We start from the raw sequence: 46,847 nt of genomic DNA on the forward strand, positions 1-46,847 counted from the left end.
AGGATTAGCTCAGCTGGGAGAGCATCTGCCTTACAAGCAGAGGGTCGGCGGTTCGATCCCGTCATCCTCCACCATATTTATGCCGGGGTAGCTCAATTGGTAGAGCAACTGACTTGTAATCAGTAGGTTGGGGGTTCAAGTCCTCTCGCCGGCACCATCTTTTTTATATGATGGAGGGGTAGCGAAGTGGCTAAACGCGGCGGACTGTAAATCCGCTCCCTCCGGGTTCGGCGGTTCGAATCCGTCCCCCTCCACCATGTATTTTTACTTCAATAATGGGTAATACTAAGATTGCTTAAGTCAATGGGTCTTCGCCAATTGATGACTAAGCTTCAATACATTCATTGGGCTATAGCCAAGCGGTAAGGCAACGGACTTTGACTCCGTCATTCGTAGGTTCAAATCCTGCTAGCCCAGCCATTTTAATTTAATGTTTGCGACTGGACAGTGGTAAACGGAACATCTGTGACGTACCAAGGGATTAGGATGCGTCTTTCATTACGAGCCATTAGCTCAGTTGGTAGAGCAACGAGCATAGCATCTTGCAAATACTACGAGTTGTGGAGTTTACGACTTGAAAAGTGGTAAACGGAACATCTGTGACGTACCAAGGTTTAGGATGCGTCTTTCATTACGAGCCATTAGCTCAGTTGGTAGAGCATCTGACTTTTAATCAGAGGGTCGAAGGTTCGAGTCCTTCATGGCTCACATTTATGTTAACCCTTTGAAAATATTCAGGGGTTTTTATTCATTTATACACTGCGGAAGTAGTTCAGTGGTAGAACACCACCTTGCCAAGGTGGGGGTCGCGGGTTCGAATCCCGTCTTCCGCTCCATATGGGGGCTTAGCTCAGCTGGGAGAGCGCCTGCTTTGCACGCAGGAGGTCAGCGGTTCGATCCCGCTAGTCTCCACCAATACTACATACACTATTTATGCCTTAAATCCGTATTTGGATTTAAGGCTTTTTTAATGTATTTTTATCATATTTAACAAGATCGTCTGTTTATAGATCTAGGGGAAGAAAGAGGAATATAATGGAGTGACTAAGAATTAAAGATATAAAAATAAAAAAGGCGGGAATAAAGCATGAGAAAACTAGGTGATTTTTTAAAGCCGTTTAGAGTGCTGATAGGCTTTGTTCTTATACTTGTTTTACTTCAGTCTTTATCTGAATTATATTTACCGACATTGATGTCGGACATAGTGGATAAAGGTGTGGTAACCGGGAACACCCATTACATCTGGAAAATTGGGGGTTTTATGCTTTTAGTTGCAGCGGGTGGAATGATTTGTTCTATTTCTGCGAGTTATTTATCTGCAAGGGTATCATCAGGATTCGGAAAGTCACTGCGAAGCAGACTGTTTATGCATGTTTCAAACTTTTCCCTGCAGGAGCTTGATAAGCATGGAACCGCATCGCTTATAACAAGAACTACTAATGATATTACCCAGGTACAGCAGTTGTCAGTGATGATGTTGAGAATGATGGCCATGGCTCCGCTAATGTGTATTGGTGGAATTATTATGGCCTTTTCAAAGGATGCAAAATTGACCTTAGTACTTGCTGTATCTATCCCTGTACTGGTTCTTGTAATTTTTATTATAGCTAAGAGTGGAATACCTCTATTTAAAGCAATGCAGGTGAAATTAGATAATTTAAACCGTGTATTACGTGAAAATTTAACAGGGATTCGCGTAATTCGGTCTTTTAATCGTGAGGATTATGAGAAAAAAAGATTTAATGAAGCCAATGCCGATTTAATGGAAACGGCAATTAAAGTAAATAAAATAATGGCTGCCATGATGCCAGTTATGATGTTGATTCTCAATTTATCTTCAGTTGCAATAATCTGGTTTGGAGGCATCCGGATTAGCAGTGGCCATATGCAGATTGGGGATATGATGGCTTTTCTCCAATACGCCATGCAGATTATGTTTTCTTTCATTATGCTTTCAATGATGTTTGTTATGATTCCTCGTGCATCCGTATCCGCTGCTAGAATTAATGAGGTACTAGAAACCGTTCCGGATATAAAAGATCCCTCCAATCCGTCGAAAGAGGAAAGAAAAATAGGAACGATAGAATTTCAGGATGTGACATTTAGCTATCCTGGTGCAGAGGTGCCCGCCATATCTCATCTTACTTTTTCTATAAACCCTGGGGAGGTAACAGCGATTATTGGTGGAACAGGCTCTGGAAAATCCACTATCATTAATCTAATTCCTCGTTTTTATGATCCAGACAGTGGAAGAGTTCTTGTAGGCGGGATTGATGTTCGAAATGTAAAACAAGAAACACTTCGCCAAAAAATCGGTTTTGTCCCCCAAAAGGCTATTCTTTTTACAGGAACGATTGCTGAAAACATTCGGTATGGAAAAGAGAATGCGACAGATAAAGAAGTCCAGCATGCGGCAGACCTTGCACAGGCAGCAGAATTTATAAATGCTATGCCTGATGGATTTAATTCACAAATTTCACAGGGGGGGACGAATGTATCGGGAGGGCAGAAACAGCGCTTATCGATTGCTCGTGCTCTCATTAGAAAACCTGAGATTTATATATTTGATGATAGCTTTTCTGCTCTAGACTTTAAAACCGAATCCAAGCTACGCCAGGCTTTAAAAGAAGAGACCATGAACTCTGCGGTCGTAATTGTTGCACAGCGGGTGAGTACCATTATGGATGCAGATCAAATCATCGTAATGGATAATGGCGAAATTGCAGGTATTGGCACACATATAGAACTTATAGAAAAAAGCTCTGTTTACCGTGAGGTTGTCATGTCCCAGCTGTCCGAGGAGGAAATTGCATGAGCAGAGAGAAAAGCAGCCAAACTAGTCAGCCCATTTCCAGTCCAAGGAGACAAGGAGGAGGATTCGGACCGGGCAGAATGGGTATGCCAGTTCAGAAAGCCAAAGATTTTAAAGGAACATTAAAAAGGCTGATTACTTATTTGAAACCATATTATCTCCAGCTGTCAGCTGTTTTTGTTACTGCTATTATCAGTACAGTTTTTTCTATCGTCAGCCCTAAATATATGGGTAAAGCTACTACTAAACTTTTTGAAGGCCTTATGATGAAGCTGAAGGGAGTACCTGGTGCTAAGATAGATTTTGAATATATTGCCCATATTATTGTTCTCTTAATTGGACTATATATTATGAGTGCTATATTCGCTTTTATTCAGCAATATATCATGGCTGGAGTTGCCCAACGGACAGTAAGCAATTTGCGGAAAGAAATAGATGAAAAACTTAATCGTTTGCCACTCAAGTATTTTGATTCACATACGCATGGTGAAATCCTGAGCCGTGCCGTAAACGATGTCGATAATATTAGCACAACATTACAGCAAAGTCTTACACAGCTAATTACATCGATCATAACCCTGATAGGTGTAACAGTCATGATGCTTTCTATAAGTCCTTTAATGACCGCTATTGTAATTATTACTCTTCCCTTGAGTTTTTTTGCAACAGCTAAAATAGCTAAAAAGTCTCAGCAATTCTTTAAGGGCCAGCAAAAATCTCTTGGCCAGCTAAACGGTCATGTAGAAGAGATGTATACAGGCCATAAGGTAATTAAGGTATTTGGTCATGAGAAAAATTCGATTGAGACATTTGAAGAAATCAATGACAGATTGTATGAATCAGGCTGGAAGGCTCAATTTGTTTCTGGGATGATTATGCCACTTATGTCTTTTATCAATAATATTGGCTATGTTTTTGTTTCTGTAACAGGGGGAATTTTGGTAACGAAAAGGGCGATTGAGATTGGTGACATACAAGCATTTATTCAATATGCACGACAATTTTCACAGCCGATAACCCAAACGGCCATGATAGCAAATGTCATCCAGTCTACCATTGCCAGTGCTGAACGTGTTTTTGAAATTTTGGATGAAACTGAACAGATACCAGAAGATACTACTCCAATAGAAATAGATAATCCTAAAGGTGAAGTAATTTTTGAACATGTATCATTTGGCTATAAAGAAACTGAGCCGATAATAGAAGATATGAACATTGAAGTTAAACCCGGCCAAACAGTGGCAATTGTAGGTCCAACGGGTGCAGGAAAAACAACCCTTATCAATTTATTAATGCGTTTCTATGAGATTAACTCAGGAAGAATTTTAATCGATAGTATAGACAGCAGAAAACTCAAAAGGAAGGACTTGCGCGGATTGTTTGGAATGGTGCTTCAGGACACTTGGCTTTTCAATAGTACAATAAGGGCAAATATAGCTTATGGAAGGGAAGGGGCAACGGAAGAGGAAATAGTTACAGCTGCTCAAATGGCCTATGCTGATCACTTTATTAGAACTCTTCCGGATGGCTATGATACGGTTATAAATGAGGAAGCATCTAATATCTCTCAGGGGCAGAAACAGCTTCTGACCATTGCTAGAGCTATTTTAGCTAATCCAGCTATTCTTATATTAGATGAAGCAACGAGCAGTGTGGATACCAGGACTGAGTTCCAGATTCAGCAAGCCATGCAGCGTTTGATGAAGGGGCGCACAAGCTTTATTATTGCCCATCGGTTATCTACCATTCGAGAAGCAGATATGATTCTAGTAATGAACAATGGTACTGTTATCGAAAAAGGAAATCATAAAGAATTACTTGAAAACGGCGGCTTCTATGCTGATTTATACAATAGCCAATTTGCTGCAATGGATGAAAAAAAGAATGCAGGATAATAGATAAGGGTTATGGGTAAATTTTGCCTATAACCCTTTTTTTAAGTTAGCGAGTGAGAAACCGTATATATATACAAAAAAGTGTCGAGTTGAGTCAATGGAATGTAAGCGGTTAAAATAGTGGTAGAACTTGGATTAGGAGGATTTAAATATGAAAAAGCTTTCAATCATAGGAATGCCTATGGACTTGGGTCAGCTTCGACGTGGTGTTGATATGGGTCCGAGTGCAATTCGTTACGCAGGAATAAATGAAAAACTAGAAGAGTTTTTTGAAGAAATAGAGGACTTGGGAGATATCGCAATAGGAAGACCAAAGGTTGCTATTGACCCAGATTCAAAACTGCGGAATCTTGAACTGATTGTAGAAAAAAGTGAAATACTCGCGGATAAGTTAGATGAAGTTATCAAAGAGGGTTCTTTTCCATTAGTACTTGGGGGAGACCATAGTATTGCTATTGGTACACTTACAGGTGTTTCAAAGCATTATAAGAATTTGGGAGTTATCTGGTATGATGCTCATGGAGATTTAAATACTGCTGAAACTAGTCCTTCTGGTAATATTCATGGAATGCCGCTGGCTGCAAGTCTTGGACTGGGTCACCGTTCCTTAACGGAATTAGGAGGATACAGCCCAAAAGTTAAACCTGAGAATGTAGTTATTATAGGTGCTCGCTCCCTGGATGAAGGAGAAAGAAAACTGATTAAGGAAAAAGGCATCAGAGTTTATACCATGCATGAAATTGACAGACTAGGAATGGCTCAGGTAATGGAAGAAACGATTGCTTACCTGAAAGAGAGAACAGATGGAGTGCATCTTTCACTTGACCTTGATGGTCTGGATCCGGATGATGCACCTGGAGTAGGTACTCCGGTTATAGGAGGTATTAGCTACCGAGAAAGTCACCTGGCGATGGAAATGCTGGCAGAATCACAAATCATAACCTCTGCTGAGTTTGTGGAAGTAAATCCAATTCTTGATGAAAAGAACAGAACGGCGATTGTGGCTGTTGAACTGATGGCCTCCTTATTTGGAGAGAAACTATTATAAATGAAAAAGCAGCCGCTTATGCAGCTGCTTTTAATTTATGAATTTTTTCTTGAAGTTAATAAATAATATTTATTTAAAAGAAAATCAAGGCGGGTACTAGCAGCAACCACCTGATGGTCCGATAAAGATGTACTGGAAGCCAGCTGCACCATTTCCGTCCTGCACCTTTCAATGTCGTTCATTAAGTTTATTACTTGCGTGTTCATAAATACCCATCCCTTGTCCCTTTTACTATCATTTATCCCCAAAATCACCCGCTAATAAACTTGTTTTTTTACAAGTTTAGGCAAATATTTGTTAATATAATAGGTATGATATTTTCCAAACAAATTTGTATATCATTATTGGTATAGCAAGTGGCTATGCCCTCAGTTATTTTTAAAAAAGTGAAACCTTTTCCGCTATCGATTCGTATATCGAATAGCCGCATTTGAAGCGGAGGTAAAGAAATGGAAACAATCGTCAAAAAAAGGATCAAACAGGTCAAAAAAGGCGATCAAAATGCGTTTGGTGAGATAGTGGAATTATATAAAGACAGGGTGTACCATGTCTGTTTTCGTATGCTCGGTAATAAGCAGGAAGCTGAAGATGCAGCACAGGAAGCTTTCATTCGGGCGTATATGAATATAAGCAGCTTTAATCAGGATTTAAAGTTTTCCACTTGGATCTTCCGCATTGCCACGAATCTTTGTATTGACCGAATACGGAAGAAGAAGCCTGATTATTATTTGGATGCAGAAGTAGCAGGAACGGACGGGCTTACGATGTATTCGCAAATTGCGTCAGATGCTCCTCTCCCGGAAAAAGAACTTGAATCACAGGAGTTGCAGGAAACAATTCAGCAAGAGATTTTGAAACTCCCCGAAAAGTACAGATCGGCTATCGTATTAAAATATATTGAGGAGCTCTCCTTAAATGAAATAAGTGAAATTCTCGACTTGCCTCTGGGAACAGTGAAGACCAGGATTCATAGAGGCCGGGAAGCATTAAGGAAGCAGCTGCGCCATGTTTGATAAGAGGTGAATAAATTGAAATGCCCCGAACAGATAGTTGAATGGATGCATGAATACTTGGATGGAGATATCGACAGGGAAAATCAGCAGAAGTTAAATGAGCATCTGCAAAGTTGTAAAGAGTGTGAGGCAATATTTTATGAGCTGAAAAAAACTATTACACTTGTACAAGGCATATCGCAAATAAAAGCACCCGCGAACTTCACTGAAAATGTCCTGGCCCGTCTTCCAAAGGAAAAGAAGAAAGTAAGTGCGCAGCGCTGGCTCCAGCATCACCCAGTTTTAGCCGCAGCCTCAGTCTTTTTCATTTTAATGATAGGGAGCCTGCTGTCGACATGGAATCAGGATCATGAGTTTTCCGTTTCAAAACAGAATAATTTAGTGGTGAAAAATAATACTGTCATTGTGCCTAAGGGAAAAGTCGTCAAAGGCGATGTCATCGTCCGCAATGGCAAATTAAAAATAGAAGGGGAAGTACAAGGAGATGTTACGGTTATTAACGGAGAGAAATACCTTGCTTCCGCCGGACATGTAACAGGAGAAATAGAAGAAGTAAATGAAGTCTTTGACTGGATCTGGTTTTATATGAAGAAGACAGCTAAGGATGTTGTTAATATTTTTGAGTCGAATAAAACTGAGAAATAGCCTGTCGAACAGGTGGCTGTTAACTTTGGCGGAAAATAAGATAACATGGTTAAGCACACACGGCATTTCCACTACGAAAATGTCGTGTGTTTTTTGTTATTGGCTCTGGTTTTACCTGACTCTTGCTCGGCACCCGCTTCCCGCAGGCGTTCCGGAAGTCTTTCAAACTTCAGCGCCTAAGCCCCGCAAGGTCGTAAGCCAATCCGTCTGAAGGTTAAAGAGCAACCTTCTAGCCGGCTCGTCTTACGCTTGTCGCCCCTGTTCAAGGCGTTTCAGCATTTCTCTTTCTTTGTCCAGCTCCAGGCGCCCAGCGACTAGTGGCCATCCCACTTCTCCCTACGATAAGTCAACATCGAATCGCGCAGCTCTTCGTGTTTCCTTTATCTCAGTCGCAGCGGGCCCCTGTCCTTACGTCGCTAAGCGGACGCCTTACGCATTTCTATGTATATAAAATTGGTACAGGAAGAAAGTATGTTATAATGGTTAAGTTAAATTTACATAGTTGCATTTATGCTTTCTATAAATAGTACGGAGGAATAACAATGCCGTTTGCAGATTTCACGCCATTGAAGTATTTAGCCAGTATTGTTGATATTCTCCTTGTCTGGTATGTCATCTATAAACTGATCATGGTTATAAGAGGGACAAAGGCTGTTCAGCTTTTAAAAGGGATTTTTGTTATCCTCCTTGTGCGGGTGGTCAGTGAGTTTTTAGGTTTAAAAACATTAAGCTGGATGATGGAACAAGCCATAACTTGGGGATTTCTTGCAATCATCATTATTTTTCAGCCTGAACTTAGAAGGGCCCTTGAACAGCTGGGACGAGGAAAGTTTTTCTCAAGAAGCAGTGTTCCTGAAGAAGAGGAACAGGAGAAAACCGTCACAGCGATTCTTAAAGCAACCGACTATATGGCAAAGCGCCGGATAGGTGCATTAATATCCATTGAAAGAGAAACGGGCATGAGTGATTATATCGAAACAGGGATTCAGCTGAATTCAAGAATCTCTTCAGAATTATTGATCAATATTTTCATTCCAAATACGCCATTGCATGATGGGGCAGTCATTGTTCAAAAAACTACTGTCGCAGCGGCAGCCTGTTACCTTCCTTTATCGGAAAGTCCGTTTATTTCGAAGGAACTGGGAACAAGACATCGTGCAGCATTAGGTATCAGTGAGGTTACTGATAGTCTTACAGTCGTTGTTTCTGAGGAAACCGGTGGAATTTCGCTGACGAAAAATGGAGAGCTGCATCGAGACCTCAGCCAAGAACAGTTTAAGGAAATTCTTTCAAATGAATTGCTTGTAAACAGAGTGAAACAAGCTTCTTCAGCCCGGTGGAACTGGAGGGGAAAGAAAAATGGATAAACTGATGGATAATCCCTGGTTTATAAAAATTTTAGCCTTATTGCTAGCATTTTTGTTATATTCTTCAGTACCGCAGCCTACAAACAAGATAACACAGGGTAATACAAAAACCGATCAAAATACTGTAACCATTTCAGATGTACCAGTAAAAGCCTATTACGATACAAATAACCTGGTTGTTTCTGGCTTGCCAGACACCGTACAAGTAACAATCAGCGGACCTATAAGCTTAGTTCAATCAGCCAAAACACTTAAAAATTTTGAAGTTTTTGTTGATTTGTCAGACGCCAAGCCTGGTTCCCAAACAGTTAAACTGCAAATAAAAGACTTGTCTTCAAGTTTGAAAGCTACATTAGAGCCAGCCTTTGCCAACGTTTCAGTACAGTCGAAGGTAACAAAAGAGTTTAAGGTTGATGCCGAAATAAGTAAAAGCATGATTGAAGATGGCTATTCAGCCGGGGAACCGGTGGTAGAACCGAATAAAGTAAAAATTACTGGCGCAAAAGATGTAATTGATAGAATAAGTTATGTGAAAGCTACTCCTGAAATCAGAGATCCTCTTAGTAAGGATACGACAAGGCAGGCCAGAGTCCGGGTTCTTGACAGTGAGCTAAATAAGCTTGAGGTCGTAGTGGAGCCTGAAACGGTTAACGTGACGATTCCGGTAAAGAGCGTTAGCAAAACGGTTCCTATTGATATTGTTAAAAAAGGAACACTCCCGTCTGGAGTTACTATAGATTCTATTGATCTGGACACAAAAGAAGCAGCTATCAGCGCTGATGAAAATATCCTGAATACAGTGAAGAGTGTAAGAGTTGAAATAGACCAAGGACAGATTACAGATGATACAACCCTTACTCTGCCGGTAATCATACCAAATGGGGTCCTAAGGGTTACTCCTGAATTAGTCAAAGCCAAAATTAAAGTGAAAAAGGAAACATCCAAAAGTATCAGTGGACTTCTGATTAATGAACAGGGACTTCCTAGCCAATATAAAGCAACCTTTAAGGACCCTGAAGCAGGCAAGGTGGATCTGCTGGTTAACGGGTCAAGCGATACGATTAACAATCTAAAGCCAGACGATTTTAAACTTTTTATTGATTTGTCCAACCTTAATGAAGGGGACCACGATGTTAAAATTCAAGTGGTAGGGCCTTCAAACATTAACTGGGAATTGGACAAGGCTACGGCCAAGGTCAATATTTCGCAAGCTGGCGTATAATAACTGAAGGATATAAGGAGCGATTATAAATGGGTAAATATTTCGGAACCGATGGCGTAAGGGGAGTCGCAAATAGCGAACTAACTCCCGAACTGGCATTTAGACTAGGGCGCTTCGGCGGATATGTATTAACGAAAGACAAGGACAAACCGAAAGTGATAATCGGGCGTGACACTAGGATTTCAGGTCATATGCTGGAAGGTGCACTAGTTGCAGGCTTGCTCTCCACAGGAGCAGAGGTAGTGAGACTCGGTGTTATCTCTACACCGGGGGTAGCTTATTTAACAAAGGCACTTGGGGCTCAAGCAGGCGTTATGATTTCAGCTTCCCATAATCCAGTTGCTGATAACGGAATCAAATTTTTTGGTCCAGATGGATTTAAATTGTCTGATGAACAGGAATTAGAAATAGAAAAACTTCTTGATATGGCTGAAGACCAGCTTCCACGCCCAACTGGAGCAGACCTTGGCCAAGTTGTTGATTATTTTGAGGGCGGCCAAAAGTATCTCCAGTTCCTTAAACAAACTGTGGATGAAGATTTCTCAGGTATCCATATTGCACTGGACTGCGCACATGGGGCTACTTCATCACTGGCTACTTATCTGTTTGCTGATCTTGATGCTGACTTGTCTACAATGGGTGCATCGCCAAATGGCCTGAATATAAATGATCGAGTTGGCTCCACACATCCTGAAGCTCTGGCGGTATTTTTGAAGGAAAAGGGAGCAGATGTAGGACTTGCGTTTGATGGAGACGGCGACCGTATGATTGCAATTGATGAGAAGGGCCAAATTGTTGATGGCGACCAAATCATGTACATATGCGCTAAATACATGAAGGAAGAGGGCCGTCTTAAGCATGGTACCGTAGTTTCTACAGTCATGAGTAATCTCGGCTTCTATAAAGGCCTTGAGAGCCATGGAATTAAAAGTATACCAACAGCGGTTGGTGACCGTTATGTTGTAGAAGAAATGAAGAAAAACGGATATAATCTCGGCGGAGAACAATCGGGCCATATTATTTTCCTTGATTATAACACTACAGGCGATGGTCTTCTGACAGGGTTACAATTGGTTAACATTATGAAGGTTACTCAAAAGCCATTATCAGAGCTTGCGGGAGAGATGAAGAAATTCCCTCAAAGACTTGTTAATATTCGAGTAACTGATAAACACCATGTAACAGATAATGAAAAGGTAAAAGAAATAATCCAAAAGGTTGAATCTGAAATGGGTGGTAATGGACGTATTTTAGTCCGTCCTTCTGGAACAGAACCCTTAGTCCGTGTTATGGCCGAAGCGCCAACGGAGGAACAATGCAACGATTTCGTAAACCGCATTGCTGATGTTGTGAGAGCGGAAATGGGACTTGCTGAGTAATAATTGTTTTGCTAATTGATAGATGGGTATGCATAAAAGGAACGCAAAACGTCCTCTATGCATACCTTTTATTATAGCTTGGAATAATTAATTGCTGAATAGATTGACGTATTGATTATTTTAGGGTACGATTATCGTGTTTTGCTGCAGTTAATACTAGATTTATATCTCAAACAAGTGCAGCGAGCGGGCAGCCGGCACTTTCGCCAGGCATGCCGATTTTTTTGCTATTCTGAACGCATAAGTGCAACTACGGCTTGCCGTCGCCAGAGGGCTTTTGCAATCGCAGGGTTTTCTTTATTTTAAATAGAAAGGTGGATCGAAGTTAGACAGGTTTTAAAAAGCGCCAGGACTAATCCGGAGATGGGTGATTAGTTGACGAGGTGGAGGTTTATCGAATGTTCGGCGGATGCCTCCCGGCTGTAAAGCGCACAGCCGAAAATTCCTCTTTAAAACATCAGGGCAACCAGATGGACAAAGAGAGGAAATTGCGCGCAAACTAAAAACAGTGAATCGGAGATAAGGGGGCAAGGTGTGCCTCCAGAGGTTTTCTTGCCCCCTGATTAGGGAGGTAATATTTTATGTGCGGTATTGTTGGATATATTGGAACAAATGATTCAAAGGAAATTTTATTAAAAGGCCTTGAAAAGCTTGAATATAGAGGATACGATTCTGCGGGAATCGCGGTAGTAAATGAAAATGGCGTACATGTTTTTAAGGAAAAAGGAAGAATTGCTGACTTGAGGGAAAGTGTTGAGGCAGGCGTTAATGCAAACGCAGGCATCGGGCATACACGCTGGGCGACTCATGGTCCTCCAAGTAAGCGCAATGCTCACCCTCATCAAAGTGCTTCGACCCGTTATACTATTGTTCATAATGGAGTTATCGAAAACTTTGATTCCTTAAAACGTGAATTTATGGGTAACGTGGACCTTCAAAGTGATACGGATACAGAAGTGATCGTACAGATGATTAATCTCTTTGCAAATGAAGGATTAAGCACTCTTGAAGCTTTCCGTAAAACTCTTGGACTTCTTAAAGGTTCTTATGCCCTGGCTTTGCTTGATAATGAAGATAATGAAACGATTTATGTGGCAAAAAATAAAAGCCCGCTGCTGGTTGGACTTGGTGACACATTCAATGTTGTGGCAAGTGATGCAATGGCAATGCTTCAGGTAACGGATCAATTTGTTGAACTGATGGATAAGGAAATTGTCCTTGTTAAAAAGAACGAAGTGACAATCCAAAACCTAAGAGGGGAAGTAATCAGCCGTGTACCATTCAAAGCAGAACTTGATGCCAGCGATATTGAAAAAGGAACATATCCTCACTATATGTTAAAAGAAATTGATGAGCAGCCGCTTGTTATCCGTAAGATTGTTCAAAAGTATCAGGATGAAACCGGCAAGCTCACCATTGATGGGGATATTGTAAATGCCATCAACCAGGCTGACAGGATTTATATTATTGCTGCAGGTACTTCTTATCATGCCGGTCTTGTTGGTAAACAGCTGATTGAAAAAATCGCTAAAGTACCGGTTGAAGTTCATATTTCAAGTGAATTTGGCTACAATATGCCGCTTCTATCAGAGAAGCCATTGTTCATCTTTATTTCTCAAAGCGGGGAAACAGCAGACAGCCGTGCCGTCCTTGTAGAAATTAAAGAAATGGGCTATCAGGCTTTAACAATCACAAACGTACAAGGTTCAACTCTTTCCCGAGAAGCGGATTATACTTTACTGCTTCATGCTGGTCCTGAAATCGCAGTAGCTTCCACAAAAGCTTATACTGCCCAGATTGCAGTCTTGGCTATCCTTGCAGAAGTAACTGCTAAGAGCCGCGGAGTCAATCTTGACTTCGACCTGGTAAAAGAACTTGGCCTTGTAGCAACTGCCATTGAAGCACTTTGTGATTCAAAAGAAATCATTGAGCAAATTTCCCGTGAATTTTTATCCGTTACCCGTAACTGCTTCTTTATTGGCCGTGCAGTAGACTATTATGTGGGCCTTGAAGGTGCATTAAAGTTAAAGGAAATTTCCTATATCCAGGCTGAAGGATTTGCTGGCGGCGAGTTAAAACATGGTACGATTGCCTTGATTGAAGAAGGTACACCAGTTATTGCCCTCGCTACTCAAGAATCCGTAAATCTAAGCATCCGTGGCAATGTAAAAGAAGTTGCTGCACGCGGAGCAAACCCATGCATCATCTCTATGAAAGGCCTAGAGTCTGATGAGGACAGCTTTGTCATTCCTGAAGTGCATGGTTTACTAACACCACTTATCTCTGTTATACCATTGCAGCTGCTTGCTTACTATGCAGCATTGCACCGTGACTGTGACGTCGACAAGCCAAGAAACCTGGCTAAATCAGTAACAGTTGAATAATTTGCTATAACCCCTAGGGAAATCCCTAGGGGTTTTTTTTGCTTTCTTAGAAATATGCGAGTGTATCAATATTGTAAAAAGTAGTTATGAAAGACTAGTACATATTACCTCCGTTTCATAAATGAGGAATAAGAGTTAATAAATGAGTTGTATTTTTAGATTGGGATTTTTAATTAAAAATGAAAGGATTTTATTTTTCAGGAGAAAAAAACCATACTTTTTACCTATAAATAGAAGTTTGGGACATAAAAGTTTCATGGTTTTCAAGAAAAAGGCATTAGTGGATAGATTTTATATAAGTAAATCTTATGACCTTTAGTTTAATCATTCCTCTTGAAGGTATAGGTTAATAAGCCTGGTAAAAAAGTAGTCCAATTCAACTCAAAAAATTTTTTTAAGTTGAGAGGAGAGAAAAAACATGAGTGTTCAAAAAAGTACTGATAGTTCAAGCCTTGCTGAAGTAATTGACAGAATACTGGATAAAGGAATTGTGATTGATGCATTTGTCAGGGTTTCACTAGTAGGTATCGAAATTCTCACAGTCGAAGCCCGGGTCGTAATTGCAAGTGTTGATACATGGATCAGGTACGCAGAAGCTGTTGGGCTCCTCCGGGATGAAGTGCAAGAAGAAGGATTAACGAATAGGCAGATAAACAAGGAGCCGAATTTTAGTTTTTGATCTTATATAAAATAACCAACAAAATTCAAAGGAGAGATTGATAAAATGCCAACACAAGAGATAAAAGGACAAAAGTCTGAATCAAAAAAAGAACCAACACAAGAAAAGGATAGCAAGTTTTCTATGAACCAGGCTGTTATTGGAGGGGTAGTAGGGGCAGGAATTGGCCTCCTATCCAGCCATGAAACAAGCAAGAATCTCTTGAAAAATTTTAGTGAAACAGAGTTTATAAAGCACGCAGGCAATGAATTGAAAAAGACAGCCCAAGAGCTTCTAATTGAACAAGCTCAATATAGTCTAAGGCAGTTAGCTTCGAATTATAAACCCCAAGAGGAAGATCATTCACTAGCCTCTGATAAGGAAAATAATGACGAAGTGAAAGTAGATGATTCTCCAGATCAATATGAAGAAATCAAGGAAGAGAATAAAAACTTAAATGACCGCCTGGACAGAATCGAAAAAATGCTCTCTGCTCTGGCGGAATCCAAGTAATTCTATTCCTTTTAAAAGGGGGGTGAAGGGTTGGGCAAACGTGTAAAAAAAGTGGTTCGTAAGGCTGCTGAAAAATTGATAGACCACACCCCTGAACCAATAAAAGAAAAAGCTAAAGAAATAGTAGTAGAAAAAGCAAAAGAGAAAATTACGGGTCACATTCAGGAAAAAGCAAATGAGTTTACTGAAAAACTAGAGAATGGACGAGATGAATTTGCTGATAAACTGCACGATAAAGCAGGTGAGGCAAAAGAAAAAACTCAGGATGCCTTACTCTCTGCCCGTGAAAAGCTTGGGAAAGCAGTTGAGGCTGGAGAGAACCTTCAAAGAAATATTTCCTCAAAATTTAAAGACGACAATGAGCAAAAAGTGAAAGGCGTTAAAAATATCAAAACATCTAAGGATATTAAGGGCGCTACTAAGATCAAAAGTGCAGAAAAAATAAAATCATCTAATAACATTAAGACAATGGGTTCTTAATCGGAATAAAGAAAGGAGAATGTAAGAATGGCACTTCAAAAGAGTACGGATAGTTCCAGTTTAGCTGAGGTTATTGACCGAATTTTAGATAAAGGTATTGTCATTGATGCATTTGTAAGAGTCTCTGTAGTGGGAATAGAAATTCTAACCGTTGAAGCAAGGGTAGTTATTGCGAGTGTTGATACTTGGCTTCGTTATGCTGAAGCCGTTGGCTTACTTCGGGATGAGGTTGAAGAAAACGGCCTGCCTTCTCCATCAAATGAAAGACAGGGCCGCTTTAGTATTTAGTAAATCTAGGCACAGCCAGGGTTAAAATAGCCCTGGCAAGCCATGCAATCGCAGGAGGACACAATGGAAATAAAAAAGATTATTGGGAATGTTACTGATTTCTTCAATGAATACGTAGCACCGGTCCATAAAATTACTTCTGTTGTGGAAAGTGAAAACGGTGGTTGGAAGCTTACGGTGGAAGTCATTGAAGAAAAGGAATACATGAAAAAATACGCAAAGGATGAAATGCTTGGCGTTTACGAGGTCCTTCTAAATGAAGAAAAGGAAGTGACAGCCTATAAAAGGCTGGATATTCGTTATAGAAGTTCAATTAAACAAGAAGTGTAGTGGGAGCAGGAGGGAAAAAGAGTGACAGTCTTAAACACAAAAATTAACAGAAGTACACGAGCATTGGTACAAGACACCAAGACAGAAGACTTACTTTCCCGCTCATTGCAGTACTTGAAAGCTGGCTATCCAATTCATTTTACTGGGCCGTCTGGGACAGGGAAAACCTCCCTGGCACTAGCTTTGGCCAAAAAAAGAAATAGACCTGTCATGCTCATTCATGGTAACCATGAATTAAACAATAAAGATTTGATTGGTGATTTTACCGGCTACACGAGTAAAAAAGTAATAGATAACTATGTTCGATCTGTTTATAAAAGGGACGAAAGCGTGACAGAGACATGGAGAGATGGGCGGTTACTAGAGGCAGTTAAGAATGGATACACCCTTGTTTATGATGAGTTTACCCGTTCTCAGCCGTCTGCTAATAATATCTTTTTATCCATTTTAGAAGAAGGAATTCTGCCTCTGTACGGAACAAAATTAACAGAGCCGTTTGTTCGTGTTCATCCCGAGTTTGCAGTGATATTCACCAGCAATCCGGATGAATATGCAGGTGTCTATCAAACACAAGATGCACTGCTGGACAGGCTGATAACCATATTTATTGACCATAAAGACTTTGACCGTGAGGCCGCTATCGTTTCAGAAAAACTTGAAATGGAAAAGAGCAAAGCTAAAGCCATCACAACGCTTATAGCTGAAATACGGAAAGATTGTAAAGATGATAAAGGGCCGAGCCTGAGAGCCTCCCTGATGATTGCAAGGATCGCTTCAGAAGGGAATATACCAGTAGATGGTTCAGATCCTGGTTTTCAGCGCTTATGTATCGATATATTAGGCCATCAGGTGAGCCGTTGTATCGAATCTAATGAACCAATGAAAACAGCGGAAAAATTAATTATAAAAGCATGTAAAAACTTAAAGGTTATAGAGAAGTAGGGGGAGGTTTTACCAATGAGTCATGAAGAGACGAAAGGCATATATATCTTTTGTGGAATTCAGACCGAACAAGATGAGACATTCGGTGAAATAAAAATGGAAGATGAAAATAGAGAGCTTTTTACCATTCGCTATAAAGACGCTGCTATGGTTGCGGCTGAGGTTCCAATGAAAATTTATCATCCCAATAAGGATAATTTAATGATGCATCAAAACGCAGTTTCTCTCGTAATGAAACAGAATCAAACGGTTATTCCAGTTAGCTTTGGGAATGTCTTTCATTCAAAAGAGGATGTTGGCGTTCTGCTGGAAAATTTATATCCCCAATTCCAAAAACTCTTTCCAGAAATAAAAGGGAAGATTGAGCTTGGATTGAAGGTGATTGGAAAAAAAGAGTGGCTGGAATCACAAGTTAACCAGGATTCGAAAATCGAGAAAATGGCAAAAGCCGTCCAGGGTAAATCTGAAGCAGCAAGCTACTATGAAAGAATTCAATTGGGAGGAGCTGCCCAAAAAATTATTACCTCCTTACAGGAAGATGTTAAAAAGGAAGTATTTAATCCTTTAAAGGAATTAGCTGAAGCTTCAAAAGTGAATGATCCAATAGGGGAGAAGATGCTCTTAAATGCCGCATTCCTAGTGGATCGTGACAAAGAAGCTGAGTTTGATAAAGCTGTAAATGAGATGCATGAAAAATGGAAGGATAAAGTTGAATTTAACTACAGTGGACCTTGGGCGGCATATAACTTTGTTAATATCCGCTTAAAAGTAGAGGATGCCTAATGCTGCATAAGCTTGTTTCTGCACCTATTAATCTTGTGATAAAAATAGCAGAAAAGGTTAAAGAAGAAGCGGATAAAGAGTTGTATCACCTTCCAACCATTCAGCAGAAGCTTATACAGCTTCAAATGATGTTTGAGCTTGGGGAGATTCCTGAAGCAGCATATAAAGCTAAGGAAGAAGAGCTAATTATTCGATATGAAGTAGCAAAACGGCTGGAAATGGAACAATGGGAAGAGATGACAAAGAGAAAATAGGGAGAGTTGTAAAATGGGCGGTCTAATTTATTTGTATGGATTAATTCCAACAAAGGAAGAAACTAACCTATCATTTCCCTCTCTAAAAGGCTTCGATGGTATAGGTGAACTATACACCATTCCAATAGGAAGTATAACGGCAATTGTGTGTAACCTCGATGCAGAAGAGTACTCAGAAAATAGAATTAAAGAACTGATTAATAACGATATAGAATGGCTTCAGGAAAAAGCATTTCATCATCATGAAACGGTGATGATGTTATCGAAAGCCTGCACCCTTATACCATTAAAATTTTGTACTTTATATAAAAATCGAGAAAGTCTGGAAACAGCAGTTCAATCTAATGATTCTAAAATGATGAGTACATTTGCCTTAATAGATGGAAATGAGGAATGGAATTTAAAAATTTACTGTGATGATCACTTATTAAAGGACCAAGTGAGTCAAAGTCATCCAGTAATAGAAGCAAAGAGAGAAGAAATTAGTAAATTGCCTAAGGGTAAACAATTTTTTGAAAAGAAAAAGCTAGATAAATTGATTAATAGCGAACTTGAAGAAGAAAAAAACAAAGTAAGCGAAAGAATACATTTGGAACTAAAATGCTTTGCCCTTAAGGGAAATGTTAAAAGAACCTGGAGCAGTGATGTTACAGGAAGAAAAGATGATATGACTTGGAATAGTGTATACCTAATTTCCAAGTCTGAAGTTGAACATTTTTTGAAACAAATCCAGAAATATGAAAAGGACATGAAGGAGATAGGATGGCAGTTTGAGGCAACAGGGCCGTGGCCCGCTTACCATTTTTCCTGCTTTTCATAAATGGGGATGAAGATATGTCATTAAGAGAATCAGTCGAAAACAAGGATATAGCATTAATTGATATTTTGGATGTAATTCTGGATAAAGGTGTGGCTATAAAAGCAGATTTAGTGGTTTCTATAGCAGGGGTGGACTTAGTCTATTTAGATTTAAGAGTCCTCATTGCTTCTGTAGAATCTCTTGTCCAGTCACAGCAGGAAACTCGTAAAACCGTGTCTTCAGAACAATTTGATATACAGAGGGAGGAGCTGATTCATGCAACAGGCCAGCCAAACAAATGGAAAAATTAATCTAGATCCGGAAAATGCCGAGCATGGATTAGCACAGTTAGTATTAACAGTTATTGAACTGCTGAGGCAAATTGTTGAAAGGCATGCAATTAGACGGGTCGAAGGTGGGAATTTAAGTGACGAGCAAATTGAAAATTTGGGTGAGGCACTTATGAATCTGGAAGAAAAAATGGAAGAATTGAAAGAAATTTTCGGTCTGGATGCGGAAGATCTAAATATCGATCTTGGTCCCTTAGGTAGCCTGCTTTAATAACAATGCCAAGGAGGACTTCAAATGGCAATCGAACATAATATGCAATCCAGTACGATTGTGGATGTACTTGAGAAAATATTAGATAAAGGTGTAGTTATAGCGGGTGATATCACGGTGGGTATTGCCGATGTAGAACTACTTACAATTAAAATACGCCTTATTATTGCTTCTGTTGATAAAGCAAAGGAAATAGGAATGGACTGGTGGGAAACAGACCCCTATTTAAACTCTAAAGCGGCAGACAACAATAAGAAGGCTCTTGAGGAAGAAAATAAAAGATTACATGAGAGACTTGAATCTCTCGAACAACAAATAGGTACAAATCGACTAAGCAAAACCGAATTCAACTACTAATAGGAGGTTTTTTACAATGGGAGAAACTAAAAAGACTAATCTAACTGAGGAAAATAATAATCAGGAAAATAAAAACCAAAATGAAAACAGCCTGAATGTCAGTGCGATAAAGCGTTCAATTGCAGGTGGTGTAATTGGTGCAACTGTCGGATATCTTGCAACTCCTGAGACTGGTAAAAAACTTATTAAGAATATAGACGGCGGAAAAATAAAAAACAAAGGTATGGAATTGGGCAGTGCTGCAAAAGAGAAGTCCTTAAAAGCTGTGGATACCATAAAGAACACAGCAGGCAGACTATTAAAAAGTGACAGTGAAACATTAACAGAAAATTATTCGAATGACGAAAAGGAAAATTCTGAGGACGAAACCAGACTCGGAAATTCTATCCAGGAAGAATCAGCTAATAAGGATTATGATTCCTTAGTAAAAGAAAATAACGAGTTAAAAGAGTACTTGACTCAATTGGAAGACAAGCTGAAAAAGCTTACTGAAGAACAAGACGAGCAGGATGAAAATCAAGAAGGTCAAGGGGAAAATGGTCTGGGAGATTTCCATGAAGAAATTCAACAAGACGATGTAAAAAGGGATCAAGAAGGTAGCCACGAAGAAACTTCACAAGAAGACATGGAAGACGGTCAAAAGGAAAAAGCTGCAGAAGAAGGCGAGGAAGAAGGCCAAGAGAGTAAATCTGCAGAAGAAGACGAGCAAGATAGCGAAGAAGGAATAGCTTCTGAAGAAGAAAAGGAAGAAAACCAAGAGAATGAGGCTGCAGAAGAAGGGCAAGGGCTGGCAACTTCAGAAGAGGACAAGGAAGACGGTCAAGAGGAAGCAGCAGTAGATAAAGAAGAGGAAGACCTTCAAGACGAAGCAGCTCCAGACGAAGACACGGAAAATGGCGAACAGAAAGAGACTGTAAAGGAAGACAAGGAAGATAAAGAAGAGGAAGACGGTCAAGAGAAAGCAGCTCCAGACGAAGACGCGGAAAATGGCGAACAGAAAGAGACTGTAAAGGAAGACAAGGAAGATAAAGAAGAGGATGAGACTGAAGAAGAACAAAGAAGTGAAAATGAACGAGGTTCAAAAGGTACTAAATTGGAAAGTAAACAAAAGGATAAAACAAAACAACAAACTCAGACCAAAAATACATCAAAACCAAAAAAGCCAAATGAGGGAGAAAACGAGAAGCATTATTCAGTTCTTGAAAGTGATGAAGAAACCTACCTCCTTCTAGGCGGATTAAGAAAGGAAGAATAAATTATGGGTATTGAGCAGGGAACGAAGGACACTATTTTAGAATCTTTTGTACAGGCGGCTAATAAACAAGATTTTTCTTTAGATATTACTTTAAATGTAAAAGGTGATGTTATTACTGGAACAATGATAGCTGCTAAGGAATACTTTCGCATTTTAAGTGAGCTATTTGGAGAAGGTGATGAAGTTGCGCAAAATTTAAGCGAGCAGCTTTCAAAGGCAGGAAGTGCAGCAGCATCCAATGACTCGGAAGCACATTTTATCCATTTGAAGAATACAAAGGTTTACTGCGGTGACAGTAAACCAACACCATCACAAGGCGATATTCTCTGGAGAGGGAAGCTAAAAGAAGTTGACGGTTTCTTTCTAGGAAGAATTGTAGATAGCAGCACGAACAAACAATGATAGCGTATTTTATAACTGTCAGGGCAGCCTGGCAGTTGTTTTGTGTTAATACTTATTAGTTCTGTCATACTCGATAGAAGGAAGTTTAGCCTAACCGACCCTTGAGTCTTAACGAACGAATCATCATAACTGACTTTACGATAATGTTCTTCCGGCTCATTATTAATAATCATTAATATTTTTTAAAAAGTATGATGTTTAATCAATTGTGAAAAAACGTACCCACTCTAGGTGATTTGTCAATTTGGCCTCTGAGTCAGTGGGTGAATATCTTAATGTGCTCAAAGAGGCATTAATGAGGAAGGGGATTGTCGCAGTGATAAGAGCATTTCTGTCATATCATATAGCGGGAACCTGCTCGATACGTTCTGTTTAAGTGTCTGGCTGCGTTAGGATATCCGCCTTTCATATAAACAGTTCTCAATATAGATGATACCGTCTGTTTGAAGTGTCATTGCAGCTTTGTCACTGATTTGAATCGCGAATTCATCTTCAATTTCCATAGTCAGGTTCACCAGATCAAGCGAATCGGCTTTAAAGTCATTTTTGAATGATGCTTAAGCTGATATTCTCCCATTTTGACCCCCAGTTGATCTGCTATAAAAAAACTGATTTTTCAAATGGGTCAATTGGGTATCCCCAACTATTTCATGACCCATAATAACAACGTAAACTATAGCACCCATTCGTAGGGTTTGGCTTTATTGTGGGATGATCGATTTTGAACGAAATAACATTTCAGAAACTGTTACACATTTATATCCGGTTTTATTATAAAATTCTAAGATTTTCTTTAAAGCCTTAACAGTTTGTTTCCGATCGCCGCCAGAATCATGAAAAATGATAATATCACCAGGTCTGGTGTTTGAAATGACCTGGTTAATAATTTTGTTTGTACCCGGTGATTCCCAATCCCTGGTGTCCTGGTGCCATGACCACATAATAACGGTATAGCCGTTCTTTATAGAGTTTTGTACGATGAAATCATTAATGCGCCCGGCGACGGGCCGGTAAAGGGAGGGGTTATAGCCGCCTGTTATACGTTTAATCGTATTAGCTTCTTTTTTTAATTCATATTTAAACTCCGCTTTATTGGAATGAAAATTGTAAACATGATGATACGTGTGAAGGGCAATTTCGTGACCCTCTCGATATTCCCGTTTTATAATGGACGTATTTCTATCTGCCTCAGAGCCAATGACAAAAAAGGTCGCCTTTGCATTGTAATGTGCCAAGAGGTCTAAAATTTGAGGAGTGTATACAGGATTTGGTCCATCATCAAAGGTTAAAGCCACCATTTTTTCATTTGTTTTAATATCCCATATAACATGTCCTGTTTTCTCATATTCTTGCCGGCTTTTCCTAGAGGCCTCAACAGAATCACAATTGGACAAGATATAAATTAAAATAGAGATCAAATAAATGAAAGTTTTCAATGGACACCACTCCTATCGAGCTTATTTAGTGCTTATTGTTCTCCATTATGTTCATTTTAATTAGGAGCAATGAAAAGCAGGGTGCAACTTCAGAGAAATCTCTCTGGAAATTATATAGTCTGCATACAGCCTCCCTCTTTTCTCTCGTTGGTACCATTACTTAATTAGGGGGAAGAACTTATAAAAGGACGAAACAGCAACTTACGATTGCGGTTCAAATTAATTTAATCAAACGTTTGATTAAAAATGGAAAAATCCTGATGTATCAACAGTTTAAACGGGGGAAAAGAAAGCGATGAATTCAAACTGATCATATATGAAAAATAACACCGCGTCTCTTTCAAGTAATACTATAAGGAAATGTATAAAAAGGAACTGCCCATTATGTTTTTAATCAACCATTAGGGAGTTTCAAAAAGTCTGTTTTTCAAATAAACGAAAATAGATTATACTTAATTAACTACGATATGCCAAAAAGGAGGATGTACTCATGACTGAAAATAATCAATCAGAACAACCAAAAAAGAAAATCAGCCTTCAAGAGGCGATGAAGCAGCAGCTTCAAAATAAAAAGAACCAGGCTACAGCTGATAAAGGAATAGCGAATGGGGACCTTTCAACCAAAAGAATGAAAAGCCAGCAAACGAAAAAACCAAGCAATACACGAAGAAAAATGGGTGTCTAATGAACGGACAGAATAGAAAAGACGTGTTACCTGGATTGACTGTTGATATTGTTTTAAAAGCAGACCAAAAAACAGGTAAGCTTACAAGGGGTATTGTAAAAGATATTCTAACCAAATCGCCATCTCATCCCCACGGTATTAAGGTTCGCCTTACTGATGGGCAGGTTGGACGAGTAAAAGAAATTCATTCCTAATAAACAAAAGAAAAAGCATTCAGCGATGGATGCTTTTTTCCTTTTCAAGAGGAGAATGGCTATTCCCGCCCTGTATATTGCGGAACTCCTTAGGCGTTACACCTATGTACTTTTTGAACAATGATGTGTAATAGCTTTGATTGCAATACTTGAACAAATGCGCAATATCGCTCAGGGATAATTTTGAATGGAGAAGAAAATACTTTGACTCTTCCATTCTTTTACGATTTATATACTCCGAAATGGTTACACCAACTGACTCTTTAAATACCTTTGACAGATACCCGGGATGTACACCTGCAGATTCAGCTATTTTTTCTAATGATAAATCACCGATTATTTCTTGATTTATAAAAGTAATAGCTTTATTGACTACAAAATTGTAGTATGGCCGTTTCGCCCTTTTTAGCGAATTAATAAAGGAAGATACCATTTCATACTCAAGTGCTGTTATTTCCGCAAACGTTTGCATTTTTTCGATCCTTCGAATATAAACATCACTTAAACTAAAGGCGTCATCCGGAAAAACTCCCCCTTTAATAATGGAACGAGTAAAAAGTGTACACGAGCAAATAAGCGAATTCTTTAGAGATCTGATCGGATCATCTGCGAGCTTTGCCCTTTCAGTCGAATTGATTTGATCCAGTACTTTTTTCGCTTCTTCTTCATCGCACCGGCCAATGCAATCCATAAGCTGCTGTTCAAGGGAGTAGGAGGGATGGGCAAAGTAATTTTGTTTATTCTCGAGGCGGGCTTCAAAATAACCTTGAATAATCGATTGGTTTAGGTTCATATTTACTTCACCTTATAATTTTATTAAAAACTATGAAATTTTAATATAATTGTAATTTACTTGTATTTACAATTCAAGTATATACCTTAAGGGGGTTATACAATAATGAAAAAGAAGAATTGGATGTTAAAATTGTTAACGCTTTCTTTCGCGGCCAGCATTGCTTTAGCTGGATGCAGCAACGAAAGCAGCGGAGGCACCAAAGAAAAAGCAAAACCATCTGGTGGCGATAAGTCAAGCAGTGCACCAGTTGTTTTAAAATTTGCAGCTCAGAATGATAATACACCAGCAACTCAGAAATTAATTGACGCCTTCAACGCAAAGCAAGACAAGTACAAAGTTGAATGGACACAAATGACTAATGATTCAGCTCAAATGCACGATCAGCTGTTAAACTCTCTATCCAGTGGTTCTAAAGAGTATGATATTTTATCTTTGGACGTAGTTTGGGCAGGGGAATTTGCTGGCGCTGGATACCTTGAGCCGGTTGATGTAAAAATGAACGAAGCAAGCTATAAGAAGACTGATTTCAATGCCGGTTCTATGGCTTCAGGTAACTATAAAGGAAAGCAATATACACTTCCTTTCTTCCCTGACTTAGGACTTCTGTACTTTCGTAAGGATATCGTAAGCCCAGAGGATGCTTCCAAGCTTGAAAGCGGCCAATATACTTATGATGATCTTTATGCAATGGCTCAAAAATACACTGGCAAAAACAATACTAAATACGGTTTTGTTTACCAGTCAAAACAATATGAGGGTCTTACTGTTAACGTTACTGAGTTCTCTAAATCCTACCAGGATGTTAAGGGCGGACTTGAAACAATGTACAAATTTACAAAAGCACCTTTCTCTCCGAAGGATATCCTGAACTTCATGGAAGGGGAAACTCATACCAACTTTGAACAAGGAAATGCAGTGTTCTCACGTAACTGGCCTTATGCATTCGGACGTATCAAAGGACGGGAAGATGGAGTTAAAATCAAAACCGATCAAGTTGGCATTGCGCCACTTCCAAATGGAGGTTCTGTAGGCGGTTGGCTTCTAAGCTTGAATAAAAACTCTAAAAATGTTGATGGAGCATGGGACTTTGTTAAATTTGCCGCTGGCGAAGAAGGACAAAAAATCATGTCTACAGAAGGCGGATACCTGCCAGGATTTAATGCCCTGTTAGACAATGCCGAAGTAAAAGCTAAAAACGAAATGCTTTCTTATCCTGGTTTCCAAAAAGCGCTTACTACTACTATTGCACGTCCAGTATCTCCTGAATATTCAAAGGTATCGGATACAATTCAAGTAAACGCACATAAATACTTAAGTTCTGGAACAGGACTTGATGAGGCTGTTAAAGCAGTTGAAACTGCAGGTAAAGGCGAGTAATTAATGAAGGCTCTCTTCTAAAAGAATTGTTGGAAATTGAAGAAACTGTGAGCAAAAATAGGCGAGACTCTTGCGGGAAAAGCAAGCCGGGCGAGACCCCGCAGGTCGTTTGCGACCGAGGAGGCTCGCGGATTGCCCGCGGAAAGCGAGCCTGTTTTTTCTTTAATAATCAACAAAGTTTACGAAAAGAGCCTTAATGAAAAAGCGAAGCACTGTAGGCTGTAAGTTCGGTGCCAAGCTCTTACTTTGATAAAAGAGAAGGCTCTAATCATCCATTAGAGCCTTTTTCTATGAAACATATTGTTCTGCATTTAAAGAAATTACAGCCATGAAAGGGTGAATGTAATGTGGAAAATGGGTTTTAAAGAATGGCTGTTCATCGTTCCAACGATTGTTTTAATTGGCATCTTTTCACTTTGGCCGGTATTTCAGTCCTTAACGTATACCTTCTTTGATTACCGCTTAAATGATCAGCAAAAAGCAGGTCTTTACTTCAACGAACGGTTTAATGTCAATTTATACAAAGAAACTCAGCTATATGTAACCATGTTCCTTGATGAAGATTTACCAAACGTTAAGGACTCGGCAGATCAAAAGGAAGTAAAGTCAGTAAATGCAAGGCTAAAATCTGTTGGAAAACAATTCGCTAATGAAAAAGGTGTTATTAAGATCAGCCGGGACCAAAGGGCTGACCTAGTTAATCTTCACCGTGATGCCAAAAACCTTGTTGAATCGTTAAACAGCAAGTATACACTTATCCATAAGGATGACCTTCCTGCTCTGGTCGACGATATTCAAAATAGTATTATTCCTTCCAATTTTATTGGATTTAAAGGCTACAATAAGATTTTTAATGATGATAGGGTAGGGATCGCACTTCGGAATACTACTCTTTTTACAGTTGTATCAGTATTTATTGAACTTGTTCTTGGTATTGGATTAGCCCTTATTTTAAATAAAGCAATGTTTGGTCAAGGGATCGTCAGAACTACTTCGCTAATCCCCTGGGCTATACCGACAGCTGTCGCGGCACTCATGTGGAGTTATCTATACAATGGAAGCAGCGGAATTGTTGCCCATTTTTTTGAAAGTGTAGGGCTTGTTAAACAGTCTCAGGATCTATTATTAAGCGGTCCAGGAGCAATGGCTTCAAGTGTTTTATCGGATGTATGGAAAACAACTCCATATATGGCTTTGCTACTGCTGGCAGGCCTTCAAAATATCCCGAGTTCTTTGTATGAAGCAGGTTCTATTGATGGTGCAGGCAAAATTCAGTCTTTTTTCAGGATTACATTGCCATTGTTAAAACCGTCTATTCTGGTAGCGCTATTGTTCCGAACTCTTGATGCCTTTCGAGTATTTGATCTTATTTATGTACTTACCGGTGGCGGACCTGGAGGAGATACCGAAACATTATCCATTTACGCTTATAAGGTAATGTTTGGACAAACAAATTTTGGATATGGTTCTATTATTGTTATGATGATGTTCATATGCGTTTCCATTATTGCGATTTTGTTTGTGAAATTCCTGGGTGCCAATCTCATGGAGAAAAATTAAAGGAGGGAACAATATGCAAACATCTAAACGGAAATTATGGATTACCTTCGGAGTGTTCGTAGCGTTTTACTTATTTGCCATGGTATTTCCGTTTTTCTGGGTCTTCATTACCTCCTTTAAAACCTCTGGAGAAATCTTTGGAACTGGTGCCTTCCGGGTTATTCCAAAAGATCCGACCTTGAAAAACTATATAACAATCCTGTTTGAAAAAAATATCCTAAATTCTATTAAAAACAGCTTTATTGTGGCGACGACAACCACCATATATGTTGTCATTGTTGCTACTTTTTCAGCTTACGCGATTTCGCGTTTTCACTTTAAAGGGAAAAATATTCTGCTTGGCTTAATCCTTGCTGTTTCAATGTTTCCGCAAATGATTATGACCGGTCCTGTATATAACCTATTCTTAAAACTAGACTGGTTAAATTCATATGCAATTGTATTGCCTTATTCTACGATTACTCTTCCGATGGCAGTATGGATATTGGTGACACATTTCAATCAGATTCCTTTAGCACTTGAGGAATCGGCTAAAATTGATGGAGCTACCACGTTTCAGACCCTTTATAAGGTGATCTTTCCGTTGGCTGCACCGGGTGTGTTTACAGTTGCAATCATTACCTTCATTGCGGCATGGAATGAATTCCTGCTTTCCATAACATTGAATACTAATTCCGAATACCATACGGTTCCGGTCGCTATCTCCTTCCTAAGGACACAATTTGAGATCCTATGGGGTGAGGTATCTGCGGCTACCGCCATCGTTACAATACCAACTCTCATAATCGTTCTCTTCTTCCAAAAACAAATTGTTTCAGGGTTAACAAGCGGCGGTGTGAAAGAATAATAAATAGAGGTGTATAGCAATGTCTTGGAGAATCAGCTCAGAATCCTTACAGGAAAAACAACTTTTAAATGAAGAAAGTTTGTTTTTCACCGGAAATGGTTATCTCGGAGTGCGGGGGAATTTCGAAGAAGGTCTTCCGAACACATATTCATCTATCCGCGGAACCTATATAAATGCGTTTCATGATATCGTGCCGATCGAATATGGAGAAAAGCTATATGGTTTTCCGGAAACTCAGCAAAAGTTATTAAACGTCATTGATGCACAAACGATTACTATTCTTTTAGGCGATGAAAAATTCTCCATGTTTGAAGGGGATGTCCTTTCTTATAACCGTTCCCTTCATTTGGATAAAGGGTATTCCGAAAGGAACGTACATTGGCGTTCGCCTAAAGGAAAGGAAATAAAAATTAAGTTTCTTCGACTCGTTCCCTTCACTCACAAGGAGCTTTTTATTCAGAAGGTAATAGTTGAACCGGTCAATTATAAAGATGAAATAACCATTGTTTCCACGGTAAATGGAGACGTTTCTAATTTTACTGACAAAAATGATCCAAGAATCTCTTCCGGACATGCAAAACGCCTCAGGGTTAATGGAGTACAGCAGAGGGATATTTCATTTGTAGAAGTAGAAACCCTTGAGTCAAAGCTAAAGGCTGCATGTGGAGCCATATATAAGGTAAGCCAGGATTACAAACGTGAGGATCATATTAAAAGCGGAATGATTCAAAGTTTTTTCTCAGGCAGGTTAACCGAAAAAGTAATTTTAGAGAAAAAGAGTGTATTTGTGGATACTCTCCGGCATGGAGATCATTTATCTGAGAAGGTTGAAGGAATCCATTCTATTCTATCCGAAGTAGGTTTTGAGGAAGCACTTAGACAGCAGGAAGAGTATCTTCGACAGTTCTGGAATGATACTGATATTGAAATCCAGGGTGATACCAGCCTTCAGGAAGGTATTCGTTTTAATTTATACCACCTTCTCCAGTCAGCCGGGCGTGACCAGGTATCCAATATTGCTGCCAAAGGACTTTCAGGAGAAGGCTATGAGGGGCATTACTTCTGGGATACCGAAATTTATATGTTACCAGTATTTTTAATGTCAAATCCGGAAATAGCGAAAAAATTGCTTATTTATCGTTATTCCATCCTTGATGGTGCACGAAACCATGCAAAAATAATGGGACATTCTAGAGGAGCACTCTATCCTTGGCGGACAATTTCCGGAACTGAATGTTCTTCTTATTTTCCTTCAGGCTCTGCTCAGTATCATATTAGTGCAGATATTGCCTATAGCTTTATTCAATACCATATGGTCACAGGAGATATGGAATTTTTGAAGGAATACGGCGCAGAGGTCTTATTTGAGACAGCCAGGATATGGATTGAAGCTGGTCATTTCAAGAATGGCCAATTCCGGATTGACGCTGTTACAGGTCCAGATGAATACACCTGTATTGTGAATAACAATTACTATACAAACGCCATGGCCAAGCATAATTTAAGATGGGCTGTTAAAGCCTATAATCTATTACAAACAATGGAGCCGGAAGGGTTAGCAGAATTAAGCAATAGGATTGGACTGGAGCTCCAGGAAACCGGAGTATGGGAGCAAGCGGCAAAACAAATGTATCTTCCGTATGATGAGACACTAATGATTAACCCGCAGGATGATTCATTTTTGAATAAGGATGTTTGGGATCTTCCATCAACACCTGAAGATAAATTTCCTTTATTGCTTCACTACCATCCATTAACCTTATACCGGTACCAGGTCTGCAAACAGGCAGATACGGTTTTAGCACATTTTTTGCTGGAGGATGAACAAGCAGCCGAAACAATGAAAAATTCCTATGATTATTATGAAAAAGTAACTACTCATGACTCGTCCCTGTCTTCGTGTGTGTTTAGTATCATGGCCGCCAAGCATGGGTATGGGGAAAAAGCATATGACTATTTCATTGAAACGGCCCGTCTTGATTTGGACAACACACATGGCAATACAAAGGATGGCCTTCATATGGCAAACATGGGCGGAACCTGGATGGCTATTATCTTTGGATTTGCAGGTTTGCGGATTAAAGAAGAAGGTCTTTCTTTGGAGCCAATTCTTCCTGCTCAATGGGAAGGCTATTCCTTCCCGCTTCATTATCAGGGAAGGAAGCTTCGTGTGACCAAATCAAAAACACAGAGCAAAATTGAACTTCTCACAGGTGAACCATTTAATATCAAAGTATCCGGCGAATCCTATCGTCTGTCAAAAGCAGAAGTTATTATAATAGAATAAGAAAAAGTAAGCTTCTTTTCAGCGGAGCAACTACTTGAGTAAACTTCCTGTAACGGCTTCTCTGAAAAGACGACATGCAGCTTTGCGGGCCCTGGAGCTAATTTAAAAGGTAAAACTTTATACTATCCATTAACAAAAGGGAGTGAACTTTTAAGTTCACCCCCTTTTGTTTTATTCATAATCCGCCTAATTTCATACCAAAGAATGCAAGCAGAATACCAAAGGTATAACTGACAGTAAGATAAAGAATTATAGTATTCCATTTTCCCTTTTCACGTAATTGTACATTTTCTAATTTGAAAGTAGAAAAGGTTGTAAATGCTCCTAAAAATCCCGTTCCCAGCAATAGCCTCCAGGAGTTATCCAGACCCGCTCCTATACATAGACCGAGTAAGAAGGACCCTAATAGATTTACTGTAAGGGTTGCGATGGGAAACACTGAAGGTAATGTGCTTTTGATAAAATTGCTGACACCAAAACGAGACATTGCACCCAAAAAGCCTCCAATGGCAACCAAAGATATATTAAAAATCATTCTTCACTCACCCGGCCAATCTTGCTTGTCATCCCCGTTCGATAGCCTGCCCATGAAAAGAGTAATCCGCCCCATAGACTTACAAGTACATATAAAATTGCCATGCCCCATTTAGAATCAGTGATTAAATCTACTGTTTCGACACTAAAGGTTGAAAAGGTAGTAAAGGAACCGATCAATCCGGTACCCAAAGCCGTGATTAAATATGGGTGAAGAGATTTCATTTTCGGCAAAAAGGTAGTAAACCAGCCAAGGATAAAGCAGCCAAGCATATTTGTTATAAAGGTAGCCATTGGAAAATCATAGACCCACCAGTGAGGGGAGTAAAAGCCGATTAAATAACGCAAAAGAGCTCCAATTATACCTGCAAGCCCCACTAAGAAATACCTCAATTATTTCACCTGTCCTCTAAAAAACTCCTGCCGGGTATTTCTGGCAGGAGTCATGACGTTTAAATCCTGAAGGCGAAACTCCATCGCCTTTTCCATCCGTTTAATAAGATTATTTTAACAAAAAGACATTTTTTTGCCAAACCGACAGTGTTTATACTTCCTTAAAAATTACCGATATAAAGGGAAGAACCATTTATTACGGAATGGAGAGTTGGCATCGTGTTAAACAAAATTAATTCATTAGATAATCTAGTTTCTTTAATACCCATTATAAAAGCGGCAGTACCTGTTGATTTATCCATCGCTGTTTGTGACATGGAAAAGTTTATTGCTTACTTTCCTGGTGATAACATTAATTTAAAAATTGAGATTGGCCAAAAATTAAATAAGGATGAACCGCTTGCTCAGGTTCTAAGAACACGTAAGGCGTTAAAGGCAGATGTACCTTCTGACTTTTATGGTTTCGAGTTTACGGGGACGGCCGTACCTCTGCATGGCCAAAACGGAGAGGTAATAGGGGGAATAGCAGTACAGGTCCGAAAACAAACAGAGTTACGGAACATTGCAGATCAAATTTCAGCTTCCTTAATGCAGGCGAATGCGCAAATAAATAGCATCGCGGGTGGATCCAACTCACTTGCTGATTTTTCCCAAGAACTGCTTAATCAATCCCATCAGGCGGATGCAAATATTAAGCAATCAACTGAAGTCCTTTCAATAATTAAACGTGTTGCCGATCAGACAAATCTGCTGGGATTAAATGCTGCCATAGAAGCTGCGCGGGCTGGGGAAAAAGGCAGGGGATTTGAGGTGGTAGCAAACGAAATCCGTAAGTTCTCCAGGGAAACGGTTGCCTCTACTCAAAAGATTAATGAAACGATGAACCAAATAAAAGAAGCAACTAATATAATGGGAAAATCCATTGAAAAAATCGCGGATATAGGAAAAAGACAGGCGGAATCAATATCTCAGACATCTACTTTTATCGAGGAAATTAAGGAGATGGCAAAGCAGTTAAACGAATTTGCCAGCAAACTTTAATAGGGATAAACATTTAAGGAGCAGAAATGCTTCTTTTTTAATTTCTGTTGACAATATTTGTGAAACATTCTAATATTGACTGAGTGGTCAATATTAAAGTGACTATTCATTCAGTTGGTGGTTCAATTAGACAATTAACTTCAGGGTAATGGAGGTTTTAAGTTGTTGCAGGAGAAGGAAAAAGCCATTGTTTTAGCAGGTTTGAAACTCTTTGCACGAAAAGGATTTTCGTCTACCTCTATACAGGAAATTGCGACAGAGAGCGGAATATCCAAAGGGGCATTTTATCTGCACTTCAAGTCAAAAGAAGATTTATTGCTTGCTATTATGAAATATAATTTTGATACTATTTTTTTCAATATTTCATTGTATGACGAGAAGGATATCTCTCCACGGGAAAAATTCAAAAAACAGCTTTCAGCCGTTTATGGAACTTTTATTGAGCATAAAGAGTTTTTTATTATGCTTTCTAAAGAACAGGCCATACCAAGAAATGAAGATATAAAAAAGCTAATGTTTGAAAAACATCACGAGATTCTGCTGCTTTATCGCAAGGGGTTAGTATCTGTTTATGGTCAGAAAGCAGAGCCCTTTGCTACTGACCTCTCGATGATTTTAGAGGGGCTTTTTCATTCCTATATGAGACTGATGCTTATTGATCAGGCTGATCTTGATTTGGAAGAACTCACACACTTTTTAATGAAGAGGATGGACAGTATGGTGAGGGATTTTGACCAATCCTTCCTTAATGAACAGATGGTAAACAAAATTCTTGAAAAAGCAAAGCTCCTTCGTAAATCCCTTGATATTGATGAAGTGTTCGCCCAAATGCGTAATGAGCTGGAAGGAAGGGAAAACAAGGAATCACTTGAAATATCTCTTGATGTTCTTGGTGAAGAGGTACGCAGGGATGTTCCAAGAATTCCTGTCATAAAAGGGATGCTCTCTAATTTTAAGGATATATCAGCTTTCGAAAAGTATATTAATGAAATTGCTTCTTATTATAGTATTGATTAATGACTGAACGGTCAGACCTCTAATAAAAAACCTGACCTTTCATTCATTGTGAAAAGGAGATAAAAAGATGGAAATTCAGCAAAAAGGAATTAATACCCGAATGGTCCTGACCGGCCTAATCATCGGTATGTTTTTTAGTGCGCTTGAGCAGACCATTGTAGGAACTGCCATGCCAACCATTATTTCCGAATTAAATGGTTTTAAAATCTTTGCCTGGGTTACTACGGCTTATATGATTACTTCCACTACCATTGTACCTATTGTAGGGAAATTGTCGGATCTTTATGGAAGAAGATTTCTCTATTTGACCGGGACAATTATCTTTGTAATAGGCTCAGGTCTTTGTGCAACAGCTACTTCAATGGAACAATTAATCATCTATAGGGGATTACAAGGTATTGGCGGCGGCATGATCATGCCACTTTCCCAAACAATTGTAGGTGATATTTTTACAGCAGAACAAAGAGCAAAATGGCAGGGGATATTCGGGGCGCTTTTTGGATTAAGCTCTGTTATTGGGCCATTCCTCGGAGGGCTAATTGTTGATCATATTACCTGGCATTGGATTTTCCTTATTAATGTGCCATTTGGCCTGTTCTCTACTTTCTTAATTTTTACAGGCTTGAAACATGAAAATGCCCATAAAGCAAAGGGAAAAGTTAATATCGATTATTGGGGAATTGTAACCTTGATCCCAGCAATTGTTTTATTGCTCCTAGGATTAACATTCGGAGGAGATAAGTTTGAATGGGCTTCAGCTACATCCTATATGATTTTTGGAGGCTCGCTTCTGCTGCTGATTGTCTTCGGTTTTATTGAAAGAAAAGCAGAGGAACCAATTCTTGATTTATCTTTGTTTAAAAACCGCATTTTTGCAACCATGAATGGTCTGGGCTTTTTACTGGGACTTGGTATGTTTGGAGCCATCATGTTTGTTCCGATGTATATGCAGGGAATCCTTGGCGTATCACCAACACAGGCGGGTTCTACCATGACTCCGATGATGATCGCGATGATCACCGCAAGCGTTCTGGGAGGACAGCTGCTGTTAAGGCTGCGCTACCGTACCGTTTTAGCCATGGGGATGCTAATTGCCTCACTAGGCTTTTATCTGATGAGTACAATGGGCTTGGATTCAAGTGAATTTACCGCATACGCATATATGGTGGTTCTTGGATTTGGTATGGGACTTGTAATGCCGACTTTAATGATCGCTATTCAAAATGAATTTCCAAAAAACAGGCTGGGTACTGTTACATCAGCCTCTACCTTTTTCCGTTCCATTGGCGGAACCATTGGGATTACAATTTTAAACTCTGTTATGAATCATTCGCTTGAAACAAACATGACAGAGGTAGCGGATAAGGCAGCCAATCCAATGGCACATCAAGCCTTAAAGGCTCTTTCAGAAAAAACAGATGTTTTATTTGGACTTTTAATCAAGCCGGATGTATTAAAAATACCGGAAGAAATGAAAAAGGTAATCATACATTCCATCAAAACAGCATGGTCTGATTCGTTTACAACTGTTTTTTTAACAGGGCTTGTATTTATTGCTGCCGGAATACTTGTTGCATTATCGGTAGGAAAGGGAAGAATTAAGCGGGATAAAGAACTAGTTCAGGAACATACAATTAGTCAAGAGGCAGCGGAATAAAAAAGGTATGATTCTTGCTCTTATAACAGATTATATAAAGGATGATGTTCGTTGGAACATTGTCCTTTATTCTTACCCCCAGAGGTGATTCGATGAGTTATAGAGATCAGCTTGATCCGCATTCTCAGCTTTTTCACCACAATTGGACAAGGCCTAAGCACACAAAGTCGCAAGTGAATGGAGAAACAAAAATAACTCAAAACACAGTTATTTTGAGATCCAATGCGAAAGCCCATCGTTGGTAAGAATGATCATGGAAAAGAAGGCTCAGCTCAGCTGGGTCTTCTTTTGTTTAGCCATCAAAATTCAAACTTTGAACGCGGAGACATGGACTGCTTAGATCATGGTCCTTTATAAAAGTTCCAGTTTTCTAACATATTAATAAAGCAAACGGGTATAGAAAAGTATTCTTTTTTTTAGGAGGTTGAATAATGAAGGCAGTAACATTCCAAGGTGCAAAGGATATGCAAGTTAAAGAGGTTGAAGATCCAAGGCTCGAGAAAAAGGATGATATTCTTGTAAAAATTACTTCGACAGCAATATGTGGTTCAGACCTCCATATTTATACCGGAGGAATGCCTACCCGTCACGGCTACGTTGTTGGGCACGAGCCAATGGGGATTGTAGAGGAAGTAGGACCTGACGTGACAAAGGTTAAAAAAGGCGACCGTGTAGTCCTGCCGTTTAATATTTCATGTGGGCAGTGTTACTATTGCCAGCATGATATGGAAAGCCAATGTGATAACTCTAATCCCGATAATCCAATTCCAAACGTGGATAGCGGGGGATATTTTGGCTTTACAGAAAGGTACGGGAACTACCAGGGCGGACAAGCAGAATACTTGCGTGTACCATACGGAAATTTTATGCCCTTTGTCATTCCTGAATCCTGTGAACTTGAGGATGAGGCACTTCTTTTTATGTCGGACGTTTTACCAACAGCTTATTGGAGTGTTGAAAATGCAGGTGTAACAAAAGGATCGACAGTAACGGTGCTTGGCTGCGGACCGGTTGGATTAATGGCCCAAAAATTCGCCTGGATGAAAGGCGCAAAAAGGGTTATTGCTGTAGATAATCTTCCGTATCGATTAAATCATGCTAAGAGAATGAATAATGTGGAAATCATTAATTTTGAGGACTACGATGATGCAGGACTATATATAAAAGAAATAACGAATGGCGGTACTGATATTGTCATCGACTGCGTAGGCATGGATGGAAAAAAATCAACAGTAGAGGCAATTGAGCAAAAACTGAAACTGCAGGGCGGTACCTTAAGTGCCATTGATATTGGGAGAAAAGCTGTCAGGAAGTTCGGAACAATGCAGTTAACGGGGGTATATGGTGCAAGATACAATGCATTTCCGTTAGGCAATATTTTTGAAAGAAACTTAACTATAAAAACCGGACAGGCCCCAGTCATTCATTATATGCCGATGTTGTTTGAAAAAATAATGGCAGGTGAATTCGATCCGACTGAAATTATAACACACCGTGTCCCTCTTGATCAGGCGAGCGAAATGTACAAAACTTTCTATGAACATGAGGATGAGTGTATTAAGGTAGTCCTGAAACCATGATTTATTCCAAAAAACGCCTATAAAAGGCGTTTTTTATTTGAAGACTTTTTGTATGAATTGCCAGTTGCCAAGGAGGGGAAGTTAAGAAGGGTGATATTATGAAATTGGTTTTAGACGCCGTTGTTTTATATATAGTAAGTACTATTTTATTAAGAATCGCTGGGAGAAAATCAATTGCCCAGATGACACTGGCCCAAACAGTTGTAATGGTATCGATTGGAACTATCATAGGCAATCCAATTGCAAAGGATGGTGTCCTGGATGCATCTATTGCTACCGGCGTGTTTGTAGGTTCCCTTATTCTTCTTGAATATCTCCAATTTAAATTCAATTTTTTTGAAAGGCTGGTTACCGGCAAATCTCGGATAGTTATAGAGAACGGAAAAATAAATAACGAGAGCCTTAAAAAACTTCGCTTAACTGTGGATCAGATCGAAATGAGGCTGCGCAATCAGGGGATTTCCCAGATGGAAGATGTGAAAATTGCGACTCTTGAGCCAAACGGAATATTAGGCTATGAACTTAGGGATGAAGCCAAGCCTTTAACCTCTAAAGAATTACATAAAATCCTTGACCAATATTTTAAGGGAAAGCAGCCACAATCCTCCTCAGACAAACAAGAAACAAACCTTTTTAAAGAGATAAAAGACGGAGTTTCAAAAGATAATCCAGAGTATCTGCATTAAAAAATCCTCGCTGTTTAAAGCGGGGATTTTAATATGTTCAATTATTTTTGACTTTAGTCCTTATTCCAGCCCAGATCGCAATAGCAAGTCCTCCAACCGTATCAGCAATCAAGTCAGTCATTGTATCCGTATTGCCCCCCCCCTGAAGTGTCAAACCAAACAACTGGTCAGAGCTAAACTCATACATTTCCCATAACACGCCTCCAAGAGCAGCAAAGGAGAGTGTATAAAGAAACACAAACCAGGGAGAGATCGAGCTTCCGGCGGCCCGATGAATCAGCCGCTCATAGAGGGCTATTGCTGCGAAGGCCAGGATTGCACCACTGACAAAATGCATAAAAGTGTCCCACCAGCCAAGTCCGTACCATCCGAGTATGGAACCAAAGTATTGGGAACCGATCAAAAAAATGAAATAAGAAAAAATTATAGGAAGATTAAACTTTAATTTAAAAAATATAGCTAAGAGGAGAGGGACGGCACCACAAACAATGCCCCCAACCGCAACCATGGACTTAAAACTCCCGTGATAATAAAATGCCAGAATCCCCATAAAGGCCATATAGATAAGACTAATTATTATTACAATCATTCTATTCATTTGGCCACCTGCTTTCTTTTTAATGTAAATAAAGACATTAATAACCCGCCACCAAGACCGGCCATTAGATCGAGCATGGTATCGGTATTTCCGCCCCTCTGCATGGTATGGGTAAAGGTTTTATCACCCACGAACTCATAAATTTCCCAAAGAACACTTGCGGTGGCCGCGAGAGAGAGCAGGTAGATAAAGAGAATCCAGTTCGATATCAGACTTTGAGCACTCTTAGGTACAAATAGATTGAAAAGTGCCAGCCCCAAATATGCAACATATGCCCCTTTATAGAAATGGATCGTCGTATCCCACCATGTATGATGCAGATAAAAAAGGGCAATGGATCCTAAGAAGGTGGAACAAAAAATAAACACAAAATATCCAATTAGGGCAATATTGTTAAAAGGGTTATTTTTAACACGGAGCAACAAAAGCGGCAGAGCACTTACCACAATTCCTCCGAGCGCCACCTGCCAACGTGAGGAGTCATGTTTAAAGAAATAAAATGTAAATAATCCTCCCATAAAAAGCATGAACAAAATACTAAGGATAAGGGTAAGTTTTCGATTCACTGAGATAACTCCTTTAATCAAGTACATAGAACCTGCGAATCATTATTTTTTGCCAAAAGGTCCATAAATATGAATTGCACTTTAAAAGGAGGAATTTATTCAGCTTTCCAAGAATAGGATTAGTGGATATGAACAGGGGTGAAATGATGTTAACAAAAGAAAAATTAGTTGAAATTAAATCCCTTCAGGAGATTTGTGAGAAGGATGGAGGATTTCAGCTAAAGCTTAATTTTGATATGCTCGAAAGCAGGCCGGAAAATAGCAAGGATGACATTTTTCATTATGAAGATGGTCAGCTTGTTGGTTTTTTGGGAAGTTATGGTTTTGGTAATAAGGTAGAACTATGCGGAATGGTACATCCTGATTTTCGAAGAAAAGGAATTTTTACAAGTCTGCTTCAAAAAGGACTCAAGCAGGCGATCGAGCGGAATAGCCAAACTATTTTATTAAACGCTCCAACGAAATCCCAATCTGCAAAAGAGTTTTTAAAAACGGTTCCGTGTACTTTTTCCTTTGCAGAATACCAAATGAAGTGGAAGAAAGCGGTATTAACGGAGGATCCTTCCATTACGATTAGGCGCTCTGTATCGGATGAAGATTTAGAGGCTGAAGTTCAGCTTGAAGTCCGGGGTTTTGGATTTAAGGAAGAGGAAGCCCGTGAATTTAATAAAAGTATAAGAGAATCTGGCACCGACCAAAACTTCATTATTGAAGCAGCGGGAAAAACGGCAGGAAAGATTCGTGTTTCTGAATTGAATGGAGAAGCGTGGATTTATGGTTTTGCTGTTTTTCCGGAACTTCAGGGAAGAGGAATAGGAAGACGTGCACTATCAAAGGTTGTAATAGAGGAAACTCGTAAGGGCTTCCCTGTTTTTCTTGAGGTAGAGGCAAGGAATTCCAATGCATTGGGGCTTTATGAGTCATGCGGCTTTAGAGCTTACCATTCTCAGGATTACTATAAATATCATAATTGATGCAGAACTAAGACCGGAGGGGATGCCCTATCCGGTCCGTTTTTTGTTATAATTATAGTATTAACGAGAATCGAGGTGCTGGTTTTGGCGAAAATGGGCTATGCCATGTATTCTTCACCCAACGGGCCGATATATGTAATAGGGGACGAAACAGGTATTAAACGAGTAGAGATATTTGAAGAGGAATGGCAAACTTTTTCATTGCAGCACCCTGATTTGGAGGAAGGCAATGAGTTATGCCTGGAGGCTGTAAAGCAGCTGGATGAGTATTTTAATGGAAAAAGAAAAACCTTTGATTTACCGTTATCAGTTGAGGGAACCGAATTCCGCAAAAAGGTGTGGAAGGCGCTGCAGGAAATACCATACGGTGAAGTCCGGAGCTACTCTGACATTGCCGAAACAGTTGGGAGTCCTAAAGCAGTTCGAGCAGTCGGCCAGGCTAATAAAGCAAATCAAGTGCCTATTATTATTCCATGTCACCGGGTTATTGGAAAAAGCGGTGATATGACCGGCTACGCAGGCAGCCGTATTCCCATGAAAATATTTCTTCTGGAAACAGAAGGCTACAAGCAAATCTAATCATTCGAACCGCTCCTTTTTTTAGGAGTGGTTTTTTCCATTTATATTCCAGTTTGGATAACTATTCGTCAAGGGTATTTACCTAGAAACCAATCAAATAGACAAGCCAGACCTAGGAGAGGATGGAGAAAACCAAATGAAAGAAGCAAATATAGGTCATACCCAAAATCTTGGAAAAGTAAAGAGGGGAAGGGCTGAGGCTTCCTCTGGTTTAAAAAGAAGGCTGGGTGCCCGACACCTGACGATGATTTCGATTGGAGGCAGTATCGGAACCGGATTGTTTTTAGGAAGTGGTGCTTCTATTCATGAAGCGGGTCCGGGTGGTGCACTCCTTGCTTATGGAATAATTGGTATCATGGTTTATTTGTTAATGACGAGCCTTGGGGAAATGAGTACCTATATGCCTGTTACAGGTTCATTCAGCACGTATGCTACAAAGTTCGTTGATCCGTCTTTTGGATTTGCAATAGGCTGGATCTACTGGTTCAGCTGGGCAACCACATTAGCAGTTGAGACATCGGCAGCATCGATAATAATGAAGTACTGGCTTCCGGATGTACCTTCTTTTATATGGAGTGCATTGTTTTTAATTTTTATTTTTACTATTAACTTCCTATCTGTAAAACAATACGGAGAAGCAGAATATTGGTTTTCTATGATTAAAGTTGTGGCGATTATTGCTTTTATCATACTTGGATTTTTAATGATTTTCGGTATTATGACTGGCGGCGGAGACGCAGTTGGCGTGAAGAACTTTACGGCAGGAGATGCTCCTTTCAATGGTGGATTCCTGGCGCTGCTTGGCATATTTATGGTTGCCGGATTCTCTTTTCAGGGAACGGAAGTGGTCGGTATTGTTGCTGGTGAAAGTAAAGAGCCAGAGAAAAATGTACCGAAAGCAATTAAGCAGGTTTTTTGGAGGATATTACTGTTTTATATGCTTGCCATTCTAATTATTGGACTGATCGTTCCGTTTACAGATAAAAGCTTGATGAGTTCGGATATTGAACAGGTAGCAATGAGCCCATTTACTTTGGTGTTCCAGCGTGCGGGAATCGCTTTTGCGGCTTCAGTCATGAACGCAGTTATTCTTACTTCTGTTTTTTCTGCAGGAAACTCCGGCCTTTATGCAGCAACAAGAATGCTTTATGTTATGGCGAAAGACAGCCAGGCACCAGCCTTTATGGCGAAGCTGAATAGGAACGGTGTGCCAATGAACGCCCTTATTTTCACAACAGCATTTGGCCTTTTGGCATTTTTAAGCTCCTTCTTTGGAGAAGGCAAGGTATTTATGTGGCTGCTTAATATTTCCGGATTAACCGGGTTTATTGCCTGGGCGGGCATTGCTCTCAGCCATTACCGCTTTCGTAAAGCGTATCTTTATCAAGGCAAAGATTTGGATGATTTAGTATATAAGGCAAAATGGTTCCCATTAGGTCCCATTCTGGCAACTGCTCTTTGTGTCTTTATAATTCTTGGCCAGAATTATCAGGCCTTCACTGGGGATAAAATTGACTGGCAGGGAGTCACGGTAACCTATATTGGCATTCCAATCTTCCTAATGTTATGGTTCGGTTATAAATTAGCCAAGAAAACGAAATGGATTCCTTTAAAAGATGTTGAATTAAAATAATCAAAAAATGCTATGGCGCCTTGTGTGCCATGGCATTTTTTTATCTAAGCCCAAACTGTCCCCATACAAAGGGGCTATTTTTGTGAGAAAGGTAAAAAATAAGCTGGAGAACCAAAACCTGAAAATTGTTATAATGTTTGCTTTATTGACAGGATAAAATGGCGAATTTATAATCATCACTATGTCTGAAGATAATGTCGAAACATGTCGACTGAGTGAGTGTCCTATATCTTCAAGAATCCCAACCCGAGGAGCGAAACAATGAAATACATACTTTTTGTGGCAGCTTTAATCATTATCTTTTTGCTGGCTTATCTGGTCAGCAATAATCGAAAAGGAATAAAAATCAAGCCCGTAATAATCATGCTGGTTTTGCAGCTTATTCTTACATATCTACTATTAAATACGGAAGCGGGCCTTATTATAATAAGAGGAATTTCCGCTCTTTTTGACCATTTGCTTTCATATGCAGCCGACGGGGTGAACTTTGTATTTGGCGGTTTAGCAAATAAAGGGGCAATGCCTTTCTTTATGAATGTACTTCTTCCTATTGTATTTATCTCTGTATTAATAGGGATTGCCCAGCATATTCGAATTCTTCCAGTGATTATCCGATACCTTGGACTTCTTTTAAGCAAAGTGAATGGACTTGGAAAACTTGAGTCCTATAATGCGGTGGCATCAGCTGTATTTGGGCAATCTGAGGTATTTATATCTGTAAAAAAACAGCTCGGATATTTACCTGCCCGCCGTTTATACACATTGTGCACCTCTGCCATGTCAACGGTTTCGGCGTCTATCCTTGGAGCTTATATGACTATGATTGATCCTAAATTTGTCATTACAGCTCTTGTTCTCAACCTTTTCGGCGGCTTTATTATTGTTAATATTATTAACCCTTACGAATTATCTGATGAAGAAGATTTAGTGGTGGTTCAGGAAGAAAAGCAAACCTTTTTTGAAATGCTTGGGGAATATATTATGGACGGATTTAAAGTAGCTGTGATAGTAGGGGCTATGCTGATTGGATTTGTAGCTCTTATCAGTGCTATAAACCATGTTTTCGGAATGATTTTTGGAATGACCTTTCAAACGATCCTTGGCTATGTTTTTGCACCATTGGCCTTTATTGTTGGCGTTCCGGCATCAGAAATGGTCAAAGCGGGAACGATTATGGCCACTAAAATGGTCTCAAATGAATTCGTAGCTATGATGGACTTAGGAAAAGTAGCGGGCACATTATCGGCACGCACTGTTGGAATTGTATCTGTTTTCCTAGTGTCGTTTGCCAACTTCTCCTCTATTGGTATTATCACTGGAGCAGTAAAGGGACTGAACGAAGAAAAAGGAAATATGGTGGCAAAATTCGGCCTAAAGCTCCTATATGGTGCAACACTAGTCAGCTTGTTGTCAGCTGCCATTGCCGGTGTCATCTTATAGAAGGATCCTTTTGAAAGGGGAAGGGAATCTGCGGCACTCCAGCGGAAAAACGGGCTGGCAAGATACCGCAGCGAAGAAAACGCATTGCTTTTCCGAGGAAGTGGCATTCTTATTCTTTCATCCTTTTTAAAGGCGTTTGCAATTTTAAAGAGAACCAATAACAAATAGCAAAAAGAAAACCCACTGGTTATCCAGTGGGTTACGTTTATTTTTCTAATACAGTTTCGCGTCCGTTAATCTCATTAAGATAAGCAGCACCCTTATCCTCGTCATACTGCTTTTCCGATTTTGACATAACAATGGCGGCAAGTGAGTTACCAACCACGTTTACTGCTGTTCGGGCCATATCAAGCAAGCGGTCAATACCGGCAATAAATGCTAGTCCCTCAAGCGGAATTCCAACTGTTCCTAGAGTAGCAAGAAGAACAACGAATGATACTCCCGGAACTCCAGCAATACCCTTTGATGTGACCATCAGAACAAGCATCAGGGAAATCTGCTGTCCAATCGATAGGTGGATTCCATACATTTGAGCGATAAAGATCGCCGCTAATGCCTGGTATAATGTTGAGCCGTCCAGGTTAAATGAATAGCCTGTAGGAATTACAAATGATGTAATTGCTTTAGGACAGCCAAAACGCTCCATTTTTTCAATTAACTTGGGCAAGACAGTTTCAGAGCTAGCTGTAGAGTATGCAAGAATAAGTTCGTCTTTTAATATTTTAAATAAATTGAAAATGTTTATACCAAAAAGTCTTGCTACTAAGCCTAATACAACTATAACAAAGAAAATCATCGTTCCATAAACTGTAACAATCAATTTACTTAGCGGTATGAGGGAACTAACCCCAAAAGTGGATACGGTTACACCAATTAGGGCGAAAACCCCCAGAGGTGCAAATTTCATAATCTGGTTTGTTACATAAAACATGGCACTTGCTGTTCCCTCGAAGAAGTTTAGAACAGGTTTTCCTTTTTCACCAATGGCAGCAATTCCAAGGCCAAAGAAGACAGAAAAAAAGATAATAGCCAGCATGTCCCCGCGAACAAGAGAATCAAATAGGTTTGCAGGTACAATATTAACCAAAGTATCAGCCATGCTGTGAGTTTTTACTTCCTTAGTAGTGGAGAGGTACCCGCTGATATCGCCTTTGTTCAGAGAACTCATATTAATGCCAGTACCCGGATGAATCAGGTTAGCAGCTAGCAATCCAACAATAATCGCTATTGTCGTAATAATCTCAAAATAAATGATAGTTTTGCCACCGAGTTTTCCTAGCTTTTTTATATCACCCACGCCAGCAACACCAACGATAATACTAGAAACAACAATCGGGATAACGATCATTTTTATCAGCCTTATAAATATAGTACCAATCGGCTGTAAATAGGTTGTAGTAGAAGGATTACCGTAAAAAATAGCCCCAACGGCTATTCCAAGTATCAAACCTATAAGAATTTGCCAAGCAAGTCCTATCCTTTTCAAAATATCAATCCTTTCAAAAAAAAAATGTACTCTAACAAAGTAAATATACCCCTAATGTTATTATTTAAACCTACTGGAGTCAAATTAAGCACATGTTACAAAAGAAATGCTTCATATTACATATGGAGTATGTTAAAATCAATCGGGATTTCAACTTTGCTTTGGTGGGTGAATCAAATGTTTTCTTCGGTCAAGCGACTCTTGATCGGCCGCCCGTTAAAATCGACGGCACTCGGCGAACAAAAGTTAAATGTATTTAAAGCATTAGCCATTCTATCATCTGACGCACTTTCCTCTGTAGCTTATGGAACAGAGCAAATTTTGCTGGTTTTGGCAACCATTGGAGCCATTGCATACTGGTATTCCGTTCCAATTGCAATGGGGGTTTTATTTTTATTGGCAGCATTAATATTGTCCTATCGGCAGATTATCTTTTCTTATCCTAATGGGGGCGGGGCATACCTCGTTTCCAAAGAAAACCTGGGGCTTACAGCGGGTCTGTTAGCTGGCGGGTCTCTCCTGGTTGACTATATTTTAACGGTAGCAGTTAGTGTGTCGGCAGGTACAGATGCGATTACATCAGCATTACCCAGCCTTCATCCATACAATGTTTTTATTGCCTGTATCCTTGTGATTTTAATTACCATTTTAAATTTACGGGGATTAACAGAATCAGCTACTATTCTTGCCTATCCAGTTTATCTATTTGTTCTTGCGCTCTTTATTTTAATAGGAACTGGTGTATTTAAAATTTTAACAGGGCATGTTCATGCAGGTACGCATATCTCTATAGGAACGCCTATTCAGGGAATTACATTGTTTTTGCTATTGCGTGCTTTTGCATCAGGGTGTTCGGCCCTCACAGGTGTTGAAGCCATATCAAATGCGATCCCTAATTTCAAAGATCCGGCACCAAATAATGCGGCAAAAACACTTATTTTAATGGGATCCTTACTTGCTTTATTATTTTCAGGAATTACCTTTATGGCTTATTATTACGGGATTTCCCCAAAAGCCGATGAAACAGTTGTTTCACAAATTGCCAAAGAGACCTTTGGCAGAGGTTATCTTTACTTTTTTGTACAGGGTACAACAGCACTAATTCTGGTACTTGCAGCTAACACAGGCTATTCCGCGTTTCCGCTTCTGGCGTATAACCTGGCCAGGGATAAATACATGCCAAGAATGTTCACCATAAGGGGTGACAGGCTCGGTTATTCCAATGGGATTGTATCCCTTGGGGTCGCTTCGATTATACTGATTATCGCGTTTGGCGGACAAACGGAACAGCTCATTCCTCTTTATGCGGTAGGAGTATTTATACCGTTTACTCTTTCACAAACGGGCATGATCCTTAAATGGATTCGTGAAAAACCGACACGCTGGATTGCAAAATTAACGGCTAATCTTATTGGCGCCATCATTACTTTTACTGTGCTAGTGATCTTTTTTATCACAAAGTTCGGCCAAGTTTGGTCAGTGTTGATTTTCCTTCCATTAATTGTGATTCTTTTTCAGAGGATATATACTCACTACAATGCAGTTGGTGAGCAGCTTAGGATTGATCCAGAGCATCCCGCTGTTAAAATCGAAGGAAATGTCATCATAGTCCCTGTAGCAGGAATTACTAAGGTAGTAGAAAACTCTATCAACTATGCTAAGTCTCTTACCGACCAGGTGATTGCTGTCTATGTTTCTTTTGATAGAGATGATGAGAAGAAGTTTGAGGAAAAATGGCAAAACTGGCGGCCCGATATCCGATTGGTAACGATTCATTCGCATTACCGGAGTGTCCTTCAGCCGTTAAGGAAGTTCATTGATATTGTCGAGCACAAGGCAAGTGAATCGAACTACAGGGTAACAGTCCTGATTCCACAGTTCATGACTAAGAAGAGCTGGCATTACATTCTTCATAACCAGTCAAGCCTGTTAATCCGCACCTATCTTTTATATAAAAAGAAGGTTATTGTAGCAACGCTGCCATACCAATTTAAAAAATAGATTAGAAGTGTCCTGGAATGATCCATACCCCGAATAACGGACACGATTAAAAAAGTGCCCCTTATTCGGGGTTTTTGTGTTCCTCAGAAAAAA

General features: G+C 39.6%; 49 protein-coding genes, 6 tRNA genes and 1 riboswitch. Of the genes, 46 read left to right on the forward strand and 9 right to left on the reverse strand.

Annotation, left to right across the window (positions count from 1 at the left end):
- The first annotated feature begins 81 nt into the window (after window positions 1-81).
- The 9 genes from AC3WR0_RS22525 (at window position 82) to rocF (ending at window position 5,755) form a co-directional block, all read left to right on the forward strand.
- Window positions 82-157, forward strand: a tRNA-Thr gene (locus tag AC3WR0_RS22525).
- Window positions 158-172: 15 nt separating this feature from the next.
- Window positions 173-257 (forward strand) — tRNA-Tyr (locus tag AC3WR0_RS22530).
- An 88-nt stretch (window positions 258-345) separates the two neighbouring features.
- Window positions 346-420 (forward strand) — tRNA-Gln (locus tag AC3WR0_RS22535).
- A 215-nt stretch (window positions 421-635) separates the two neighbouring features.
- Window positions 636-708, forward strand: a tRNA-Lys gene (locus AC3WR0_RS22540).
- Between the two features lie 53 nt (window positions 709-761).
- Window positions 762-836: transfer RNA gene (locus AC3WR0_RS22545), tRNA-Gly, on the forward strand.
- A 3-nt stretch (window positions 837-839) separates the two neighbouring features.
- Window positions 840-915, forward strand: a tRNA-Ala gene (locus AC3WR0_RS22550).
- Window positions 916-1,087: 172 nt separating this feature from the next.
- Window positions 1,088-2,815, forward strand: a complete 1,728-nt coding sequence (locus AC3WR0_RS22555) for an ABC transporter ATP-binding protein (protein WP_492554383.1) — start codon at window positions 1,088-1,090, stop codon at window positions 2,813-2,815.
- Window positions 2,812-4,707: an ABC transporter ATP-binding protein gene (locus AC3WR0_RS22560; RefSeq protein ID WP_492554384.1), complete on the forward strand. Its 1,896-nt coding sequence runs from the start codon at window positions 2,812-2,814 to the stop codon at window positions 4,705-4,707. The genes AC3WR0_RS22555 and AC3WR0_RS22560 overlap by 4 nt, the downstream gene beginning before the upstream one ends.
- 151 nt (window positions 4,708-4,858) lie before the next feature.
- Window positions 4,859-5,755 carry an arginase gene (gene rocF / locus AC3WR0_RS22565; protein WP_492554385.1) on the forward strand — a complete coding sequence of 299 codons (897 nt, stop codon included), beginning with the start codon at window positions 4,859-4,861 and terminating at the stop codon, window positions 5,753-5,755.
- 35 nt (window positions 5,756-5,790) lie between these two features.
- Here the strand turns inward: rocF and AC3WR0_RS22570 are convergent, their stop codons facing one another.
- Entirely contained in the window at window positions 5,791-5,961 is a 171-nt protein-coding gene (locus tag AC3WR0_RS22570) for an aspartyl-phosphate phosphatase Spo0E family protein (protein ID WP_492554386.1), read from the reverse strand.
- A 243-nt stretch (window positions 5,962-6,204) separates the two neighbouring features.
- On the opposite strand from AC3WR0_RS22570, the gene sigW reads away from it, so the two are divergent.
- The 20 genes from sigW to gvpU all read left to right on the forward strand — a co-directional run bounded on the left by sigW (window position 6,205) and on the right by gvpU (window position 21,387).
- Entirely contained in the window at window positions 6,205-6,768 is a 564-nt protein-coding gene (gene sigW, locus AC3WR0_RS22575; RefSeq protein ID WP_492554387.1) for an RNA polymerase sigma factor SigW, read from the forward strand.
- Window positions 6,769-6,783: 15 nt separating this feature from the next.
- On the forward strand, window positions 6,784-7,413 hold the full coding sequence (locus AC3WR0_RS22580; protein WP_492554388.1) for a zf-HC2 domain-containing protein: 630 nt from the start codon (window positions 6,784-6,786) through the stop codon (window positions 7,411-7,413).
- A 542-nt stretch (window positions 7,414-7,955) separates the two neighbouring features.
- On the forward strand, window positions 7,956-8,780 hold the full coding sequence (gene cdaA, locus AC3WR0_RS22585) for a diadenylate cyclase CdaA (RefSeq protein ID WP_027324060.1): 825 nt from the start codon (window positions 7,956-7,958) through the stop codon (window positions 8,778-8,780).
- The gene (locus tag AC3WR0_RS22590) at window positions 8,773-10,002 is read left to right on the forward strand and encodes a CdaR family protein (RefSeq protein WP_492554389.1); all 1,230 of its coding nucleotides are present in this window, start codon (window positions 8,773-8,775) and stop codon (window positions 10,000-10,002) included. The genes cdaA and AC3WR0_RS22590 overlap by 8 nt, the downstream gene beginning before the upstream one ends.
- 29 nt (window positions 10,003-10,031) lie before the next feature.
- A complete protein-coding gene (gene glmM, locus AC3WR0_RS22595) occupies window positions 10,032-11,381 on the forward strand; it encodes a phosphoglucosamine mutase (protein ID WP_492554390.1) in 1,350 nt (449 codons plus the stop codon).
- Between the two features lie 581 nt (window positions 11,382-11,962).
- Window positions 11,963-13,765, forward strand: coding sequence for a glutamine--fructose-6-phosphate transaminase (isomerizing) (glmS, locus tag AC3WR0_RS22600; RefSeq protein ID WP_492554391.1), 1,803 nt, complete (start codon window positions 11,963-11,965; stop codon window positions 13,763-13,765).
- Window positions 13,766-14,183: 418 nt separating this feature from the next.
- Window positions 14,184-14,444 carry a gas vesicle structural protein GvpA gene (gene gvpA, locus AC3WR0_RS22605; RefSeq protein ID WP_492554392.1) on the forward strand — a complete coding sequence of 87 codons (261 nt, stop codon included), beginning with the start codon at window positions 14,184-14,186 and terminating at the stop codon, window positions 14,442-14,444.
- A 45-nt stretch (window positions 14,445-14,489) separates the two neighbouring features.
- Window positions 14,490-14,936, forward strand: coding sequence for a GvpT/GvpP family gas vesicle accessory protein (gene gvpT / locus AC3WR0_RS22610; protein ID WP_492554393.1), 447 nt, complete (start codon window positions 14,490-14,492; stop codon window positions 14,934-14,936).
- A gap of 30 nt (window positions 14,937-14,966) precedes the next feature.
- Window positions 14,967-15,416 (forward strand): gas vesicle protein GvpQ, encoded by a 450-nt coding sequence (gene gvpQ, locus AC3WR0_RS22615; RefSeq protein WP_492554394.1) that lies wholly within the window; start codon window positions 14,967-14,969, stop codon window positions 15,414-15,416.
- Window positions 15,417-15,443: 27 nt separating this feature from the next.
- A complete protein-coding gene (gene gvpA / locus AC3WR0_RS22620; RefSeq protein ID WP_027324053.1) occupies window positions 15,444-15,704 on the forward strand; it encodes a gas vesicle protein GvpJ in 261 nt (86 codons plus the stop codon).
- A 63-nt stretch (window positions 15,705-15,767) separates the two neighbouring features.
- Window positions 15,768-16,034, forward strand: a complete 267-nt coding sequence (gene gvpO / locus AC3WR0_RS22625; RefSeq protein ID WP_027324052.1) for a gas vesicle protein GvpO — start codon at window positions 15,768-15,770, stop codon at window positions 16,032-16,034.
- Window positions 16,035-16,055: 21 nt separating this feature from the next.
- The gene (gvpN, locus tag AC3WR0_RS22630; protein WP_492554395.1) at window positions 16,056-16,976 is read left to right on the forward strand and encodes a gas vesicle protein GvpN; all 921 of its coding nucleotides are present in this window, start codon (window positions 16,056-16,058) and stop codon (window positions 16,974-16,976) included.
- A 15-nt stretch (window positions 16,977-16,991) separates the two neighbouring features.
- On the forward strand, window positions 16,992-17,759 hold the full coding sequence (locus AC3WR0_RS22635) for a GvpL/GvpF family gas vesicle protein (protein ID WP_492554396.1): 768 nt from the start codon (window positions 16,992-16,994) through the stop codon (window positions 17,757-17,759).
- Complete coding sequence (locus AC3WR0_RS22640) at window positions 17,759-18,013, forward strand: gas vesicle protein GvpG (protein WP_027324049.1); 255 nt, start codon at window positions 17,759-17,761, stop codon at window positions 18,011-18,013. The genes AC3WR0_RS22635 and AC3WR0_RS22640 overlap by 1 nt, the downstream gene beginning before the upstream one ends.
- Window positions 18,014-18,026: 13 nt before the next feature.
- Entirely contained in the window at window positions 18,027-18,833 is an 807-nt protein-coding gene (locus AC3WR0_RS22645; RefSeq protein ID WP_492554397.1) for a GvpL/GvpF family gas vesicle protein, read from the forward strand.
- Between the two features lie 14 nt (window positions 18,834-18,847).
- Window positions 18,848-19,123: a gas vesicle protein gene (locus AC3WR0_RS22650; protein WP_492554398.1), complete on the forward strand. Its 276-nt coding sequence runs from the start codon at window positions 18,848-18,850 to the stop codon at window positions 19,121-19,123.
- Window positions 19,089-19,373 carry a gas vesicle protein K gene (locus tag AC3WR0_RS22655; protein WP_027324046.1) on the forward strand — a complete coding sequence of 95 codons (285 nt, stop codon included), beginning with the start codon at window positions 19,089-19,091 and terminating at the stop codon, window positions 19,371-19,373. Before AC3WR0_RS22650 ends, AC3WR0_RS22655 begins: the two co-directional genes overlap by 35 nt.
- Before the next feature lie 24 nt (window positions 19,374-19,397).
- Entirely contained in the window at window positions 19,398-19,730 is a 333-nt protein-coding gene (locus AC3WR0_RS22660; RefSeq protein ID WP_492554399.1) for a gas vesicle protein, read from the forward strand.
- 16 nt (window positions 19,731-19,746) lie between these two features.
- Window positions 19,747-20,985: a GvpT/GvpP family gas vesicle accessory protein gene (gene gvpT, locus AC3WR0_RS22665; protein ID WP_492554400.1), complete on the forward strand. Its 1,239-nt coding sequence runs from the start codon at window positions 19,747-19,749 to the stop codon at window positions 20,983-20,985.
- Window positions 20,986-20,988: 3 nt separating this feature from the next.
- Window positions 20,989-21,387: a gas vesicle accessory protein GvpU gene (gvpU, locus tag AC3WR0_RS22670; RefSeq protein WP_492554401.1), complete on the forward strand. Its 399-nt coding sequence runs from the start codon at window positions 20,989-20,991 to the stop codon at window positions 21,385-21,387.
- A gap of 389 nt (window positions 21,388-21,776) precedes the next feature.
- Here gvpU and AC3WR0_RS22675 read toward each other — a convergent pair whose 3' ends face one another.
- Together AC3WR0_RS22675 and AC3WR0_RS22680 are read right to left on the reverse strand one after the other, a co-directional pair.
- On the reverse strand, window positions 21,777-21,890 hold the full coding sequence (locus AC3WR0_RS22675) for an acyl carrier protein (RefSeq protein ID WP_492554402.1): 114 nt from the start codon (window positions 21,888-21,890) through the stop codon (window positions 21,777-21,779).
- A 198-nt stretch (window positions 21,891-22,088) separates the two neighbouring features.
- A complete protein-coding gene (locus tag AC3WR0_RS22680) occupies window positions 22,089-22,823 on the reverse strand; it encodes a polysaccharide deacetylase family protein (protein ID WP_492554403.1) in 735 nt (244 codons plus the stop codon).
- Between the two features lie 490 nt (window positions 22,824-23,313).
- Here AC3WR0_RS22680 and AC3WR0_RS22685 point away from each other — a divergent pair, with 490 nt between their 5' ends.
- Both AC3WR0_RS22685 and AC3WR0_RS22690 read left to right on the forward strand, forming a co-directional pair.
- Window positions 23,314-23,508 carry a hypothetical protein gene (locus tag AC3WR0_RS22685; RefSeq protein WP_027324042.1) on the forward strand — a complete coding sequence of 65 codons (195 nt, stop codon included), beginning with the start codon at window positions 23,314-23,316 and terminating at the stop codon, window positions 23,506-23,508.
- The gene (locus tag AC3WR0_RS22690; RefSeq protein ID WP_492554404.1) at window positions 23,508-23,702 is read left to right on the forward strand and encodes a YwbE family protein; all 195 of its coding nucleotides are present in this window, start codon (window positions 23,508-23,510) and stop codon (window positions 23,700-23,702) included. Before AC3WR0_RS22685 ends, AC3WR0_RS22690 begins: the two co-directional genes overlap by 1 nt.
- Window positions 23,703-23,721: 19 nt before the next feature.
- Here AC3WR0_RS22690 and AC3WR0_RS22695 read toward each other — a convergent pair whose 3' ends face one another.
- A complete protein-coding gene (locus tag AC3WR0_RS22695; protein WP_492554405.1) occupies window positions 23,722-24,495 on the reverse strand; it encodes an AraC family transcriptional regulator in 774 nt (257 codons plus the stop codon).
- 105 nt (window positions 24,496-24,600) lie between these two features.
- Here AC3WR0_RS22695 and AC3WR0_RS22700 point away from each other — a divergent pair, with 105 nt between their 5' ends.
- The 4 genes from AC3WR0_RS22700 to AC3WR0_RS22715 all read left to right on the forward strand — a co-directional run bounded on the left by AC3WR0_RS22700 (window position 24,601) and on the right by AC3WR0_RS22715 (window position 30,569).
- On the forward strand, window positions 24,601-25,875 hold the full coding sequence (locus tag AC3WR0_RS22700; protein WP_492554406.1) for an extracellular solute-binding protein: 1,275 nt from the start codon (window positions 24,601-24,603) through the stop codon (window positions 25,873-25,875).
- Window positions 25,876-26,220: 345 nt separating this feature from the next.
- Complete coding sequence (locus tag AC3WR0_RS22705; RefSeq protein ID WP_492554407.1) at window positions 26,221-27,435, forward strand: carbohydrate ABC transporter permease; 1,215 nt, start codon at window positions 26,221-26,223, stop codon at window positions 27,433-27,435.
- 13 nt (window positions 27,436-27,448) lie between these two features.
- Window positions 27,449-28,282, forward strand: coding sequence for a carbohydrate ABC transporter permease (locus AC3WR0_RS22710; protein WP_027324038.1), 834 nt, complete (start codon window positions 27,449-27,451; stop codon window positions 28,280-28,282).
- 19 nt (window positions 28,283-28,301) lie between these two features.
- Window positions 28,302-30,569: a glycoside hydrolase family 65 protein gene (locus AC3WR0_RS22715; protein WP_492554408.1), complete on the forward strand. Its 2,268-nt coding sequence runs from the start codon at window positions 28,302-28,304 to the stop codon at window positions 30,567-30,569.
- A gap of 175 nt (window positions 30,570-30,744) precedes the next feature.
- On the opposite strand, the gene crcB (AC3WR0_RS22720) is transcribed toward AC3WR0_RS22715, so the two are convergent.
- Window positions 30,745-31,104, reverse strand: a complete 360-nt coding sequence (crcB, locus tag AC3WR0_RS22720; RefSeq protein ID WP_492554409.1) for a fluoride efflux transporter CrcB — start codon at window positions 31,102-31,104, stop codon at window positions 30,745-30,747.
- Complete coding sequence (crcB, locus tag AC3WR0_RS22725; RefSeq protein WP_492554410.1) at window positions 31,101-31,496, reverse strand: fluoride efflux transporter CrcB; 396 nt, start codon at window positions 31,494-31,496, stop codon at window positions 31,101-31,103. Before crcB (AC3WR0_RS22725) ends, crcB (AC3WR0_RS22720) begins: the two co-directional genes overlap by 4 nt.
- Window positions 31,497-31,533: 37 nt before the next feature.
- Window positions 31,534-31,593: riboswitch (Fluoride riboswitch) on the reverse strand.
- A gap of 122 nt (window positions 31,594-31,715) precedes the next feature.
- On the opposite strand from crcB (AC3WR0_RS22725), the gene AC3WR0_RS22730 reads away from it, so the two are divergent.
- From AC3WR0_RS22730 to AC3WR0_RS22755, 6 genes are all read left to right on the forward strand, one after another.
- Window positions 31,716-32,537 (forward strand): methyl-accepting chemotaxis protein, encoded by an 822-nt coding sequence (locus tag AC3WR0_RS22730; RefSeq protein ID WP_492554411.1) that lies wholly within the window; start codon window positions 31,716-31,718, stop codon window positions 32,535-32,537.
- A gap of 162 nt (window positions 32,538-32,699) precedes the next feature.
- Window positions 32,700-33,554, forward strand: coding sequence for a TetR/AcrR family transcriptional regulator (locus AC3WR0_RS22735; RefSeq protein WP_492554412.1), 855 nt, complete (start codon window positions 32,700-32,702; stop codon window positions 33,552-33,554).
- A 67-nt stretch (window positions 33,555-33,621) separates the two neighbouring features.
- The gene (locus AC3WR0_RS22740) at window positions 33,622-35,211 is read left to right on the forward strand and encodes an MDR family MFS transporter (protein WP_492554413.1); all 1,590 of its coding nucleotides are present in this window, start codon (window positions 33,622-33,624) and stop codon (window positions 35,209-35,211) included.
- 92 nt (window positions 35,212-35,303) lie between these two features.
- On the forward strand, window positions 35,304-35,456 hold the full coding sequence (locus AC3WR0_RS22745) for a YpzG family protein (protein WP_081680216.1): 153 nt from the start codon (window positions 35,304-35,306) through the stop codon (window positions 35,454-35,456).
- 186 nt (window positions 35,457-35,642) lie between these two features.
- Window positions 35,643-36,791 carry a zinc-dependent alcohol dehydrogenase gene (locus tag AC3WR0_RS22750; protein WP_492554414.1) on the forward strand — a complete coding sequence of 383 codons (1,149 nt, stop codon included), beginning with the start codon at window positions 35,643-35,645 and terminating at the stop codon, window positions 36,789-36,791.
- A 98-nt stretch (window positions 36,792-36,889) separates the two neighbouring features.
- Window positions 36,890-37,477 (forward strand): DUF421 domain-containing protein, encoded by a 588-nt coding sequence (locus AC3WR0_RS22755; RefSeq protein ID WP_492554415.1) that lies wholly within the window; start codon window positions 36,890-36,892, stop codon window positions 37,475-37,477.
- A 37-nt stretch (window positions 37,478-37,514) separates the two neighbouring features.
- On the opposite strand, the gene AC3WR0_RS22760 is transcribed toward AC3WR0_RS22755, so the two are convergent.
- Both AC3WR0_RS22760 and AC3WR0_RS22765 read right to left on the reverse strand, forming a co-directional pair.
- Window positions 37,515-38,075 carry a DUF2238 domain-containing protein gene (locus AC3WR0_RS22760; RefSeq protein ID WP_492554416.1) on the reverse strand — a complete coding sequence of 187 codons (561 nt, stop codon included), beginning with the start codon at window positions 38,073-38,075 and terminating at the stop codon, window positions 37,515-37,517.
- Window positions 38,072-38,641, reverse strand: coding sequence for a DUF2238 domain-containing protein (locus tag AC3WR0_RS22765; RefSeq protein ID WP_492554417.1), 570 nt, complete (start codon window positions 38,639-38,641; stop codon window positions 38,072-38,074). The genes AC3WR0_RS22760 and AC3WR0_RS22765 overlap by 4 nt, the downstream gene beginning before the upstream one ends.
- 128 nt (window positions 38,642-38,769) lie before the next feature.
- On the opposite strand from AC3WR0_RS22765, the gene AC3WR0_RS22770 reads away from it, so the two are divergent.
- The 4 genes from AC3WR0_RS22770 (at window position 38,770) to AC3WR0_RS22785 (ending at window position 43,267) form a co-directional block, all read left to right on the forward strand.
- Window positions 38,770-39,615, forward strand: coding sequence for a GNAT family N-acetyltransferase (locus AC3WR0_RS22770; protein WP_492554418.1), 846 nt, complete (start codon window positions 38,770-38,772; stop codon window positions 39,613-39,615).
- A 93-nt stretch (window positions 39,616-39,708) separates the two neighbouring features.
- Window positions 39,709-40,194 (forward strand): methylated-DNA--[protein]-cysteine S-methyltransferase, encoded by a 486-nt coding sequence (locus tag AC3WR0_RS22775; protein WP_492554421.1) that lies wholly within the window; start codon window positions 39,709-39,711, stop codon window positions 40,192-40,194.
- A 244-nt stretch (window positions 40,195-40,438) separates the two neighbouring features.
- A complete protein-coding gene (locus tag AC3WR0_RS22780; RefSeq protein WP_492554422.1) occupies window positions 40,439-41,827 on the forward strand; it encodes an amino acid permease in 1,389 nt (462 codons plus the stop codon).
- Window positions 41,828-42,088: 261 nt separating this feature from the next.
- Window positions 42,089-43,267 carry a NupC/NupG family nucleoside CNT transporter gene (locus tag AC3WR0_RS22785; protein WP_492554419.1) on the forward strand — a complete coding sequence of 393 codons (1,179 nt, stop codon included), beginning with the start codon at window positions 42,089-42,091 and terminating at the stop codon, window positions 43,265-43,267.
- A gap of 205 nt (window positions 43,268-43,472) precedes the next feature.
- On the opposite strand, the gene AC3WR0_RS22790 is transcribed toward AC3WR0_RS22785, so the two are convergent.
- The gene (locus AC3WR0_RS22790) at window positions 43,473-44,753 is read right to left on the reverse strand and encodes a cation:dicarboxylate symporter family transporter (RefSeq protein ID WP_492554420.1); all 1,281 of its coding nucleotides are present in this window, start codon (window positions 44,751-44,753) and stop codon (window positions 43,473-43,475) included.
- 177 nt (window positions 44,754-44,930) lie between these two features.
- On the opposite strand from AC3WR0_RS22790, the gene AC3WR0_RS22795 reads away from it, so the two are divergent.
- Window positions 44,931-46,754: an APC family permease gene (locus AC3WR0_RS22795; RefSeq protein ID WP_492554423.1), complete on the forward strand. Its 1,824-nt coding sequence runs from the start codon at window positions 44,931-44,933 to the stop codon at window positions 46,752-46,754.
- The last annotated feature ends 93 nt before the right edge of the window (window positions 46,755-46,847 follow it).

Source organism: Neobacillus sp. FW104-15D2 (assembly GCF_058790155.1).

What these genes read in the sequence shown, in the direction of transcription:
- AC3WR0_RS22555 (WP_492554383.1), top strand. Translation starts at nt 1,088, where the DNA reads ATGAGAAAACTAGGTGATTTTTTAAAGCCGTTTAGAGTGCTGATAGGC.
- AC3WR0_RS22560 (WP_492554384.1), top strand. Translation starts at nt 2,812, where the DNA reads ATGAGCAGAGAGAAAAGCAGCCAAACTAGTCAGCCCATTTCCAGTCCA.
- rocF (WP_492554385.1), top strand. Translation starts at nt 4,859, where the DNA reads ATGAAAAAGCTTTCAATCATAGGAATGCCTATGGACTTGGGTCAGCTT.
- AC3WR0_RS22570 (WP_492554386.1), bottom strand. Translation starts at nt 5,961, where the DNA reads ATGAACACGCAAGTAATAAACTTAATGAACGACATTGAAAGGTGCAGG.
- sigW (WP_492554387.1), top strand. Translation starts at nt 6,205, where the DNA reads ATGGAAACAATCGTCAAAAAAAGGATCAAACAGGTCAAAAAAGGCGAT.
- cdaA (WP_027324060.1), top strand. Translation starts at nt 7,956, where the DNA reads ATGCCGTTTGCAGATTTCACGCCATTGAAGTATTTAGCCAGTATTGTT.
- AC3WR0_RS22590 (WP_492554389.1), top strand. Translation starts at nt 8,773, where the DNA reads ATGGATAAACTGATGGATAATCCCTGGTTTATAAAAATTTTAGCCTTA.
- glmM (WP_492554390.1), top strand. Translation starts at nt 10,032, where the DNA reads ATGGGTAAATATTTCGGAACCGATGGCGTAAGGGGAGTCGCAAATAGC.
- glmS (WP_492554391.1), top strand. Translation starts at nt 11,963, where the DNA reads ATGTGCGGTATTGTTGGATATATTGGAACAAATGATTCAAAGGAAATT.
- gvpA (WP_492554392.1), top strand. Translation starts at nt 14,184, where the DNA reads ATGAGTGTTCAAAAAAGTACTGATAGTTCAAGCCTTGCTGAAGTAATT.
- gvpT (WP_492554393.1), top strand. Translation starts at nt 14,490, where the DNA reads ATGCCAACACAAGAGATAAAAGGACAAAAGTCTGAATCAAAAAAAGAA.
- gvpA (WP_027324053.1), top strand. Translation starts at nt 15,444, where the DNA reads ATGGCACTTCAAAAGAGTACGGATAGTTCCAGTTTAGCTGAGGTTATT.
- gvpO (WP_027324052.1), top strand. Translation starts at nt 15,768, where the DNA reads ATGGAAATAAAAAAGATTATTGGGAATGTTACTGATTTCTTCAATGAA.
- AC3WR0_RS22635 (WP_492554396.1), top strand. Translation starts at nt 16,992, where the DNA reads ATGAGTCATGAAGAGACGAAAGGCATATATATCTTTTGTGGAATTCAG.
- AC3WR0_RS22640 (WP_027324049.1), top strand. Translation starts at nt 17,759, where the DNA reads ATGCTGCATAAGCTTGTTTCTGCACCTATTAATCTTGTGATAAAAATA.
- AC3WR0_RS22645 (WP_492554397.1), top strand. Translation starts at nt 18,027, where the DNA reads ATGGGCGGTCTAATTTATTTGTATGGATTAATTCCAACAAAGGAAGAA.
- AC3WR0_RS22650 (WP_492554398.1), top strand. Translation starts at nt 18,848, where the DNA reads ATGTCATTAAGAGAATCAGTCGAAAACAAGGATATAGCATTAATTGAT.
- AC3WR0_RS22655 (WP_027324046.1), top strand. Translation starts at nt 19,089, where the DNA reads ATGCAACAGGCCAGCCAAACAAATGGAAAAATTAATCTAGATCCGGAA.
- AC3WR0_RS22660 (WP_492554399.1), top strand. Translation starts at nt 19,398, where the DNA reads ATGGCAATCGAACATAATATGCAATCCAGTACGATTGTGGATGTACTT.
- gvpT (WP_492554400.1), top strand. Translation starts at nt 19,747, where the DNA reads ATGGGAGAAACTAAAAAGACTAATCTAACTGAGGAAAATAATAATCAG.
- gvpU (WP_492554401.1), top strand. Translation starts at nt 20,989, where the DNA reads ATGGGTATTGAGCAGGGAACGAAGGACACTATTTTAGAATCTTTTGTA.
- AC3WR0_RS22675 (WP_492554402.1), bottom strand. Translation starts at nt 21,890, where the DNA reads ATGGAAATTGAAGATGAATTCGCGATTCAAATCAGTGACAAAGCTGCA.
- AC3WR0_RS22685 (WP_027324042.1), top strand. Translation starts at nt 23,314, where the DNA reads ATGACTGAAAATAATCAATCAGAACAACCAAAAAAGAAAATCAGCCTT.
- AC3WR0_RS22690 (WP_492554404.1), top strand. Translation starts at nt 23,508, where the DNA reads ATGAACGGACAGAATAGAAAAGACGTGTTACCTGGATTGACTGTTGAT.
- AC3WR0_RS22695 (WP_492554405.1), bottom strand. Translation starts at nt 24,495, where the DNA reads ATGAACCTAAACCAATCGATTATTCAAGGTTATTTTGAAGCCCGCCTC.
- AC3WR0_RS22700 (WP_492554406.1), top strand. Translation starts at nt 24,601, where the DNA reads ATGAAAAAGAAGAATTGGATGTTAAAATTGTTAACGCTTTCTTTCGCG.
- AC3WR0_RS22705 (WP_492554407.1), top strand. Translation starts at nt 26,221, where the DNA reads ATGTGGAAAATGGGTTTTAAAGAATGGCTGTTCATCGTTCCAACGATT.
- AC3WR0_RS22710 (WP_027324038.1), top strand. Translation starts at nt 27,449, where the DNA reads ATGCAAACATCTAAACGGAAATTATGGATTACCTTCGGAGTGTTCGTA.
- AC3WR0_RS22715 (WP_492554408.1), top strand. Translation starts at nt 28,302, where the DNA reads ATGTCTTGGAGAATCAGCTCAGAATCCTTACAGGAAAAACAACTTTTA.
- crcB (WP_492554409.1), bottom strand. Translation starts at nt 31,104, where the DNA reads ATGATTTTTAATATATCTTTGGTTGCCATTGGAGGCTTTTTGGGTGCA.
- AC3WR0_RS22740 (WP_492554413.1), top strand. Translation starts at nt 33,622, where the DNA reads ATGGAAATTCAGCAAAAAGGAATTAATACCCGAATGGTCCTGACCGGC.
- AC3WR0_RS22745 (WP_081680216.1), top strand. Translation starts at nt 35,304, where the DNA reads ATGAGTTATAGAGATCAGCTTGATCCGCATTCTCAGCTTTTTCACCAC.
- AC3WR0_RS22750 (WP_492554414.1), top strand. Translation starts at nt 35,643, where the DNA reads ATGAAGGCAGTAACATTCCAAGGTGCAAAGGATATGCAAGTTAAAGAG.
- AC3WR0_RS22755 (WP_492554415.1), top strand. Translation starts at nt 36,890, where the DNA reads ATGAAATTGGTTTTAGACGCCGTTGTTTTATATATAGTAAGTACTATT.
- AC3WR0_RS22760 (WP_492554416.1), bottom strand. Translation starts at nt 38,075, where the DNA reads ATGAATAGAATGATTGTAATAATAATTAGTCTTATCTATATGGCCTTT.
- AC3WR0_RS22770 (WP_492554418.1), top strand. Translation starts at nt 38,770, where the DNA reads ATGAACAGGGGTGAAATGATGTTAACAAAAGAAAAATTAGTTGAAATT.
- AC3WR0_RS22775 (WP_492554421.1), top strand. Translation starts at nt 39,709, where the DNA reads ATGGGCTATGCCATGTATTCTTCACCCAACGGGCCGATATATGTAATA.
- AC3WR0_RS22780 (WP_492554422.1), top strand. Translation starts at nt 40,439, where the DNA reads ATGATTTCGATTGGAGGCAGTATCGGAACCGGATTGTTTTTAGGAAGT.
- AC3WR0_RS22785 (WP_492554419.1), top strand. Translation starts at nt 42,089, where the DNA reads ATGAAATACATACTTTTTGTGGCAGCTTTAATCATTATCTTTTTGCTG.
- AC3WR0_RS22795 (WP_492554423.1), top strand. Translation starts at nt 44,931, where the DNA reads ATGTTTTCTTCGGTCAAGCGACTCTTGATCGGCCGCCCGTTAAAATCG.